This is a genomic window from Novipirellula herctigrandis (assembly GCA_007859835.1).
Lineage (GTDB): Bacteria > Planctomycetota > Planctomycetia > Pirellulales > Pirellulaceae > Novipirellula_A > Novipirellula_A herctigrandis.
In genome coordinates this window covers 4,857,433-4,915,103 of record SJPJ01000001.1, presented here as the reverse complement: position 1 = coordinate 4,915,103, position 57,671 = coordinate 4,857,433, and the positions used below count along the sequence as shown (strand labels likewise).

Here is a 57,671-nt window from a genome sequence, read left to right as displayed (position 1 = left end):
CAACCGGTTCTTCGCGGCTGCCGTCATAGTTCGGTTTGAACGCAACGGTGCGAGTAGCCAAGTCGGTCAACACCTCGTTAGCGATCGGTGTCATCCGACATTCGGTGTACCGCATCGCCGCTGCGTTATCGCCGTCGACGCTACCGAAGTTCCCGCTGCCGTCAATCAATGGCATGCGGAGCGAAAACGGCTGTGCCATCCGCACCAAAGCTTCATAGATTGAACTGTCGCCATGTGGGTGGTAATTCCCCATCACGTCCCCGACGACCTTGGCACATTTTCGGTGTTTTGCTGACGCGGTCAGTCCCTGCTGACTCATGGTGTACAAAATTCGCCTTTGTACCGGTTTCAATCCGTCACGGACATCCGGAAGCGCTCGGCTGGTAATCACCGAGAGCGAATAGTTCAAATAGCGAGCTTGGGCCGCTTGCCGCAGCGGAATTGCTGTCAATAAGTGGTCATCCACCTGGTCAAACAGGGATCCGTTGGATCCAGCATTGGACTTGGATTTGGAGCTCGAATTTCGAGAAGAATTGCGTTTAGAGCGTTTTGCCACGCTTGGAAGTCCTTTTTCGTCTGTCTTTTTCGTTCGTTTGGATGCGAGCCTGCGTAATTTGTATGGTTTACGGCGATTTGCTTCGATGGGTCAAGATGAGAGATTCCAGTTACCTACCGGGTTATAGCGATCAGACCCGTAGTAGCGAAACCGCCGATCAGGCGAAGCGGGGCGGGACAGATTGCAAAGGTCATGCGAGTCGCGCCGTAGATCCGAAACTTGGCGGTAAGGCTGGTCGTGTTCAAGGATGGACCATCGTCGGCCCGTTTGCCATAAACAGCAGATTGCACCACCGTCAGAACAACTTTCGGAGTGATGTTCCGATCTCGTTCGATTGCGTCTGGTTCAGGAGGAACCGCAAGATGAAACGTCAACTCATGCACAAACTCGCTTGCACTGCCGCGCTGGCCGTGCTGGCCACGACCACCAACTCCGCTTCGGCCCACTTGTTCGGCAGTGGCGAGCGAATTGTCGAATCCCATGTCATTAGTGACACGGCCGTAAGTGGTTCAGGCAGCTACGTCGGCGACATCGGCGTCGATGGGGCAAGTACCGGCCAAGGCTACGACGTCGGCGATCTCTGCTCGGCCGGATGCCAAGAACGCAAATATGGCCAACCCGACCTGTTCTACAATTACTACACCCAAGGCAACTGCAACCGGACTAACGCCCAATTGTACTTGTCACCACGGCCGGTTCCGCCGAACGTCGGGCATACGTTTTTCACGTATCAGCCTTTTTATCCCGAAGAGATGCTTTATTGGCACAAGAACCGATTCCACAACTACTATGACAATGGTCGCGGTATGAATCGAACTCGGGCTATTTACTACAGCCCACCCGTGCGCCAAGCAGCCAGTAATTTTTACTGGAACTACCTGCGGCTCGCCCGTTAGGAATTAGACGCGTTAGAAAATTGGAAGGGGAACTCGCTGAGTGTTCCCTTCCTTTCAGCTCTTAAACCTTACTTCGGTAACACCTTTCTTCGGCACATAGTCATGATTCGACACATAATTCTCTCCGTCGCTCTAGTAACAACGCTGGCAGGTTGCTTTTGCAACCAGAACGAAGCCGACGCTGGCGACCCGTACGCGATGACCCAAGTGTGGCAACACAACTATGCAATGGATCGTCCTTGGCACGGTGGTTACTACTACCAAAACAGTGGTCAACCGACTGCTTTGATCGTTCCGCCAACCGCTCACATGCGCCAAACGCTGTCGTGGGGTGTTAGCCAGAACTTGATGTATCCGATACATCACCAATTCGGCCGTAGCGCTAGTTCACCTGGAGCCGCCCAACGAGGCAGTTTCCGGCCTACGCCCAATTGGCCAAGCCACACCGATCAATTCGGCGTCTACTACGTACGTGGCCCTTGGTAGAACGACTTCGAGATCGTCGATGAAGCAGCATCACTGACAAGTCGCCGGCCTCGATTGAATTCGAGGCCGAGCAGTAATGAGAATGAGTGTGCTGCGAAAAACAAGTTGCTTGAACTTTCTTCGCGCGTGCTGCGCGGAAACCGCCAAATCGACGTGAAGCTCTATACTGAGTTTGCTGCATCACGTTGCACCTTTTCTATTCGGGTTGCACCTTTTCTACTCGGATCGCCAAGCCGCTGCGGCGATACGTCTTGTGCTTTCGAAACGTGTGACAGCTTTCATGATGTGAGCGTTGTTGGATTGTCATGCCAACGGTGCCATTTTCGAGGACACAATATCCTCACTGCTAAGTCACTTAGCGAAATACGCGCCGCTCGGCGTTTTCATGTGGCTATGGTCGACCGTAGGGATCATAATATTGACCAGCGGAAGCTGATTTGCTGGCCAATGGGTGAATTTGAGAACATCCTGGATCTGCTTTTTGGTTGATCAACTTCTCCCCTGCCCCAGCGAGACTCACTTGGTTGATGCTTCACAAAGAGAGTTCCCATAACATGAATCCTTTTTTTTCGCGGATATCCTACGGCCTCTGGTGGCGAAAGAACACCTTCTCCCAGCCAAGCCAATTAGGTGTTGTGATCGCTTCGATTTGCGGTTTGATGATCGCGCTGTCTACGATCGATCCAAAAGCACGGTTATCCGCCAGCGAGTCGATTGGTCGTCCTAACATCGTCTTCTGCATGGCTGACGATTGGTCGTGGCCACATGCTGGCATTCTTGGTGATCCCGTTGTGAAGACTCCGAACTTTGATCGTGTCGCTCGCGAAGGTGTGCTGTTTGAGAACGCTTTCGTGTCGACCCCGTCGTGCACTCCGAGTCGTCTAAGTATCCTGACCGGTCAGCATCATTGGCGACTTAAAGAAGGTGATAGCCTCGGTGGATCTTTGCGAGAGAATTTTGACGTCTACACCGAGCTGCTTCAACGCGCCGGATACCGGATCGGTCGGTTCGGCAAGGGGGTCTGGCCAAGCAAGCATGCGTTTCGCAAACGCGATTCTTTTGGGGAACGTTTCAAGTCGTTCGACGCTTTCCTCAAAGAACGCAAACCCGGCGAACCGTTCTGTTACTGGCACGGTGGTCAGGATCCTCATCGTCCGTACAAGCTTGGCGTTGGAAAGAAAAGCGGCATCGATTTGTCGAAGGTGCAAGTCCCGGCGTGTCTGCCGGACAACGAAACAATCCGCAGCGACGTGGCTGACTATTTGTGGGAAGTTCAGAGATTCGATCGAGAGGTCGGGCAAATTGTTGATCAGCTGAAGGCGATGGGTGAGTTGGACAACACCATTATCGTTGTCAGCGGCGACAATGGTATGCCGTTCCCTCGCTGCAAGGCGACGCTGTATGACCAAGGCACTCGCGTTCCATTGGCAATTCGGTGGGGAGCAAAGGTAAGTGAAAACCGTAGATTGAACGACTTTGTCACGCTCTGTGACCTCGCACCGACATTTCTCGAAGCGGCTGGGTTAAAGGCATCGGAGCAAATGACAGGACGCAGTCTGATGCCAATACTTACCTCCAACAAATCCGGGCAGGTTGATCCTAGCAGATCATTCGTGCTATCCGGCGTGGAACGCCATGTTTACTCCTATCCGAAACGTGCCCTGCGTACCGGTAAGTTCCTTTACATTCGAAATTTCGATCCTGGCAAGTGGCCGACTGGCGAAAAGAACGGTGGGAACATGACGTACGACTTTGCTGAAACACCTTGGCCAACGGGTCCGGGTGCCTTTTCGTTTGCTATCGATCCATCCCCATCGAAACAATTTCTCCGCCTACATCGTCACGAATCCGCGGTAAAACCGTTTGCGGATTTGTCTTTCGCTCGTCGGCCGCTGGAAGAGCTCTACGATCTTCTTAAGGATCCGAATCAACTCCGAAACATTGCCGACGATCCAACGTGCTTGAAGGTGAAACAACAGTTGCGACGCCAACTCGATGCGGAGTTAATCAAGAATGCTGATCCGCGGACGGACGTACCAGGTTATTCTTCACAAAACATCGAAGGGTGGCCTGTTCAAATCAGCGATCAGCTGATGAGCGAGAAACACGAAGAAACCGTTCGTGCGGTGGAGTTGCTGACCGATCAGTTTCAGCACATCAAACGCGTTGTGCCCGATGAGGCATTGGCGCTGATTCAGACGGTGCCGATTTGGCTTTCACCACCGTACCCGGACGTCCGACCAAAAGGCGAATACCATCCAGGAGCGAAGTGGCTCGAAAAAAATGGGCGTCGTCCCGAACTCCATCGCTGCGTCGAGTTCACCAATACCGCTATCTTCGATCGTGAAATCAAACGAATGCCCGTCATGGTGTTGCATGAACTTGCTCATGCGTACCACGACCAAGTGCTAGGGCACGATAACATCGAGTTGAAGATCGCTTTCGATCGAGCAAAGCAAAATGGCTCGTACAACGCTGTGCTACGTGGAAATGGGAAAACCGAACGAGCCTATGCGATGACAAATCCTATGGAGTACTTTGCTGAGTTGTCTGAGGCGCTTCTGGGGCGGAACGATTTTTATCCGTTTGACCGCATGCAGTTAGAAAGGCATGATCCGTTGGGCTACGAACTGCTGGTTCGACTATGGCACCTGAATTCAATCGATGCTCATGACAACGATTAGCCTAGAATGATAAGCCTAGGCACTGTCTCGTATTACGCGGTGAATCCAGGGATAAATTGACGCCAACAATGCAACGAATAGCATTTAGTTTTGGCTTTCCGATTGTTGCGTTATTGGCTTGAAGGATTTGCACACTGGACGACGATACGCGGTTACAATAGGGACCCACGAATCTAATTTCGATCCTGCCCGCTTCCCCCTAAGCCGATTTGAGGCTGAACGATGCGTTTGATTGCGACTTGTTGGTTGGTGTTTTTTGGTTTTCTACAAATTGCTTCGGCGGAACGACCCAATATTGTTTTCGCCTTTGCTGACGATTGGGGATTTCACGCCAGTGCCTATGGAACATTGTTCCCTGGGGGTGTCAACGACGTCGTCTCAACGCCGAACTTTGACGCGATTGCCGAACAAGGTGTGTTGTTCAGTCGCGCATTCGTAAGTGCTCCATCCTGTACACCGTGCCGCAGTTCACTGATGTCGGGCCAACATTTTTGGCGGTGTGGCCGCGGTGCTATCTTGCAAGGAGCGATTTGGGATTTTTCGAATCCTGCTTACCCTCTGCTACTGGAATCGTCCGGCTACCGAATTGGCCATACCTACAAAGTCTGGTCTCCTGGGAAACCGGGCGACGCTCCGCATGGTGGTGCTGCTCGTGCTTTCAACAAAGCGGGTCGACGCTTCAACGGGTTTTCGCAGGCAGCTATGAAAGCGAATGATCATGAGAAAGCCAAAGCCGATCTTCTCCATGAGGTTCGCCAAAATTTGCTGTCGTTTCTCGATAGTGACAATGATGACCAAGTTGATGGCGACCAACCGTTCTGTTACTTCTTTGGTCCAACGAATTGCCATCGCAAGTGGATTGCTGGGAGTGGCAAGACGCTTTGGGATATCGAACCCGATACGTTGAAAGGAAAGATACCGCCCTACCTTCCCGATGTACAAATCGTACGAGAAGATTTCTCGGATTATTTCGGTGAAATCAAGGCTTTCGATACTTCGTTAGAAGTGATCAGTAGCGAGCTCAAACGACTCGGCGTGAACGACAATACGATTTTGGTCGTCAGCGGTGATCATGGTTTCCCCGGTGTGACTCGCGGCAAATGCAATCTGTATGACTTTGGCACTCAAGTACCGTTAGCGATTCGTTGGCCGGCGGGCATTCCGACAACCGGTCGCGTTGTCGATGATTTTGTAACGTTGCCCGACTTAGCACCAACTTTTTTGGAAGCAGCCAATGTCGAGATTCCTGATTCGATGACGGCTCGTTCCTTGATCCCGATTCTCAAAAGCGATCTATCGGGACAGGTCGATTCGACTCGTGATGCCGTGTTCACTGGCCGCGAACGACATGTCGCGGCGGCTCGAACCGATTTTAAACCTTATCCCCAACGAGCGATCCGTACCGATCAGTTCCTTTTCATTGTCAACTTTGCTCCCGACCGTTGGCCGATGGGGACTGCAATCGGCTATGGTAAAAGCGGTGATGCGTTTCCAAAATTCGATGCGTTACGCGAAAATACCTTTGCTGCTTTTGCTGATTTGGATGCCAGTCCTACCAAAGCATGGATTGTCACGAACCGTCATGAGGATCCAAAGCGATTCGATTTCGCGTTCGGCCGAAGAGACAAGTTTGAACTCTATGACGTGATTGCCGACCCCCACTGCATGACGAACTTGGCAAACCATCCATCGCATCGGAAAACTCGCGATCAACTTCATGATCGATTGATGTCCGAGCTGCGTCGTACAGACGACCCGCGGGTCAGCGAGCACGTCATTTTTGAATCTTCGCCATTCACCGATCCAACGTCAAAAAAATAGAAATGTCTTAAGACGACAAGACAACGAAAATCAACGAGTGCCGCCGAAGCACTCTGTGATTGTCCCTACCCAAAAAGAACTCGACTATGCTTTGGCTTGGATGCGAAACTTCAAGTCGACTACTTTGGATTGAGGATGTTGCTTTGTGATTTTTTCTAAGATCGAACGCTTTTGGAAATTCAACTCCTGGAGTGTGACGGAGTCGGAAGCATAGATGTTCAACACGCCGCGTTTCAAATTTCCTACCCGGACACTTGAGCGAATGCTTTCCGCGATTTCGCCTACGATTGTCGCTTCGATTTCGTTGACTACCGCTACTTGGGCGTACCCCCGCCGAGATATTAGCTGATTGACCAACGAACCGATCTGGCGAAGCTGGGGAGCTTCACTCTTGGCACCCTGAAAGGTGGAAGATTTCGGTTTATTTGGTTTTCGGGTCATCCACTGGATTCCTGGGGGTTCAGCGATATGCTCGCCTTTGGGCCTAACCATGCATGGGGGTTGATTCTACCGAAGGTGTCCGTTGCCGGCCAATGGGTTTTTATTTGCCGACTAGTTCAGCGTCGCTGCTGATAATTGGGCTTGGCTGGACGAGCATTTTGAGCGAAACGGTTGGGAACCACGGAGGGTCCCATGCTGAAGAAGTATATCGTTCGCTTGAACGACCAGGAACGCGCTGAGCTCACCAACGTCATTTAGAAGCTCAGCCGAACGGACCAGGATGTTCGTCGAGCCCAAATTCTTTTGAACTCCGATGCCGACGGCCCAGCTTGGACCGATGCGAAGATAGCCGAGTCGTTCAGCTGTCGGACCAAAACCATCGTGAACATCCGGCGACGGTTGGTCGAAAACGGCTTACGAGAAACGCTCGACAGTATGAAACGAGCTGCGCCGCCGACGCCTAAGAGGCTCGATGGTGAACAACAGGCTCGGATCATCGCGACTCGATTGAGCCCACCACCGGAAGCCCACGCGAACTGGTCACAACGACTGCTTTGCTCGAAAAGTCGTTGAGTTGGGGATCGTTGAATCGGTCAGTCATGCGACGCTTCGCCGAACGCTTAGAAAAAAGGCATGAGCTATCGCAAGATGCAGTACTGGGTGATCCCGCCGGAAGCCGATGCGGAGTTCGTTGCTCATAGGGAAGATGTCCTTGAAACGTACTCAAAGCCCTACGATTGTGATGTTCCTGTTCTTTGCATGGACGAACAGCTGGTCCAGTTGATCAAAGACACCAAGGTGCCGATTGCCGCGACCAAGGAACATCCCAGGCGAGTCGATTACGAATACCAATACGAACGCCCCGGTGTTGCCAACGTTTTCATGTTCACCGAACCGCTTTCTCGCTGCCGAGAGGTGATGATACGAGAAAAGAAGACCAAAGTAGATTGGACTATCACGATGGCTAATCTGATTGCTGCAAAGTCCTCGTGGTATGAGACAATCTCAACACACACAATAGGAGCATTCTATGAAGTCTTTGAGCCTGAGCGTGCGAGGTCGCTGGTTCGCCGCATCGAGTTCCACTACACCCCTAAGCATGGCTGTTGGCTGAACATCACCGAGAACGCGCTAAGCAGTATGACACGGCAGTGCGTGGCCCGTCGCCGGATCGGCAATCTCACCATGCTCGAATCCGAAACGCATGCATCGGTATGTGATGTCAACGAAACTCAACGTGCCGTCCACTGGCAAATGAAGATTGACGACGCCTGGATGAAACCAACCTCTGTCTACCCGAAGATTAAGCTGTAACGCTGCACTAGTCTCGAAGTACGCGTCGTCGAAGAATTGTCGTCCTATGTGATGTTAGCGGACGCTAGTTTTCCATGATTTCGTATCCTCCTGAATGGCGAGAGCGCATACCGGCGCGTGTCTTCGGATGCTTGCGAGACGGTGAACTCGGGATCACCGTTCTTCCCGGTGTTGGCATGGTGGACGGTGGCATTCCATATGACGTTCCGATTTCTGTCATCCCGTTCGACTTGCGAATGCCCAACACTGACCTGTGGATTCGATGTGACGAATCAATGAACCTTGTTGAGGCGTGGCGGCGTGATCCTAATTGATTTGCGCTGTTGACTTGCAGCCGAAACGGAATGGAAGCTGTGTTGGAAGTGTGCCGCGTCCGCTAACATCGTTTTTTCGCTGACGCCTTCCGCACACCGCTCGCTTGTTGTTCCTCGCTCGCTGGGGTGGTGAACTTTCTGGTAGTTCAAGCCGGCCACAAATGGAGTGGCGGTGTCGTAAACACCTTCCGTTGATCGAGCATTTACCGGATGCCGATCTAGAAACCACTGCTGAAACCGACCTTGATTAAGATCGCCTATGGCTACCTTATCGATCTCGTGCCATTGGCATGATCACATAGCTGTAGCCATCGTCGGTCGTTAACAACGCTGGGCTTGATGAGGATTCAACTTCCATGACAAAGCTCGACTCGTTATCGAGTACTTTGCAAAAGTCAGCCAAGTAACGATTATCCATCGTCAACGTGATAACTTCACCATCGTATCCGATTGGCAGTTCCACTTGCGACTCACCGATCTCGGCGGTACTCGCTTCTAACTTTAACGTGCCATCACCGAACGTAAAATCGATGCCACGACTTTCATGATCAGTAACGATCGCTGCTTGGCGAAGTGCTGCGAACAACGGTCCCACCGTCATATCGATCTGAACGGCGTTTTCTCGTGTGGGAAACACTTGTCGCCAATTTGGATAGCGACCTTCCACCAATCGTGAATAGATTACCGCTCGTGGCGTTCGTAAAAGCAAATCATTTGCTCGTGCCGCTACGTCCACTGCATCGTCCTTGTCGCTCAATGCTCGTTCCATCAACTGGATCGCTCGTGTCGGCACGATCGTGCTTGTGCCGGTCGTTTGGTGGCCACCTTGGGCTTCTCCGGTCCCTTCCATCTTTGCCAATCTTCGTCCGTCGGTTCCAACCGCGATCACCGATGATTCTTCCATTTCCAGTAGCACTCCGCCGAGTGCGTAGCGACTGCTTTCGGCATCCGTTGCAAATACCGTTCGCTTCACCATTTCGCGAAACAGTCGTGTCGGTAACACATGATATTTGTCTTCATGGAATTCCGCGACGCTGGGGAATTCATCGGGGTTGCTTCCCGGAAGTCGGAATTTACTTCGGCTGCCGGTGATCCGGATGCCGGTGTCGTCGGTTTCGATCGTCAGTTTCTCGTCGTTGCTCTCGCGAAGAATGCCCATCGTTCGTTGAACGGGCAACAACGCCGAACCTTCTGTTTCAATCTCGACACCCTCTTGGACTTCCAAACGAATACCGACATCCAAATCAGTTGCTGTCAGCGTCAAGCGACCACCAGTGGCCGTTATCTTGACGTTTTGAAGGATTTCTTTGGGCGAACGCGTTGGAGCGATACTGGCAGCAAGACCGAAGGCGGAAGTGAGCGATTCGCGTTGGCAGGTGATTTTCATAACAGTGAGGCGATTCGACTAAGAAAGACTCGGAACATTTGAGAGAAACCATGTTGTACCGCCTTGGTCGACAATGTGTAGTGGTGTCGAGATGAAAGATCGATCATTCATGGTGGGCTCTCTAAAGAGAATAAAGTATTTAAATATCGTCGTCGTCGTAATGTGATAGCTTAAACTGTTGGTTGTAAGAGAATCGGAAATATAAGTGCTTTGATAGTAACAGTTTATAGAGACGACAGGTGTGTGGAAAAACCGTTGCTCCTATGTAGCTAGTTGGTCAGACTTGGAGAGAGTTAGTGACATTGGCCAACAGACGGTAGAGAGAGTTGAAAAAGGGTCAACGAAAGGAAGCACCAGAGTCCACCAAGAGAGTGACATGTTTTCCACCAGCAAAAGAAGCAGAAAAAAAGAGAAAAAGTCGGTGTGCTGGTTTTCCACCAGCAGCCCCTACGAACAGGTCGCAGGGCAAAGTGGCTATTGTCTCGACAGACGGGATAGCTTTTCGGTTAGCTCATCGGCGGCTTGGCGTAAATCGGCGTTGTCACGGAGCAATTCTTCGGTTTTGCGGATCGCGTGCAAAACGGTGGTATGATCGCGACCTCCAAAGTAATCGCCGATATCGTTCATACTAAGCGACGTTAAGCGGCGAGCAAGCAACATAGCCAACGATCGAGCACGGACCAAATGTTGCTTTCGAGAACTACTGCGCAACTCCTTTGCTCGTTGGCGAAAATGCCGGGCAACGGTATTGGTAATCTTCGCTAACGATATTTCTTTGCTTGGGGATACCGATTGGATGGCCGCTTCAACCGCTTCACAGGACGGTGGTAGCTTCTTCATCCGGCACCACAGATCAATTTGACGCATCACAGCCGCAATCGCCCGTACAGGCATCGCGATATCCAATCCCTCGTCGAGCATGCCGAACATTGATGCATCAAGATCGAGGTTGAAAGCCACAGCCAATTCACGCAACAGCAAAGAACGCGTTTCACCGGCTGGGCAATGGACAGGAATTGTCAGCCCAGGAATCGAGCGGCTGACGAGTGACGGACGCAGACCACGAACCTCGGTAGGCAATCGGCGGCAAGTCAAAATCGTTGGCAATCGAGCTTCGACACGAGCTTCGATTCGCTGAGCCAATTCGTTTTGAGCGGACGTTTTGCTCGTCATCAGGTGCAAATCGTCAATGATTAGCACCGGCGCCTTTTCAATTTCGTCACGAAGCGAGTTGACGACATCGGCGGCAACCGCGTCGCCGTACCGTCGAGCGAACTCGATCGCTGGCAAATGAACAACCGCGTTATTCTCGGTAAAACCGAGCTGGTTTGCGTAGCGCACCCCCATGTGCAGGGCGAGAGCGGTTTTTCCACACCCGGTTGGCCCAACGAACAGAATCGGATTGCCGAACTCGAACAACGATGCTTCTTGTCGAGCAACAAAGGCGACCAAGCGATTTTCGGGCCCGGCGAGGAAATAGGGCAACACCAGCGGGCTGGCAGCGGAAGCAGAACTTCGACGCCGCGATTTTACCAGCGGGCGCTCAAGTGGAAACGCGACCACTTCGCAATCGGCGTTGTGGCGACCTGAAACAGGCTCGGCTTGGATTGTGGAAATAGACAATTTAAGTAGTCGTTGTTATCGAATCGACCAAATTGTACCGAGAACGAGCAGGAAAACGAGGGGTAAAATTGTTAGTTTTCCACATCCTTTTTGTTACGTAAATGTTTATATGAACGAGAGATACGATAAACAGCGTCAGCAATTTCCTCGGAGGTGGAAAACTTGCTCATTCCGAAACGCAATGCGGATAGCACTAACTTTGCTGGCAAATTCATCGCGATCAATACGTGGCTGGGGGGGCTGCTGCCGCTGCTACACGCTGACCCGCTACTGCAGGCGACCCCAGCCAAATCGAGTGACATTAGCATCGATTGGCGGTCGGTGTGCGGAAAGGAGAGGTAACTCGTATTGGGTAGTCGATCAGCTGTGGCACCATGGATGACCAGATCGGAATGTTCCGCGCGAAGCGATTGCTCAAATTGGTCTCGCAGCGATCGCATCCGCTGGCGGTTAGTTACCAATTCATCCGTTGCAATTCTTAGAGCCTCAGCCATGCCACAAATCAACGCGACAGGTTCAGTCCCAGGTCGTGATTCAAGTTGCTGCTCGCCACCATGAAAAAGGGGGCGCAAGCGAACACCACTGCCCAGCCACAAGCCACCAATGCCACAGGGGCCGTGAAACTTGTGGGCCGAAATCGTCACGGCGGAGGCATCAAGCTTGGTGAGCGACAGGGGAACTTTGCCGATTGATTGGGTAGCATCAACATGCAGCAGAACACCCGCTTGGCGGCAAATCAGAGCGGCCTTTTCGATCGGCTGATGTACACCGGTTTCATTGTTGGCCGACATAATCGACACCAAGCCGCAACGGTTCCTGCAGGAAGCGATGAGTTGAGGGAGTTCGTCGATATTGATGACGCCGTTTTCGTCAACGTCTAACCAATGAATTTCACGTCCAAGGGCGAGTAAATGTTCGGCAATCGCAATCACACTGGGGTGCTCGATTCGGCTGATGATGATGGCTGATAGTGGCTCGGCCAATCCAGTAATCGCCAAATTGTTCGATTCGGTACCACCGCTAGTGAACAAAAAACGAGGCCCACCCGGTTGGTCCAACGGTGTGTCAAGACAGACAGAAATCGAGTCGGTCGCGTTGTCAATTCGCAGTTGAGCGACACGACCGAGTCCATGTTGGCTCGACGCGTTTGCCGGTCCGCTATTGAACACGTCGGCAATCACGTCGGTGACTCGTGGATCGATCGCGGTGGTGGCGTTGTTGTCCAGGTAGATCATGGGGTTTCCGGTGAACCCGCCAATTTTCTTAAATCCGCATCATTAGGAAAGTCCTTTAAGGCTTCCTTAAGTAGTCCGTCCGCCAACACCGTTCGGTCCGCCGCTCGCATGTCTTTGATCAAATCAACATATTGCGAGCTCAGGGATTGGTTGATTTTTTCCGTCATGGCTTCAGTCGACTGTTCGAGTTGAGCGAGTTCAAATAACGGGGGCATCAACAGGTACATTTCGCGTTTGGCGAGCCTTTGAATTACGGACCAAAAGAATGGTGCGTGTTGTGGATGGTCGATGCTCCATTGTCGCCAATAGGCATTGCCGTTGTGATCGAGGTTGAGCTGTAAAAGGAGCAGTTCCGAATCGGCGGGAGTTCTACCGGTAAAACCACGAGAAAGATAAACAAGATGCCAGGTATCCGTCGGTTTCTTAGGAGCTTGGATAAGAGATTTTTGGCGAAGGTAAGTGGCTGTGTTGGGGGTGACGCTGGTCCGTTTGATGGGGGTGATTTGTAGATTCAGCAGGGGGATTTCATAGAAATGGAATTCACGTACCGAGAAAGTATCGGGTGAAAATTCTCTTCCAGTAACGGATCCTTGGACGCGCACGAACAGGAAAAGGAAGAGAGATACCATCACAGCACTAAGGACGATTACCCATCGCCGTAAAAGGCCCTTTTTGGGTCCTTTCCTAGTCGTGTCGGATGAAGTGGGTGAAACAGAGTTGGACAAAGAAAGAAATCAGGAATCAAAGGAAGGAAAAAAGCAAGGAAACTAGTGGTTTCGATTGATCCTCGATTGTACACAGACCGCCACTCAGGCTAGAACGCCTAAATGGAAAGTAGACTGGCCTGATCCGCGGCCGTTATCTGTGCTCGAAACCTCATGAAAGTCCGTAGCGATGAAGTATAGCGGTTCGTCAGTCACTCGAAGTGGGGACCTGAAGAGTCGATTTTCGGCTAACCAAGTGTCCTTTTGGGCAGGATCACCTTGGAAATCGGGGCAAACGGGGGCACAATCGAAGCGACCATACGATGTGCTTTTCAGTGCAGCCGAGCCGCCAATGGAATTAGCGGTGGTTAGCGATGAAGATTCCGACGATGATTCGCTGAAACGGCGTAAACGGGTCGAAGCGATCTTGTTTCTTTCAAAGGCTCCGTTGTCACCCCGAAAACTATCGCAAATGGCTCACTTGGCGGATGCAACCGAGGCTCGTACACTTGTCCGCGAACTCAATGCGACGTACGAAACTCATGGTCGTTCGATGCGAGTGGAACTGATTGCTGGCGGTTATCGTATGATGACACGGCCCGCATTAGCCCCTTGGTTGACTCGACTTGGACATTTGCCTCCAGCAATCCGGTTATCAACGCCGATGATGGAAACGCTAGCGGTCGTTGCATATCGCCAAAATGTCTCTCGAGCGGATATCGAAGCCATCCGAGGGGTGGCTTGCGGCGAATTGTTGCGACAGCTAATGGAGCGAGATTTAGTACGAATAGCAGGACGAAGCGAAGAATTAGGCCGACCGTACCTTTATGGAACCACCAAACATTTCTTGCTGGTCTTCGGATTGGCTAGCATCGATGGGTTGCCTCCGTTCCAATGGGATACACTGCAAGAACCCGAACCAGCTTCCACATCCGAAGAGCAAGCAGAAACCACACCCGAAGATTTGTCCCCTAACGATAGTTTTTCATCAACGAAGGAGTCAGTCGTGAGCACCGCTGTCGCATCGGTTCTCTCCGAACCAGAAACAGGCTTTGTAGCCGTCGATCCCGTCTTGGCCGGCCTCGCCGAAGCCGAAGGTGGTATGGATCCCGAGGACCCACAAGCTGTGATTGAAGACGAAGAAGACGAGTTGTACGGAGACGATGATGACGACGAGGACGATGACCTCCTCGACGATGATGATTGGGACGATGACGATGACGATGACGATGATCTAGACGACGGACTCGACGATGATGATGAAGAGATAGATGATGAAGAGATAGATGATGAAGAGATAGATGATGAAGAGATAGATGATGAAGAGATAGACGACGAAGAAAGTGACGATTGGGAAGAAGTCGACGACGATGATGATGACTGGGAGGACGACGATGACGACGACGACGACGACTGGGACGACGACGACGAATCGGCCGACGACGATGAGGATTGGACATAGAATCTAGAAATGGATTGACCCAATGCGGTTGCCGCTGATCGCCCTAACTGCCTTCCTGGTAACAGAAACCTCACTGTTTTTGTTCAACGCCTCGGGTGCCGATTCGCCGTTTCTTGAAGGCCACGTCACCGATCAACTCGGTCGTCCGATCGAAGGAGCGACGGTGACGATCATGGATTGTATCGGCACCTGTTTTGGTGGCGACGCGCGAGTCACTGATCGTAGCGGACATTACGTATTCAACGACAAGACATTTCGCAATTGGCCCTTCTTGTCTGTCTCGATGCCCGGTCGCTACCACGTCGCAACCGACTATAGCGGACCAAAATTGTCCGAAGACGACTCGGACAAACCGCGGCGAGCTGAATTTGTCCTTGGCAACCCAGCAGCTCTGAGTGTCCGTGTGACCGGGAAGATCCCCGAAGCATGGACCCAATCGATTTTCCTGCGAGCTGGGCGTGATGTGACGCTCCATCGCTATGATCTTTCGGGTGACTGTTCAGATGATGCCTCACGATGCCAATTTGACATCGTCCCGCGATTTGAAACGGTTCACGTTGTGATTGTTCACAGACCGGTCGTGACCCCTTCGGACGATCCTCAGGAACTTCGCGAACGCAAACGCGATAGTCAGAGAAAACAAGTTGAAGTGATCTCACCCGGCTTGCGATTGATCGATCCACAACGATATCGAATCAATCTTGAATTGCAGTCTAGCGATGAAGGTACTTCGTTCTATGTGAATCTGGTCTCGATCGTCGATGCACTTGGTCAAGACCGAACAGACGAGTTGTCCGTTGCTGATCCATTGTTTGGCCCGCCAGTTAAGCCAGTCGATCGTCAGAGGGCGTTACAGCTACTTAAGCGAGTCGCATTGGCGGCCACGCCGTGGAATGCCCGGCCATCCAAATCGATTACGTATCAATACGACGCCGTCAATGCAAAAGGAGAACGCACCGAAGTCACTATCGACAAGGACTCACCCACGGGACCCGCTTGGAGTGATATATCTCGGTTACGCGGTTTTGCTTATATGCCGCCATTGCGATGGTTGTTCTCGCAGCCCGAAAACGTGGTGATTCACGATGTTCAAACGTTGGAAAATACCACCGTGTTGACCTATCGACTCAAAGAACGGCGAGGGTTCTCAGCGGGGCTTGGTGTTGGTCCAGGTTGGAATGGTTTCTTTTCTCGCTCATTTTCCTCAGGCCGGATGGTGATCGACACCGAAAAAGCCGTCGTCACCGAGCATCGAATCTCGATGGGGCCATTGGGCGAGGAATCGATCGAAACCTTTTCGGATATGGTTCCCATGGGCGGAGGTTATGTGCCTCGATCGATTCGAATTCAATCAGGTGACGCCGACTATCGACTGCGATTCAAATGTCACCAAGACCAGCTGTGGCTCCTTGACCGGGCAACTCATGGCGACAGCAAAAATCCGGCGCTCCGCATCGAGAAAGTGTCGGTCGACCTATCGGCAAACGAATAGCCAGCGAAACGATCGAGTTAGCGGATCAGGGCTATGGGGTAGGATTTGTTTGGTTGGGACGCAAGCTATTGGAAAAGTTAAATAACCGCACAATGCCCGCTGACTCAATTAGGGCCCGCTGCCTCAATTAGCCCGCTGCTTCAATTTAGGCCCGCGACACCACTTAGGCATTATCCTAGCACGGCATGATAGAGTGCACGGACATTTGCACTAGTCAAAGGTATCGGGTTAAACGTCCCCGTCCATTGCTGGAGCGCTTCGTCGACCAACGAGTCGATCGCGGCGGTTGGGATTCGCAGCTCGGCAAGTGACGTGGCAAGATTTGCCTCTCTGACCCAAGTGGTCACTCGCTTCGCTAGTTGCTCGGGTGCGTCAGTTTGGTTCACATCTGGGACCAGCTCGCGTAGCAACTCAGCGTATGACAAGGCCAACTCGGCCCCGTTCATCCGAATGACCGCTGGCAACATCAGTCCGACGGCTTGACCATGAACAATGTCGTACCGAGCGGTTAAGGGGTTTGCCGTTGCGTGTGCCGCACCAAGCATGGACGTTTCAATAGCCATCCCCGCAAAATGAGCCCCGAGTTGCATTTGGCTTCGAGCGGCAAGATCATTAGGATTTGCCAGCACTTGCGAATAGCCATTGGCTAATAGTCCAAAAGCACGCCGTGAATAGGTAGTCGACATAGGGTTTCGGCGCCGCGTGACGTACGTTTCAATCGCATGGGAGATCGCGTCGATGCCGGTCAGGGCGGTGACAGTTCTTGGCTGGGTGAGAGTCAAGACAGGGTCAAGCACCGCGATCTTGCATGCGGCTCGAGGATCGCCGCAGGCCATTTTGGTATGCGTCGTCGCATCACTGATCAATGCAAACGATTGCGCTTCGCTGCCGGTCCCGGCCGTCGTTGGAACAGCGATCATTGGTAACAAATCGGTCGTTGCTTTGCCGACACCGTGGTAGTCGTGGATCGTGCCACCACAGGAGTAAACAAAGTTGATCCCTTTGCAGCAATCCATACTGCTGCCGCCACCAAGTCCGATTAACAAATCCGGCTTCGTTTCGGCCGCTCGCCGCACGCCAGCATCGACCATGTCCGCAGTGGGGTTTTCGCCGAAGTCGTGAAAGGATTCGACCTTGATGCCACTGTTTCGAAGGGATTCGACAGCAACATCAAAGTGCCCTGCTTCGATCAACCCCGGATCGCTAACCAGCAAGACACATCGGGGCCGAAACTCGGCCGCTAATTCACCGAGTCGCCGAATCGTTCCCTCGCCGAAAACAACTCGTGTCCGATTGGAAATATCAAAAGGTTGCATCGCGGAGGGAGAGGTTGAAGGAGGGAGAGGTGAATGTCGCCTTTGGCAACACGAATGGCAACACGAACGAGTGCTCGTTGACGCCCTTGTCATCAGGGAAAGGCGACAAACAAAGTGTAGTCGAACGCAAAGAGGAGGCTATCGCGCCACCGAAGTAGCTCGTTTCTTTCGGTATTTGTTTGGATTTGCAGCTTTTCCGGTGATTTCATACAAAAACGGACTGGGGATGGTCGGTCGCGGTTTACCCCATTTTCGCCGGGTCAATGCCATCGACATGGTCAAGTTTTCTTGAGCTCGCGTGATCCCGACGTAGCACAACCGTCGTTCCTCGGCGATATCCTCATCACGTCCGCTTTTGACACTTCGACTATGCGGCAGAATCCCTTCTTCCATTCCGACCATGTAAACGTATGGGAATTCGAGTCCCTTGGCGGCATGAAGGGTTAATAGCCATACCGAGTTCTTTGCCGCCATTTTGTCTTTTTCGTTACCCATTTCACGACCCGATAGCGCAATATCGGAAATGAAACCGGTCAGCGTCGGTTCGCTATGGTTGTCTTGAAATGCACTGATCGCATTGGTTAAATCCCCAATCGATGACATCCGTGCATCCCGTTCTTCAGGTTGATCATAGATCCGCGCGATTTCGTCGGCATAGGCCGTTCGCTCAAGCATCGTCTGTAATGCATCGGTCAACGAATCATGTTCGGCTCGTTCACGAACATCGTCGGCAAGCTTCGCCAAGTCATTGATGCCTCGTTTGGCACTTGGAGACAAATCGGCAATCGCCGCGTTGTTCTGCATCACTTGCCACACTGGGACCCCACGCTCGACCGCCCGGCTAACGAGTAACTGAACCGTCTTGGTACTCAACCCTCGCGCCGGTGTATTGATCACCCGTAGTAGCGAGATTTCGTCATCGGGTTGGTCGATCCATTTGAGATAAGCGAGCAAATCTCGAATTTCACGTCTGTCAAAGAACGATTGACTGCCCATCATCACATAGGGCACGTTTGCTTTGCGAAGTTCCGTTTCGAACAAACGAGGTTGCTCATTGGTCCGAAACAGTATCGCGATGTCGCGCGGTTGGATGTGTTTTTTTTCAATCAGTTCGGTGATCTCCGTCACCACCAATCTCGCTTCAACCGTTTCGTCCTTGTGCTGCAAAATTCGAGGTCGTTGGCCGTCCGGACGACTCGGGACCAAGACCTTGTCGTGACGATGGGTGTTGTATTGGATTAACGTGTTGGCCATCGAAAGGATCGCACCGGTGCTGCGGTAGTTGTCTTCGAGGCAAACGACTTTCGCATCAGGCCAATCGTTGGCAAAGTTCAAAATGTGCGTGACATCGGCGCCACGCCATGCGTAAATAGATTGATCATCGTCACCAACGACGCAAAAATTGCGATGTTTGAACGTCAAGTCGCGAGTAATGCGGTATTGGCTGCCGTTGGTGTCTTGGTATTCATCAACCAAGACGTGATCGTAAAGCGATGCCACTTCGTCACGCACATCGTGGTGTTCTCGAAATAAGGTTTCGGTGTGTAGCAGCAGATCATCAAAATCCATCGCCGCACGTGCTCGCAGCGCATTCTGGTAACGGCGATAACCCGACGCAGCGAAATGTTCCTTGTCGGTCGATGCAGCCATAGCGGCTTCATCGGGAAGGATCGATTGGTTCTTCCATCCACCGATAATCGCTAACATGTCGGCTGGTTTCAGTGCGGTTCCTGAAAGCCGCAGCTCACGAAGGATCGCGCGGGCAAGCGATTCTTGGTCACTTCGGTCGTAGATCGAAAACTTGTTAGGGAATCCAAGCGACTTCGCATGTTGTCTCAAAATCCGCACACAAAGCGAATGGAACGTGCTAATGGTTGGTTTTGGTTCGGCCGGTTCCCCACGTTTCGGTTTGCGTTTCTTTTTTGGCCCAAGTAGTTCACCGATTCGCTCCTGCATTTCACCAGCCGCTTTGTTGGTGAACGTCATCGCAAGAATGCGGTCGGGTGGCGTGCCGTGGCGAATTAGGTTGGCGATACGAAACGTGACAACACGCGTCTTGCCCGTGCCTGCGCCAGCAAGCACAAGCATAGGTCCAGACAGGGTTTCAACGGCTTCCGCTTGAGCCTTATTGAGTCCGTGGCCCACATTCAATCCATTTGTCGAGAGAAGCAAAACAGAAAAGGAGGTCGAGACAACGCATGTTGCCGGTTTCAAAAGGGGGCAGCCCCCCTTTTAAAACGCACTACCATCTCGCTATCGAATCGAATCGCGATCGATCAGCGGGTTAGCCGATCCGGTGGCCAACAGGACCAAGCCGCCTTGTTGAGCACGGTTCGAACTGACAAACACCTTGTTAAATGGAATGCCATAGCATGCATAGTTGCCCGTGGATGTGTCGAGCACGTAGACAACCGACGGAGCGGCGGGCGTATTGCTCGATCGGGGAAAATCGGCCAATCCGGTGACCATCATGTAGCTTCCCCCTTTGCCACCACCCTGCAAGGCTTCGCCCACTTGTGCGGTGAAGCTAGCCATGAACCGGCCGACTCGCGGGTAAATCACGGTACATTGTAACAATCCCGAGTTGTGGTCCAAAACGAATAGTCCTTCGGCATCGTCACTGACCGGGCCAGTGGCCATCGAGAATTTTTCGCTGAACACAGCCGTTGTAGCGTCAATGGTCGGGAAGTAGGCATTCGACGGGGTCGCTGAGCGACCGGCGAAATAGGCTGCGGTGGCGATGCTAGCGACGGCGATGATCGCGAGGACGGTCGAAAGGACAATGCCGGATGAACGGCTCCACCGACAGCACTTTGGCTCTGACGAGAGGCTCAATTCACCAATATCCGTGTTTGTTTGTCGTTCGGGCATGTTCCTTTTAGCTCCACAAGGTGGGTATGGTTGAAAGTCAGGGCAATTGTACGCAGTTGCGATCAACTTTACGATTGCTAACTGACCGACTTTCCCCCAGTTTTATCGACCCCATCATGACCGAATCGGCCCCCCAATCGAACCAGGACAAACGCATCGCGGCGATTTTGCCCGCTGCGGGGCGAGGGCAGCGATTTGGTCGGGCCGAAAATAAGCTATTCGCAATGCTGTGCGAAGAACCGCTCTGGTTTCATACCGCACGCGTTTTGGCCAGCCGGCCCGAAATCGGACGGATCCTGATGGCGATTTCCGACCAAGATCGCCCGGTTTTCGAAGGACCCTACGCCAAGTTGGTCAATATCCTCCGCATCGAACTGGTCCGCGGTGGCAGCGAGCGGACAGACAGCGTGCGAGCAGGATTGGATGCACTGGATGGGGACAATTCAATCGCAATGGTGGCGATTCATGATGCCGCACGTCCGCTCGTTAGCGACGCTGATTTAACAGCCGTCTTTTCGCGAGCCTCCAAAACCGGAGCCGCCATTTTGGCCACGCCCGTCCCGGGAACAATTAAACGCAAAATCAATTCCGACGATCACTCGATTACCATTGATCGCCGTGAACTTTGGGTCGCCCAAACGCCTCAAGTGTTCCACGTTGACCTCCTCCGCCAAGCGTACGACCGCTACCGAGGGCGACCGGCAACCGATGATGCCGAATTGGTCGAACGGATCGGCCATCCGGTTGCATTGGTTCGCGGCAGAGCCGACAACATCAAAATTACTTACCCCGAAGATTTATGGGTAGCTGAAGCGATCTTAAACCGTGAATCAAAAGGGGGCTGACCCTCTGTTGAAAAACGGTTTGATTTCAAACGAGATGGCGAAGATGCCATTTTTTAATGTGAACAGTCACGATACGCCCTACAAAGGGTGATCCCCCTCTTAAGTTACGACCATCATCATGACGACAAAGAATTTGATCGAAGACCTCCGTTGGCGAGGTTTGATCCATCAAACGACCGACGAAGCGGAACTCAGCAAATTGCTGCAAAGTGAACCGCAAACGATCTACATTGGTTTTGATCCGACGGCTTCGAGTCTTCACGTTGGCCACTTGATGCAGGTGATGATGTTGCGCCGGTTTCAACAGGCGGGGCATCGCCCGATCGCATTGGTCGGCGGTGCAACCGGCATGATCGGTGACCCCAGTGGCAAGAGTGAAGAACGAAATCTGCTTTCGCCAGAGCAGCTGCAATCGAATGTCGACGGAGTCGGCAAGCAGATGAAACAGTTCCTAGTGTTTGATGGCAGTAGTGGCGCGAAGTTGCTCAACAATTTCGATTGGATGCAAGGCTACTCGTACCTCGAATTTTTGCGAGACGTTGGCAAAAACTTTCCTGTCGGTGCGATGATGGGTAAAGAATCGGTTCGATCGCGACTCGAAAGCGAAGCGGGGCTGAGCTACACCGAATTCAGCTACATGCTGCTTCAAGCCTATGACTTCGTTTACCTTTGCCGCGAACACAATTGCCGCATCCAAGCCGGTGGCAGCGACCAATGGGGCAACATTACCGCTGGGATTGATTTGGGCCGACGAATGCTCGGCAAGCAACTTTTCGGTTTGACCGCACCGCTTTTGACGACCAGCGATGGACGAAAGATGGGCAAAACCGAAAAGGGTGCGATCTGGCTCGACCCGGACCGAACCAGTCCTTACGAGTTCTACCAATACTGGATCAATGTCGACGATGCCGATGTGATGCGATGCATCGCTTATTTGACAGAAATCCATCGCGACGAATACGATTCGCTCGCTGAACAAACGGCTTCGGATCCTGGTCGCCGGGGTGCCCAAAAACGACTGGCTCAGTGGATGACTGAATTGGTTCACGGGGCGGAAGGAATCGCGTCGGCCCAGCGAGCGACGAGTATTCTGTTTGGCGGCGAAATCGAAAAAGCGACCGACGCGCAGCTCGGCCAAATCTTTGCTGATGTCCCAAGCGTCGAAACCGATCGAAGCGTTCTGTCGGGCGAGGGATGGTGGATCGTCGAAGCTCTGCAAAAATCGAGCTTGGTCAAAAGCAGCAGCGAAGCAAGACGATCGATCAAAGAAGGAAGCGTGTATCTGAATAATCGCCGCGTCACGGACATGGACGTTCGATTGACGGAAGCGGATTTGGCCAGCGAAACGGTTCTAGTGCTGCGGCGCGGTAAAAAGAAGTACGCGCTGATCCGGTTTACAACGAACCGATAAGCTAATGGTCTTTTTCAACCAAGTATTTGCGATTGAACAATTCGGGATCAAACGGGTTGCTGATTTTCGGTAACCGCGATGGTTTTGGATCCGACGTGACATCGTCGGTACGCGGATTAACGGTTGCCTCTCCAAGCTCTGATTTTGGTAACTCGGATGGGCCAATTTCCTCTGATGAGATCGGTGACGCGTATTGCCCGAGCGAATCCGACTTTGGTTGATCCAGTTGTAATCGTGGAACGGTCGCTTCGATCGATGCGATCCAGTGCAGAAGGGTCGCCGCCGCCGCACTGCGGCGCGCATCATTCCCGGCCGGTTCGTCGCCATGTGCGGTAGTCGATTTTTGTAGAAGCTCACTATCAAGGGGCGAATCGAGATCGACAAAGCCCAATGTGGCCGTCAGGTTTTGACGAGTCATACGCGATGTCGCTCGTTGACCAATCGAGGGTGTATTTAATTGCCACGCTTGCTCGGACGTATGCGAGTGACATTGACCACAACGATTGATTAGCAATGGTTGGACGTAGCGGGAAAAATCGCGAATGTGTTCCGATGAATCGACAATCGCTTGGACCATTGGCGAAGGGGGCGCAACGTCAGTGCTCGCTGCTTTGAAATCTTGGTTCGACGTGCTCGGATTGCTTGGTTGTCGCATAGCTACCTCGGCCGCTCGCCGAAGTCGATTCTCTAATTTTCGAGCTTCACCGTTAGACGGATCAACCGAATAGACTTCAACAAGTTCGGCAGCGGCTAAACCAAATAGATCGTACCGCAGACACCACCGTATCTCGTTGAGTCGTGTTGCAACGGACGAGTCACGTCGGTTGTCGACTCGGAACTTGTAAAGATCATGGATGGAATTGGCCCAACAGGCGACATCGTTACGAGAAAGTTGGATCTCTACTCCACTTTCTCGTCTGATCACAACGAATTCACCTCGCTGGTGTGCCGTCCCATAAACCACGTTACCATTGTGAAGCAAAACACAAGCACGAGGTCCATCGTTTTGAATTGTCAGCTCCTGTGGCGGAGATGCGACCGACGGAGAAAGAGTCAGCGGCGAGATTTCTTCAGCGCCTTTGGGCTCAGCCGTGGGCTCGGATGATGGTGAAGCGATCGCCGATTCAGGCTCAAGCTTGGATTGGATGGTTGGAACTGGCTCAGGGTCAAAGTTGGTTTGCGCATGGATGATCCGCAGCATTGGCGGTTCATCGCTCATCGCGACACCGGCCACACCAATCAAGCAGAGCCACCAAGCAATTGGTGCTCGACGATTCGAGAATCCTCGGTCCATGCGATGGTGGATACCAGTTTCCCCACCCCCAAGTCAATCCGAAGAAAACACCAGTTTGCTAGCAGACGTACGTCGTCATTCTGGGCTTTCTATATTCTGGGCTTTCTATCCAAATCGGGAATGGTTGCGACTCGGGCCTCCGATGACCAAGGGGCGGGAAACCCCCAACGGCGAGGTTGTGTCAAGGCTGGGAAGCATCACGCACCTTGCTACCGAGTCGAACGGTTCTTTACACACGTTCGACTTTCTTAACACGTTCGAATTTCAAAAAAGTCGATGGGAACAGGGAAGCGATCACCGATTATGAATCGATTTCGACTCTTTCGCCGTGCGTGTCACGGCAATCCATTTCCAAGTGCTCGGGGAATAATCCCTCGCTGCCGAGGATTTGGACGGTCATTTTTCCGACGTCTTCCATTTCCATCACATCGCGGCGTTTTTTGTTATTCAAATGCGCGGCGACCGCATCGTTCACACGAATTGTGACCCGTTCGATGTGTTTGTTCTGGACAGCCAATGCCAGCATCCGGATCACTTCGATCGACATACTTTCGGCTGTTTTCACGAGCCCACGGCCTTGGCAACAGGGGCAATCGGTGTAGATGCTACGTTTCAAACTTGGGCGAATACGTTGGCGCGTCATTTCAATTAATCCAAACGGACTGGTCCGCAAGATCTTCGTCCGCGCCCGGTCATTGGACATCGCATCGCGTAGCGCTCGTTCGACTTTTCGGCGATGGCTTTCCTTACGCATGTCGATAAAGTCGTTGACAATCACACCGCCAAGATCACGTAGTCGCAATTGTCTGGCTATTTCCTTTGCTGCCGCTAAGTTCAAACGAAAGGCGTTTTCTTCGGCCGCATCGGTACCACGGAAGTTACCACTATTCACGTCGATCGCGACCAAGGCTTCGGTTGGATCAATCACGATCGAACCGCCATTGGGCAAGGGTACTTGGCGTTGGTTAATTCGAATGATTTCTTCCTCAAGCTTGTACTGGTGGAAGAGCGGTTGCGGGCCGTCGTGCAGTTTCAATCGATCAACCACTCGTGGCATTACCATCTTCAAGAAGTCTTTCGCCTTCTCATAAGATTCGCGTTCATCAATGATGATTTGATCGATGTCTTCACTGTAGATATCGCGAATTGTTCGGATGATTAAATCGCTTTCTTCGTACAAGACACCGGGATCGGCGGTTCCCTTGACTCGACGGACGATCGCTTTCCATAACCGCAGCAAGTACTCCAGGTCACGCTGCAATTCGGTTTCGCTCCGACCCGCACCTGCTGTGCGGACGATAAAGCCAAGACCTTTGGGTGGATTGAGTGACAACAGACATCGCTTGAGTCGTTTGCGATCATCGTCGTCTTCGATTTTGCGGCTGACACCGACTCGGCCCAGCGCAGGCATCAATACCAAGTAACGACCGGGGATGGAAATGTACGTGCTAAGCGTAGGGCCCTTTGTGCCGATACCTTCCTTGATCACTTGGACCAAGACTTCGTCACCGCGACGAAAAATTTCTTGGATTGGCGGTTTGACTCGAGGTCGTCCGCCTTTAAAAGCATGTTTGCGACCGTGCCCTGAATCACGAGCTCGTTTGGCGGCCGCTTCGGCCATTTCGTCCGACTCTCGCATCACTTCTTCGGGATCGTATCCGCCTTGACGGAAATATTGGGGCTCGACGTCACTGATGTGCAAAAAACCGTTTCGTCCAACGCCAAAATCGACAAACGCCGCTTGGATGCTCGGTTCGAGATTTACAATTTTTCCGCGGTAAATATTTCCCGCAAACGCCTCGACACTTTTACGTTCGACGTAGAGTTCGTCGAGTCGGTTGTCGTCCAATACAGCAATCCGACACTCTTCGGGTTGCAGCACATTGATTAGCATTTCTTTTTTCATTGACATTCAGCTTTCAGTAGTTTGGCAAGCTTAATACGAAATCGGTAAAGTCGTTTCGCATGGACGCTCGCCGGGGTTTAGTATGCGGTTAAGTTGTTTTGGTTGTGTCCGAAAGGTTTACTCGGACAAATTGATTTGGATCGTCTGATTCGAACTCGCTTTCCAGTGCCACGCGCACTCGAGAAATCAAGCAGCCATTTTCGATCCAATCGTCAAAGCCAAGCAAATCCAAGACATCGTTTGGTTTCAAGGAAGCTGCGTCGGTAGCAGCTAGCGATATCCGGATTTGTTGATCGTCTATTTCGATCGTCGGTATTTGGGTCGCGACCTTAGCGACCACTTGTTTCTTTTTGCGTTGAATCGAAACGGTTTCTTGCTGTTTCAAATTCTCGATTGCGTCTTGCACTTTCAAAACGTCGGTCCCGTCCGGGATCGAAAGCGTATAGTCGCTGCGCAGCAGTTGGGCCTTTTTGAATCCTTCGGGTAACTTCCCAACGCTCCGAATCGTTAATCCAGGTTGGTTGTCGTTTTCGAGTCGTGTTAGTAATTCCAAGGGGGCCAAATCTTCGGCTAAATCCAATTCGACAACTTCATCGAAGCTTTCCACGCCAAGCGCCAACGCGGACGGGAACCCAATACGGGGTTTGGGGTGAAAGCCTTCGGTCATCGAGGGTTTCAAAGCCACACGTCGAATGATTCGTTCCCAAAGTCGAGCCAAATCACGATGGCTGATCCAACGCAGCAAGTCCTTCTTCTCAAAACGAATGCGATAACGAATCCTCAGCGGCACCAAAACGGGCGGCTGGGGTGATTGTGGTTCGGTTGGCTCTTGTGACATATTCATTTCAAGGTGCATCAATGCACGACTAGCTCCGGCACTAGGTCACCGAGTCGGTCGACTAAATACATGTCAACATCGCGAGCGGTTTGAAGTTTCATTACGCGTTCGGCGATTTCACGACACTGTTGGGTCGTCACGCTTCGGATCGCCTTCTTCACGCGGTGCAGCGTCGCGGGCGGAACGCTCAAGTTTCGTACTCCCATACCGATCAACAGCATTGCCCGCGCGGGGTTGCTACTCATTTCGCCGCAAACGGCGATCGGGGTATTATTTGCATCGGCCACTTCGATACTGTGAGCGATCAATCGCAGTACCGCGGGGTCACACGATTGGTACAAATCCGCGACATATTCGTTACTTCGGTCGACTGCCAAGGTGTATTGAGCCAAGTCATTGGTGCCGATACTAAAAAAATCGACTTCGCGTACGAAATGGTCGAGCATGATCACGGCCGCTGGAACCTCGACCATCATGCCAACTGGAATATCCGACCGATACGGGACCCCCGATTCCTCTAAGTCTTCTGCAACCACATTGAGCAACATTCTTGCCTGCCGCAGTTCCGCGAGTGTTGTGATCAACGGGAACATGATTCGAATATCGCCGTGAACGGCCGCGCGCAAGATCGCTCGCAATTGGGGGCGAAACAAATCCAGATTACGAAGTGACAATCGAATGCTACGAAGTCCTAAGAACGGATTGTGTTCTTGTTCGGCCAGCGGGCGATGTCCCATTTTGTCAGCGCCCAAGTCCAATGTCCGAATCACGACTGGGCGACCATTCATTTCACGGATCACTTGGCTGTATGCCTCATAGTGATCTTCTTCACTCGGTTCTTCTTCACTCGAAAGGTACAAGAACTCGGTACGGTATAAACCGATGCCGTCTGCACCTCGTTCCAAACAGGCATGGGCCTCTTGTGGAAATTCAATGTTGGCACTCAATTGAATTCGTAAACCATCGGCGGTTTCGGCGGGCAAGTCTTTTAGTTCCGCCAAACGAACCGCGAGCGATCGACGCTGCTCGAGTTGTTGTTGGTAATGTTCCAGCGTTGGCTCATCGGGGTCGATAATTACTCGTCCTCGATCACCGTCGACGATTATTTTCGCCGCCGTGCCGACCGAGTCGAGAAACGGGCCAATGCCGACGACCGCAGGCAATTCCAGACCCTTCGCTACGATCGCCGTGTGCCCGCCGGGGCCACCGGTTTCAGTGCAAAAACCGCGAACATAGCGACGGTCGAGACTGGCCGTTTCGCTGGGCGTTAGCACATGCGACAAAACGATTACCGGTTCGGTCAAATCGGATAATGGTTGACGCGATACGGCTCCGAGTTGCAGCAGTAGTTGTTTTTCGATGTCGAGAACGTCCTCGGCGCGATCCGCTAGCAACGGGTTGTCGAGTTTGCGTAGCGCGGTGGCGTAATTGTTTAGTACACGGCTAACGGCGTAGGCGGCCGATTGCATCTCTGTTTGAATACGCCGAGAAAGTTCCGCGTGTAGCCGCGGATCGTGCAGCATTTGTAACTGAGCTGCGAAGATGTCGCCTGTGTTAGCGCCTGCGACCGCCGACGTCTCCAAGCGGTTGGTTTCGAGTCGTTCCGAGACCGCGTCGACCGCGACACCGAGGCGCGCGAACTCGTTCTCCGCATCTTGGGCGGCGATAAGACAGCGGGGAATTCGATACCCATCCGCGTCCAAAACAAGCGCAGGACCAATAGCGACTCCCGGCGATACGGGGATGCCTTGTAGTTCGATCATCAATGGATCGATAGTTTCGCGCTCAGGTGAAAGAGTTTGTAGTTGGTGAGGCGACTTCGTTGGTCAGTGCATCAAGATCACACTGAAACTGGGCACGCATCGGCCAAGAGGACCGCATTGGGCGATCGTCTCGAAACCACAACACTTTCCCCATGCACGATCTATCTAGTGTTCGGTTTTTTTAAGTGTTGGATCGTGAAAGACGCTTGGAGTTCTCGGTCGCCAATCTGTTTCTTTGCCGACCTGCCCATCATCATTCTGCTTCGGGCTCACCGCTGCTGCCTACCACACTAATGGTGTGGCGTCATTGCGGTTTGGCCAATGGCGGCTTCGAGAACGGTTTTGCGTCTTCGACATCTTCTTCGTCAATCTCGTAGAAACCTGCTTCAAACAGTTCGACGATCGCTTGGATCGCTGCTTCTGCGTCCGCTCCATAGGCTGACACCGACAGCTCCGTTCCGGCGGCTGCGCCAAGTGTCAGTAGCGAGAGAATGCTTTTACAGTCAACGTGTTCAGCTCCCTTGCCGATCTTGATCGTTGATTCGTATTGGTTTGCCAAACGAACCAACAAATCGGCAGGACGCGCGTGCAATCCCTGAGGGTTGCGCACGATCACCATTGTTGAAAGCGAGGAATCGTTATTCATTAGCCAGATACAAACTGGTTGTCGTCGGCTTCCTGAAGCAATTGGCTAATGTCTTCGGGCGTCTTACTCTGCTTAAGGAACCGACAGAAATTTTCGTCACGCAGTTGACGCGAAATGTTTTCCAAAGCGCGAAGGTGATCGCCAGGACGTTCGGGAGGACTGATGAGCAAGAAGAATAGCTGAACACGTTCCCCATCAAGAGAGTCGAAATCGACTCCTTCGCTGCTGACGCCGACGGTTCCGACCAACTTTTGTACGCTGGGGTGCTTCGTGTGGGGAACGGCAACGCCACGACCGATGCCGGTGCTGCCGAGTTCTTCACGCTTCATAATGGCCGAGATGATGTCATCTTTTTGGTCAGCTTCAATTTGTCCGGCATCCAGCAAGGACTGCACAAGCTCTTGAATGACCTCTTCTTTCGACACGGCCTTTAGCTCCGCGCGAATGGCCTTGGTGTTGATAAAGTCTGCAAACTTCATTGGGATTAGATTCCTTTATGAAATCAGATGATTGGGTACTACTGTGAAAAAACGCAGAAAACGGGGCATTCACACAGAGAGGCCCTTGGAGACGAAATTTTCACAGTGATTGGAGGAAAAGTGAAAAAAGTTGAAGAAAATCGCCACGACGTGTTTCGCTCGTCACGCGAACGATACGTTTGCTGGCTTGCTTTAAGTCTCTTCCTCTTCTTCTTCCACTGCAATCGAAGTGTCGATGTGTTTGGGTTTTGCGGTTCGATGACCCGTCTTCTTCTCCTTCAGTCGACGCAATTGTTGTTCGACTTTTGGAATCGCCGAGTCAAGCGCAGCGATGACTGTGCTCGCTTCGGCCGTGGAAATTGAGTCATCAGTTTTTTCCGCCGAGACACGAATTTCCAAGGAGGGTTTATCTAAGTTTTCTAAGTCAACGGTGACTTCGATCGCGTTGATTCGATCGTACAGACGCCGTAGCTTTTCAGCCTTTTCGACGATTAGTTGTTGATCGCCTGGTTGAAGACTGCCATGACGCGCCGAGACGCTTACCTGCATCTTGATGTCTCTCCGTGATCGGTAGAATTGGAACGTGTGGACCTGAAATGAATGAGCGGAGGACGGTTCCTCGGTAGCCCGTCGATCAAAACATGATCCTATGCACAAACCGTTAGCATACGCGACTCGCCCCGAAAAGACTAGCGATCCTGATTCCTATTCCTGGAGGAACCGCATTTTTTCGCCCACTTTTCCTATACATATGATCCCAGTTGGTTTGTAGGGTCCGTCCCGCCGGTATTCTCAACATTGAGAGAGATTCCCCGGGTGTCAACGCTGCCAAGGCTATGCTAAGATTTCCGGCCCAACATTTACAATCAAATTCCTCGTTACCCCTTTGGTTCACATGGCCCGAAAGGTCGTCAGTCGAAAAGCAAAAGCAGCAGAGGCGGAGGCTGCCGAAAAACAGGCTACGGCTAAGAAAAAAGCCACCAAAAAAAGAGCCTCCACACGAAAGTCCAAGAAAAAAGCGGCTGAAAATGTTCGCTTAAGACTTTACTGGGGCGTTTTTAGCCAAAATCTCAAACGCGTCGCCGTCTTTGAATTTGATCAGAAAAAGGAAGCCGAAAAACGGGCTACCGAATTGAGCAAGGGCGGAAAATCGCCTCACTTTATTCAAAAAGTGAAAGAAGAGATCAAAATCGAAGTTGAGTAGACGCACCCCCGCTGAATGGGCGCCACAAGCAGCCATTTGGCTCGCTTGGCCCCATTGTCTCGATACTTGGCCAGGTCATTTTGACCGGATCCCCCGTTTTTTTGCCGATTGGGCGGAAAGCATCGCCCAAAGCACCTCCGTGCGAATGCTGGTTCCGCCAGCTCAGGTTGACGCTGCAAGATCGGCTCTGCAATTCGATTCGAATTCGCTTTCTCGCGGAAAGATAGAACTCGTGGTCGCCGAGACCAATGATTCCTGGGTTCGCGACTACGGTCCTACGTTCGTCTTCGACGGCGAGCCTACTTCCCGAAAAATGGTCGGAATCGATTGGCGATATAACGCTTGGGGTGGGAAGTATCCGCCTTGGGATGCCGACGATGCGGCCGCTTCGGCGATCTGCGACCACGTTGGTATCAACCGAATTCGAAGCTCGCTTTGTCTTGAAGGTGGCGCGATCGAAACCGACGGCAAAAGTCGGTTGATGACCACCCCTGAATGCGTTGTCACGAACACGCGCAATCCAGGTTGGTCGCGCGAGCAAGTGGCGAGCGAACTTCACACGCAACTCGGAGTCACCGAAATCGTTTGGCTTAGCGGTGGCGGGTTGGTGGGTGATGACACCGATGGACACATCGACCAACTTGCTCGATTTGTCGATCCCGAGAATATCGTTGTGGCGGTTAGCGATGATGCCGAAGACCCCAATCACGAACCCCTCGAAGACAACTATCGCCAACTACGTCGTTGGTCCGATGCGACCGAGCCCAACGTCGAAATTCATCGATTGCCGATACCGCTGGCTCGCGAGATCAATGGTCAACGCGTTCCGGAAAGCTATTGTAACTTTCTTATGCTCGGGCGCGATCGTTTGCTTCTTCCGACCTTTGGTCAAAAAGAATCCGATGACCGAGCCATCGGTATCCTCAGTGATTTGGCGCACGACGCTTCAATCGAACCGATCGATTGTCGCGATCTGGTTTGGGGTCTCGGAGCCCTTCACTGCGCCAGTCGCGATCAGCCTGTTTGAATGTCTTTGGATTGCCAATCACAATATGACAGTTTGCTCAATGCAAGTTTGTCGATGCTTTCATTTCGATTGTTTTCTGCGCGCAAGCAGTGGAAAGATCATAGATGTGGCGATTGGGAAAAGCACTAGAGGCAGGACGGCCCACATCAGCCATTGGTGCATCTGTTGAGGCTGTAAAGGGTTTTTTGCCGTCAGGACGACGAACGTGTTGTAGGCAACGTAGTAGGTCACAAACAGCGCTCCTTCCCAACGCGAGATGATGCTGTCGGTGAAAAATATCGGCATACAAATCACCGCAACGCCAACCATCACAGGGATGTCAAACTGACTTGCCGCCGACGATACTGCCACGCCCATTGGTGAAACGGTCGCCGTTAGTCCTAAGACGCAAAGCAAATTAAACAGGTTGCTGCCGACCACGTTCCCCACGGCAATGTCACGTTCACCACGGTAGCTTGCCACGACCGACGTGACGACTTCTGGTAGCGAAGTGCCGATCGCTACCACCGTCAAACCGATCACCAACTGGCTGACGCCTAGCGCCGTTGCCACCGTGGTCGCACCGGCAACCAACCACCTGGACCCCAGCCCAAGTAACACCAATCCCGCGAGAATCAACAAAAAGTCAACCGACAAATGGTGCTTCTTAGTGAGCTGATCTTCGGCAACGGCTGCCTCGCCATATTCTTGTTCAAATTCCCGTTGGACCGCTCGCGATTCTTTTCGACTTTTGCGAATACAGAAAGTCAGGTACACGAGCAGGGAGGCAAACAGAATCGCGCCTTCAAATCGGTTGATTACACCGTCGAGACCCATCCACCAAACAACGAACGACGCGGCAATCATGATCGGAACATCCAGCCGAATCAATTGACTCGATACCAAAAGGGGCGTAATCATCGATGCCGCACCAAGGACCAACAAGATGTTGACAATGTTACTGCCAACAACGTTGCCGACCGCGACATCGGAACTGCCGCTCAGCGATGCTTGAAGACTCACGCCTAATTCCGGCGCACTGGTCCCAAACGCAACCACTGTTAAACCGATTACTAGTGGCGAGATGCGCAGCGCCGAGGCAATCGCAACCGCACCGCGAACGAGCAACTCGCCGCCCGCGACTAATAGAGCCAAACCCAAAGTGATTTGGCCCGCAACAATGATCCAATCGCCCAAAATGATCCTACTTAGTTCCAGAGAATATCAACTCTTTGATTCGCCTTCTGATGCGCGACGTCGTGCGTGTGCAGATGCAAGTGCATCCCGTCGCGATCAAGCCTCGCCGACACCCATCCATTGGGTTGGCTTTCGTCAAACACGTATGCAACCGCTGGCAAATTCACCAACTTGAAATGGCCCCGCTCGCTGATGTTCCATTTATGACTGTGTCCATACAAAAACGCTTTCACATGGTCTTGGGAATCTAGCAGGTCAAATAAGGCATCCGTGTCTGAAATACCATTCCAAACTTTTTCCGGCTCAGGAGGTGAAAACTGTGGTGTATGATGCGCCATCACGATCGCTGGTTTGTCGCGACGCGAGTCAAGCTCTTGTGCAAGCCACTGCAATTGCAGCTCGCCCACTTCTCCCGTGACGACATTCACTTTCTTTAGCGTGTCCAGTAAAAACCAATTAGCAAATTCGCTTTCGACGACACTCGCATGCTTGTTCATGACCGCCACCGACTGAGGACGCATTGCCGTCAGCTTGTCATATAGAACAGGACGATTGTCATGATTCCCCATGGTGATGTGCAGGGCGATGCCAAGATCATCCAGTGGAGCAATACACCGACAAAGATTCTCGTAGTCGGCGGGAAGCCCTTTCAAATAGGCACAATCACCATTAATAAATAGATTGGCAGGGCGAATCGGCAATTGAGCAATCTGATCGATTACCGAGTCAAGGTGGTCGGTCATGTTGACACCACGAGCCACGGTGTCGGCGTCGCTCGGGATGTGCGTGTCCGACAATAGGGCAAAAGTGTTCGCGTTGACCGGCGGAGTCACTGCGCCGCAGACATCTTCATTGACAAGTAACGACGCGGCACTGAGGGCTGCGGCACTTTGCATGAACCATCGTCGATTTTGTGGAGCAATGTGAAGGGGCATTTCTCTAACTCCTTTGAAACCACATGTGGAGGAACTTGAAGTTAAACATTGAGAGACCGAATTTTGGAAGGGTGACGAATCCGCAATGAACGAGCTGCCACGTGGTAGCGAATCGTCGCAAGCGATTCAAGGATTTACCCAATCACCGATGCAGGTGATCGCATCGTTATACACAATAGGACTTTAGTCAGTTAGCCGATGAAGTAAATCACGAGAACCGCCGTGGCAAAGGTCCCAAATACCAATGCCCATCCTACTCGGCGAATCTGCTTCATCGGTGGTGGGGTGATCATTAAATACCAACTCATTGCCACCATTGGCAGCGTTACCATTGGCCAGTACACGGCGAAAGTGGCCCATAACGCAATTGCCGATGAAATGCCGACGAGCGTTACGATATAGCCAACTCGGGAATGACGCTTTTGAGAGGCAATCACACTTCGCACGGCAACGGTCGTCGACGAAAAGCCGACCAGCCATGCGGCCCATGTGGTTAACGCATCCACAAGCGGCATATCGCCAGCGAGCAAGATCGGGACACATGGCGATGACAATCCCACCACTCCCAGCAGTTGCACGGCGATGGAGCGGTGTTTCCCCACAATACCAAACGCAAAAGTGCCCACAGCCAACCCCAAACAGACAACCAACGAGACACGAACTTCCAAATTGCCAAGCAACATCGCTGTGCCGCCAGCGATCCCCATTCCCGTCAGTAGAAAAATCAAGCGAGAACGTGCTTGGGGCGTGGACGTTTGCGCACGACGCCCGCGATGACCAACGGCAACCAAAAGAGGTTCATGCGCAAAGAAACCACTGACCGATGCGATGGCGACACAAACGCCATTCACGGTGGCTCCGACCGCAATCAATGCCGCTACGATCGGGATACCTAGAATTGCGTATGCACCGTGTTCCTTTGGGTGTAGTTTCGCGGAAGGTGTCGCCGCCATATCGAAATGCCTGTTACTGATGCGATGATTCGATGGCTGGCTGATCGACGTTTGCAGACGCGTCGGCTTCTGCAAAAGCATTGGTCACGCGCCGCGCTGCTATCTCACCACTATCAATACAACCAGGAACGCCAACGCCATTGAGCGAATTGCCAGCCAAGCCTAGGGTCGCAAAAGACTCCAAGCGTCGATTGATCAAAGTCGCGCGATCACAATGCCCGACATGGTATTGAGGCATTGCTTGACGCTGCAAACTCATCCGTTCAAACAGCGGGTCGCCTTGCAGGCCAATCAAGTCGGCCAACTCGGACTTGGCAATCTTAATCAGCTCACTATCCGATTTTTCGAGCAATTCACTTTGGCACGCGCCACCGATGTAAACTCGCAGTAGTACGTGATCCTGCGGTGCACGGCCTTCGTATTTGATACTGGAAAAACTGCATGACAAGATCTTGCGATTTTCGACGATGGGAACGACAAACCCGAAGGCATTGAGCGGATGGCGGATTTGATCGCGTCGGAATCCCATCGACAATACTGCGCAACTCGCGTACTCGATTTGCGATAATTCATCGGCAATTTTGCTATCCACCTCTCGCAACATGCTTGCCGCATGTCGAGCCGGCGTTGCCACGATGACACCGTCGACATCCACACTCGTTGGATTTTTACCGCCGATTTGAATCGTCCATCGGACGTTGTTATTGGGGCCGTTTGCACGAATGGTGGTGACGGGCGAATCGAGCCGAATGGTGTTTTCTGGCAATCGTTCCGTTAACGCATCAATCAAGCTAAACATGCCGCCGCGAAGTGCTGCAAATTGACCATATCTTGCACCGGAGGTTTTTTCTTTGGGCTTGCCTTTCTTCGCTTTTAACATCGCACGGATTAGACTGCCGTGTTCGCGTTCCATCTCCAAGAAACGAGGCATCGTCGCAGCCACGCTCAATTTTTCCGGGTCCGCTGTGTAAATACCACCGACCAGCGGTTGGACCAATCGGTCGAACAGTTCTTTGCCAAAGCGACGAGTGACGAACGCACTGAGTGACTCGTCATCTTCGCGATATTTGCGAGGCACGAAGTACTCCCATCCGGCGCGTAACTTTCCAAACATGCCCAACGTGCGTGTCGAGGCGAGAGGCCAAATGCGCGAAGGTGCCATGATCAAGAAGCCTTCGGGGATAGGCTCAAGCCGCCCATGGCTTACCACCATCGCTTTCCGACCGGTTGGACTGGTTCCGATCAAGTCATTACCAAGACCAATCCGCTCGCACAATTTGACCGCGGTCGGCGGAGTGGTAATGAAGTTGTCCGCTGCACTTTCGATCAAAAATCCGTCTTGCTTGACCGTTTCGATCACACCGCCAAGTCGATCGCTTGCTTCCAATAGCAGCACGTCGATGTCGGGATCGATTTCAAGTAGGTGGTGGGCAGCGGCGAGTCCCGAGACTCCGCCGCCAATGACCGCGACACGACGTCGCATAATGATTCTCCTGATGGAATGGTTACTGTTTGAAAGCCTTTGCGACTTCCCTGTTTGGATATGTTGCTATTTTTTGGCTGGTGGAATGTAACAGCAGTCGGGTTCTTCGGCGAACAGGTTCCCTTCTAGTAGGTCCGAATCGCGAAGATTCTTGAAGATGGGCGGATCACCGCCCGTGAGAATCAACATCGGGGGCTCGGGGAACTGGGCCAATTGTTCGAACATTAGCTTCGCCTCGGCTGTGTTCAACTCAGCGGGGTCTCGCTCCGGTTTAGCGCATGCTCGACAATGCAGGCACACCAAGTCGCAAGCTTGGGTGATCTCGTAAAAGACCAGCATTGGACTGTTGTCGAACGAGCGACGTGCTCGCATTCGAGACGCCACGGGGGCGGGGGCAATCATGGTCGTGCCTGATAATGGTGCTTGGGCAAAGCAAAAAGGTGCAACGAAATGGGACAACGAAGTTATTGACTAGTGGTGATCTTTGATTCGATCTGTTTGGACTCTGGGAGGTCGGATAGGGGAAAACCACAAAGGGGTTTGGATTGGGTGGATGAGTCAATTAAGTCTGCAATCGTCGTCTTGCCAAGATCCTCTTCGATCCGCTTGGCGGTATTGTCAAGCTTGCGATGCAATTGACATAAATGGATACCGTGTAGGCCCAAAGGACACTCGTGAAAGCGCCGAATGGGATCGACGGCATTGATGACATCGATCACGGTCAATTGGTCAGCGGGCCTCACCAAAACGAAACCCCCATGAAGTCCGCGCTGTGCGTGGACCACCCCCGATCGACTGAGGCCTTGCATCACTTTGGCCAAATAGCCAGCCGGAACGCGAGTCTGGTCGGCGATCGCAGCGGTGGTTTTCGGCGCTGCCTGGTCTGCTAAACAGACGATGGCTCGGAGGGCGTATTCAGCGGTTTGGGAGATCATGCTGTTGCGACAACGTTTGAACCTCGAACTCGATTCTGACCAACAATCCCGCCACAAACGACTTGTGGACCCAAATATCCAGAATCGCAGTTTCGAGAATAACGATGTTGGTTTAAACGGTCAAGAAGTAGAAAGTTGGCCCAGTGAAGAACCTGGCCAGTGAAGAAGTTGGCCCAGTGAAGAAGTTGGCCCAGTGAAGAAGTTGGCCCAGTGAAGAAGTTGGCCCAGTGAAGAAGTTGGCCCAGTGAAGAAGTTGGCGGGACTAACCCCTGTTTGGCAAGCTAGGAGGCTCCTTGGCAGTCGATAGGCCAGGATGGCGAAGTTCGATTAGCCGATCGAGTCGAGTCAGCGTCATGATCTTCAGTACATCGGCTTGTGGATCCTTCAATACAAGTCGGCGACCGAGTTGCTTGGCGGACAACTGCATGCGAATCAGTTCACCAAGGTCATGACTATCGATTACCGTGACACCCGACAAATCAATCACTACCTCGGCTTGATCGCTATGTTCGATCTTGGTTTTCACGCTGGCGATCCAATCACCAGGCTTTGTCCGCATGCCCAAAGCTTTATTTCCGCCGTCGATACCAGCAATCATAGGTTTGCCCTATCCTCTCGTGAGTGACGCTTCTTTCAGGTTTGTCAGCTTGAGCCGAAACTGGTTTCAACCGACGGCATCCGACAATACAATCTGTTTAGACAAGGAGAAGCGTCTGAATCAGCCGCAAGATCGTATACAGCTAATTGTATGCATCTATCGTGCCATCACGCCGGAATCACAACTACGGAAAGTTGTGGAACGATATCGCGCCGGTAAAGGGAGATTTCTTCCCAAAGTCAAAGTGGCAGGCACCGTCCAATGCCCAGCTTTTAGGCATCTTACGCCCGTTTGCTGCGCATTGCAGCATCCGCGAGCTAGCAATTTTGGCAAGAACGGTTTGGTAACAAAGCCTGGTATTTACAGGGCAAAGTGGCGTTTGACGGCCTCCATGTCCCCCTTCCCCGTTGCCCTGTTTCGATGTTTGGTATGGCGGTTGCATCCCCCAGCAATGAAATTTTGTGAAGTGGATCTGGCCACGGTCCAGCAGTGCGGATACGGCGACATCACGTTTTTTAACGGGTGGGATCTCGCCAACCATTTGACAATCTCCGTCGCTCCCACCTATCTTTTCTCGATTGGCCCCGCTGTATGATTTTATCCTCTCCCCGCCGAGCGATTCCCATCACACCACACGAACGGCTTGGTTTATCGACACTTGAAGACATCAGTAAGCTGATTCTCAAGTCGCATGGTCTGAACGAAACGCTGACCAATATTGTGCGACTGGTCGCTTCGCGGATGCATACCGAGGTCTGCTCGATCTATCTTCTCGAAGACGCTCGGTTGACGCTTCGCGCAACGATCGGACTTCCGATTGGATTGGTTGGCCGAACCCAAATGGCAGTTGGCGAAGGGCTTATCGGTTATACAGCCGAAACGTGCGCTGTCGTGAACGTCAACGAGCCACAAAATCACCCTCGCTTCCACTACATCGAATCTTCTAACGAAGAGAGCTACCATTCGTTCTTGGGAATTCCGTTGTTCGATCGCCAGCACTTGATCGGAGTGATGGCAATCCAAACGACGGAGCCCCGCGTATTTGACCCGATCGAAATCAGTACGCTTAGTACGATTGCGTTTCAGCTTTCGTCGGTTGTTGCCAGTGCGCGCCTGCTCGACAAACTCGAACGTGATCAAGCGGATAGCTCCACGTTATCAAGCGGGCTTCCGGATGTGGCGGAGCCGAAAGAAATTGTATCGGTCATCCGCGGCACAAGTGCCTTTGCAGGTGTCGCGATTGGTCCAGCATTCTTAATCGATGAGTCCATCGGGTGTAGCGACTTTACCGACGATGAACCGATCGATTCGCAGAGCGAAAAAGATCGGCTAGAGGACGCCCTTGAAAAATCACGCATTGAAACATTGTGCTTGGAGAAACGCCTCGCCGAACGCTTGAGCGAAGAAGATGCAGCGATTTTTCATAGCCACTTGATGATCCTTCAAGATCGAGTGTTTATTGATAAGTTGCACGCCAAGATCAACGAAGGTCGTAGTGTCGTCTATGCGATCAAGCATGTCGTCGAAGATTATGTCAGGGCGTTCCGACGCATTGACGATGCCTACTTGCGTGAACGAGCCGTCGATATGGAAGATATCGGTCGTCGGATGCTCTCACAGCTTCTCGATCGCAACCGTGAGCCGATTCACTTGAATCAACCTTGCATTGTCGTGGCAAAGGAATTGATGCCTTCGGACGTCGCCATGCTCGACCATCACCAAATTCTAGGGCTGGTTTTGGAGTCGGCGGACAGCAACAGCCATGCGGTGATCATCGCAAAATCACTGGGTATCCCTGCCTTGATCGGTGCAAAGGGGGGACTTCGACATATCGAACCTGGTGCGCCATTGATTCTTGATGCCAATAGTGGTTGTTTGCACGTTGAACCAAGCGAACAAGTGCGTCGAGAGTACCAGCGGCTACAAGCGGATAGCCTCCGCCAAAAAGAACAATTGGAACAGTATAAGGATCGCGATGCAGTTACATGCGATGGCGTTCGAGTGGCATTGCGAGCCAACGTTGGTTTGTTGAGCGATATTGAAATCGCTCATCGTTGTGGGGCCGAAGGGGTCGGGCTCTATCGGACCGAGTTTCCTTATATGGCCCGGACCGATTTTCCCGATCGTGAATCGCAGTACGAAATCTATCGCCGCGTCGTCGAAAGTTTCGAAGGCCAATCGGTCACGATCCGAACGTTGGACATTGGTGGCGATAAGATGTTGTCCTACTTTGACGCTCCGAGCGAAGAAAACCCGTTTTTGGGTTGGCGAAGCGTACGAGTATCGCTGGACCATCTCGACATCTTTCGTACCCAGATCGAAGCGATCTTGATGGCGTCGACGCATGGCAATGTGAAGCTCATGTTCCCAATGATCACGAACATGGACGAAATCATCCGATGTAAGGAGCTGGTTGCCGAGGCAAAACAGAAGCTGTTAGCCGAAGGTTGGAGCGTTCCGGATGTCCCACTTGGTGTGATGGTAGAGGTTCCTGCAGCGATTTCGCTTGCGGACTATTTTGCCCGCGAGGTCGATTTCTTTGCACTCGGTACAAACGATTTGGTTCAATACATGTTGGCTGCCGATCGTGGTAATTCACGGATTCAACATTACTACGATTCGCTACATCCAGCGGTTTTGCATGCGATTGCGCACATGGTGGATGTGGCGAAGCGACACAAAAAAGAGTTGTGTATCTGTGGCGAAATGGCCAGCGATCCCGCCTGCTTTGCCCTCTTGGTTGGTCTAGGGCTTCGTGAGTTTTCGGTCTCGTCGCCTGCCATCTTGCCGCTCAAAGCACTGCTGTCGAAGCTGTCATCATGCGAGCTCGAAAAGCTTGGTAAAGTGCTGCTCAGCGAACCTCACGGTAGACGGATTCGCGAGCGCGTCGAAAACATGATTAGCCAGGCTGAATCAAAATTCAGCAGCGAAGCGTGACTAGCCCCTAAGTTTGATGACTTTCGTGCCGGCGATTTCATCATGAATGCACTTCCGATTCTCTCGGAAAATGGCCAACCCGTCGATGATCCCAACAAAATTACCAATGAAGGGAATCGCACTGGCGATCCATAGCGGGACATAACGCAGTAACACCAGTCGGCCAAATGGAACCAGCGAGTTGGTGGAGTCAGAAAGAATCTGGGTCTTCATAACGAGCTTTCCAACGGTTTGCCCTTTGGTTGCCAATAAGTAACCATTGATGGCAAGAAATGCTGCTACCCCAAGCAAACCACCGATGACCGATGCGAGCACTTGAAACGCGAGCGATTGTGGATCGATACCAGCCGCCACCATCCCAAATCCCAACACCATCCCAGCTCCCAACACCACCGGAAGCATGATGATGCCGTCAATCAAAGCGCCCGCAAATCGCTCACCGCGTGTGGCTAGGTCGTTGGGGTAGAGTGAATCCGACGCTAGATCGCTTGTTTCTGAGGGAGCCGCGTAGGGGTTTTCATTGTCAATGGACATAGTCGTTTCGCGTTGCTGGAGAGTGATGGTGGAAAATCGATTCTTTGAGCATAGAGGATCGGGAATGTAGGTTTCAAGGAAATTCTACGTCGCGCCCAACAACATTTTATGAAGTGGTATCCAATCGTACTGTCAGACGAGTGCAAAGACAGGGTACAATGAGCTCTAGAAATGGATCTGGGATCTCATCTGCCAATCCTTATTCCTTAGGCATGTTTTCTTCATCATGTTGGTTGAATATTAGGGCCCGCAACTTTGACAGCCGACCACGCGAATTTCGATCCATCGTCCAAAGCCCCAGCTGGGCGCCCAGGCGATTGCCCAAGTGATGGCACGCGATCGACTGACGATCGACCGCCTCAGTTGCCGCGACCCGCTGTAGGCCGATTGAGTCTCTATTTTCGCGAGCTTCACCGACTGAAGGAATCCGGCACCAGCACCATCAATAGCCGCCAACTTGGCCAACTTGTCAATGTTTCGGCCGCCGTGCTTCGCCGTGACCTCAGTGCGATAGGGACCACGGGGCGAAGGGGTGTCGGATACTCAGTGGATACGTTGATCCAGCGGATCGGGGAGGTCCTCGGTTCGAGTCAAAACTGGGAGGTTGTTCTGATCGGCGTCGGATCGCTCGGCGATGCACTCTTGCGATACCGAGGGTTTTCGCGGTTAGGTTTCGAGTTGACGGCTGCTTTTGACATCGATTCCTCGCGAATTGGCACGACGATTGGCGGGATCAAGGTTCGCCACGCCCAAGAGATGGAGAGCGCCCTGAAGGATCGCCCCCCCAACTTAGCAATTTTGGCGATTCCCGCTGAAACTGCCGCCGAGGTGGCAAATCAGCTGGTAGCGCTCGGCGTTAGCGGCCTACTCAACTTCGCGCCAGTGACATTGAAATTGTCCCCTCGAGTCGCGGTGGTTAACGTGGACCTAGCCAGCGAGCTACAAAGATTAGCCTTTGCAGTGCAAAGTGTTCAGTAACCTAAACAGGCTTTTAGTGGAAAAAATTCCAGCGAACCGAAGAAGAGCCGAAAAGCTCCTCTTTTAGACTCTACCGGAACTTGCTAGATTTGCATGAAGTTCTACCCCGTGGTGTAATTGGCAACACAGCTGGTTTTGGTCCAGCCATTCAAGGTTCAAGTCCTTGCGGGGTAGCTATTTAGGGGGATTCACTCTCGCCAAGATAGGACAAATTGAGTCTTATCACGTCTTTTCCCGAGTGAATCGATGAATTCCCCAGGCCATTTATTTTGCCTGTCTTGACTTACCCCCCTCTGTTCTGCACTGTCTGGGGTGCTTTTTGAGGTGTCGGGTTGATCGTCCTTTCGATCAGAGCCTTCGCGAAAGTGTCGTCGGTTGCCATTGCGTAGTGCTTGTCAGCGACGGTCGGCGAATTTCCAAGCCAGCTGGTAACGTCCTAGGCCGGATACTTTCCTAGAAGTTCTGTCTTTCTTGTGGCCCTGAGATTCTGAAGCAGCTTCGGCCGAGGCTTCATCGTCTTGATTGGCTTACTGTTTTCGTCTCGTTTGACGACGATCGACAGCAGCCATCGATGCCAACGCATCGGCGGCGGTGATGTCCGTCCGCGTTGACGAGGACGCGCCTAACACGACGTTGCGGCAGATCGAAGTCTTGACCAAGCCAACCGTCGCTACCGAACATCAAGCCCTGTCGTGTTATTAAGCCCTGTCGTGTTATTAAGCCCTGTCGTGTTATTAAGCCCTGTCGTGTTATTTCTCGGTGAGCAACAAAATGCACGTCGCCCGCATTCCTGAGGAGGTTCGTATTGATGAAACCGGTCACCGCGATCACGGTAAGCGGATGTGGACCTGCTGTTTTGGCTGTGCCGATTACTCGGTGTTTCGCATCGACGCGAGTCCCCAATGTAGAACCCCGCCAAGCGATTCGCCGATCACGGTGATGGCTAACTGTAGTTCCTCACGACGCCTAGCCTGGAGCCGACCAACAATCTGGCCGAACAGGCGATTCGATTTGTGGTCATGGATCGCAAAGTGACGCAGGGCAGTAAGAGCGAAGTCGCACAACGAGGGCGTGAGCGGATCGAGACATTGACGGCGACCGGCATACAAACCGGTCAGTCACGACGGGATGTGATCCGAGGGCCTAAGATCCGAGGGCCTGTGATCCGAGGGCCTGTGATCCGAGGGCCTGTGACGGCACTCTTTCGCGGCGATTTTCCTCCTCCTCAGGTGCCAGATTCTTGAAATCGAACGCGGCCACAGTCACTCTGGCGCCTGGCAGGGATCAGGTTCCTTGAACACTTACCAAGTGGAGATGTGCTGTTATTATTGCTGCAACCAGTTCAACGACCGTTCGTTGGATCGCACCACTTTATACTCAACCCGAAAGCTCAGCATGAGATATATCACCACCGTTTCTAAATCGCTTGTTGCATTGGTGGTGTTTCTAACTCCTGGCATTCCCTCGACGGCTTTTGCTCAAACGCAGGCGAAGGAAATGACTGAGAAACTCGCCGAAATATCCCTCAAACATGATGTGCCGGCCATGACCGCTGTCGTGGTCAACACAAACGGATTGGTGAAGTCGGCCTGTTTTGGGAATCGTAAGCGGGGGTCATCGGACAAGGTCGAGTTGTCGGACAGGTTCCCGATCGGTTCCAACACCAAATCCATGACAGCAACTTTGGCGGCCGCCATCGTGGAAACCGGTAAGATCGACTGGAATACAACGATCAGCGACGTGTGGCCCAAAGCCAGCAACGACGATATTCATCCGAAGCTGCGAGCGGTAACGCTCGACCAATTGTTGTCTCACCAAAGTGGACTAGCTGGCAATATCTCTGATATTTCCGCTCAAGCGTGGGCTAGTTTCTTTGACGAGAAACAATCGCCCGCATTGGAGCGCAGGCGTATGCTCAAGCTTGTGCTTTCCAAAGCACCACCGGAGGCTCAAGGGAAGTTCGCCTACTCGAATCTCGGTTATGCGATCGCCTCAGCGATGTTGGAAACGCGTGCTCGTGAACCGTTCGAGTCTCTTATGAAGAAACACGTCTTTGTTCCGTTGGAAATGCGTTCGGCAGATTTTCGTTCGATGAAATCAGCGAAACAACTTCAGTCGCCTTTGTTGTGGGGGCACCAAGCGGACAGTGGCGAGCCCGTCGATCCAAAAACAGTAGGCGCTGAAAACCCAACGGTCTATGCTGCCGCAGGAACGGTTCACTTGTCGATCGAAGACTATGCAAAATATGCGAGGTGGCAATTGGCTGGTAAGGCCGTGCCCGTACTTCGATCACAGGACAACTTCGACCATCTGCATAAGCCACAGATCGGCTATACGATCCCCGGTGCAAAGTACGGGTGTGGTTGGATCATGATGGATACGGGACTCGGTCCCGCTCTCAATCATGCGGGATCCAACACAAACACGTTCGCGTTGATTTGGCTTTTTCCCGAGTCCGATTTTGGTGCGATTGTCTGCACGAATTCGGGACAAGAACAAGCCTTTCCCGCTTGCGACGAAATGGTGAGCCATTTGATGGCGGAACACGCTTCATCCAACAAGTCGCAACCTCAGTCGGACCCCGGCGAGATTGGGCCTGAGCGTCTGGTCGGCCGCTACCAGCTTTTACCCAATTTTGTTTTTGACGTTAGCTTCAAGGACGGGCACTTAATGGTTGGCATCACGAACCAGCCAACACAGGAAGTCTTCGCGGACACACCAACGCGTTGGTCGTACCGAGGCGTCGATGCACAATTGGAGTTTCATCTTCGAGCACAAGGCCCGGCCTACGCCCTAACACTTCACCAAAACGGTGCTGCGCAAAAAGCAAAGCGAGTTGGTGAATGAGTCCGCCATGTTAAATATTTTGCTGGTTATCGCGGCAGCCAATGCCGGATGTGGTTCTGTCAAGATACGAAAAAAAGCCAGCGTGGGGCTGGCTTCGGCGTTTGCCGATCGAGAGTGAACCGCCAACTCGACGGCACACTCAAAGTATCCATTTTGAGGAAAGATGACTAAGTGGGCATGCGGTCATGGTGTCGCCCCCACTTCATCCATTCGACGAGCAATTCCAAACGCTTGCTGTACTCGTCGATCAAGCAGCACACGCGGCAACTCTGGATCGCCCTGAACGAATCCACAGGCATGTGAACGAACCGGCACCCCCAAACGCTACGTTTGCTCTCTCAGAGAGCCTCAGATTCGCGGCGAAGCTTGGACGGTGAGAATGTTCCATCAATTCTTTAAGTAATTTGTAACTTGACTAGATAGCCCACTCTACGTGGTGTGTTACAATGTCGCACCGGGGTATGGCAGGGGGATTCAATCTCCCAAAAGAGCGGGGTAGGTACGGCGAAGTCACTGATGGACCTATGAAGTGCTTTGTCGTGTCAGATGGCGGGCAATGATTGCCGCTGCACCAATCCTCTAAGCCAAAGCCGGTTGTGAAATTGCCGACTCAAAAATTTCTCCACTGACCATGTAAGGTCGTCTTTTTGGAACGCAGCAAAGCGACGCTGCTATTGGAGTTGAGTTGATGCTTGGAAGAAATCGCAAGCGTGCTGCGCAGGCAAGTCGTCGGAAGAGAGAGGTCCAAGCCCGCAAGACAAAGCGTTTGCTGTTTGAGGGTCTCGAGCAACGGATGTTATTAGCCGCCGATTTTGTTTTCGATGCCAATGACGCTGGGCGAGAACCATTCAATCTTCGGCTGGCGAGTGACGGAACCAACCTACAACTGATCGATGCGATTGATGGAAGCGTTCTGAAAGCTCAGTCCATTGCCGACAACTCCGGTTCCGTAGTCCTCACTGGATCGAGTCAAAGCGACACACTGCTCTTGGACGCTTCGCTGCCGGTTTTATCGATTCTGTTTCATGGTGGCGATGGAGTCGACAACTTGATGGGCCCGAGCAGCGACAGCATATGGCGCATCACGGGTCACGACACAGGCACGATTAACGGCAACGTGAGTTTCGTCGGCGTCGAGAATTTAACCGGCGCGAATGGCAACGAAGACGAGTTCATTTTTACACCGAGCGGGCGGCTAACCGGATTGGTTGATGGTGGAGTCGCTGGTTTTGACACATTGGTGGTCGAAGGCAATTACGACTCGGGCAGGATGACGGCATCAGGTCCCGATTCGGGGACCGTCACGCTTGACGGCAACTTGATCACCTACGCAGGGCTTGAGCCCATCAGCATCAACGGTACGACGAACATCGTCATTGAGGGATCCGCCGATGATGATACGTTGGTTGTCGTGGAGAGCGCGACCGAATACACGGTCCGCGCCACCACTGGGACACTCGAAGAGGTTTCGTTTCTCAAAGCGGGACTGCAGTCCCTTTCGATTGATGGTCTGGCGGGTAACGACAGCATCACCGTCGACGCGAATCTTGTTCTCGACGGTGCGTTGACTCTTACCGCCGAGACGATCCGTGTCGCGGGAAAATCAGTAACTGGGGCGACCGACATCACGCTGACGGCATCGGCGCGGGATAACGGAAAAATCGAAGAAGTGATGGCCAATCTCGGCACAATCGATGTCGCATTCCCCGTCGAGTTGAGTGGCTTCTTTTATTCCAAGCCGGCGGCGCTAATCGATCTGACCGGCGCGACTCTGGTTGGCGATGCGATCACTATAAATGCAAGTGCGTCGGCACCGATCAACCCCGATGCAGCCGCCTTCAGCAAATTCGAAGGGACGGGCGTCTACGTAAAATCGTCCGCGGAGATCAAGATTGTCAATGCAAACATTACAGCCGACAGTCTAAACGCCATCGCGACATCGAACGTTTCAAGTGCTGAGGCTGTCGAGGCTACGGGAACTGCGGCCACCAGCGATGCGGGCATCTCGGTGGCGGTCGTGGACAGCAGTGCGGTCGCAGAAGTTGGTGGTACTAGTGTGTTAACCGTTTCGGGCGATGTCACCATCGAGGCCAGCAACACGATGAATGTCGACGCCAGCGTGGACGGCGGCATCAAGGGCACCACGGTGAAGGGTGCCACGTTGGCGGTTGCCGTGGCGGAAGCGGAAACCCGTGCCATCATTCAAGGTGGTGCCTCCATTACCGGAGGCGCCGATTCGGTGACGATCAAGGCAACCACAAACAATACAGCCAAAAGTTCAGCCACTTCGACGGCCGGTGGTGCCGAAAAGAGCGACACACCTGCCGAAGCAACCAAGTCCGAAAAGGTTCTTGCGGATCCCGATGGTCCCCAAAAGGACAAGGCTGAAAAGACAAAGACGGCCGATGGTGATGTTTCATTCGCTGGTGCTGTGGCAGTGACGTTTGCCAGTAGTCATACCGTCGCATTCATTGATACTAGTGGCAGCGTTGTCTCCGAGAGCAATATCAACGTTACCTCTAGCTCAACGGATAACTCGTCCGCTACCGCCACTGGCAAAAACACGGGTGGCACGGCGACCGGTGTGGGAGTGGCGGTCGCTTTGAATTTTGCGGATGTCATCAGCGACGCACACTTGTCCGGTACCGGCAGTTTGCAAGCCGCCGACACGATCGACGTCAGTGCGACTTTGACGGGCGACGATGGCTTTTCTGCTTCAGCGACCTCCGGTTCTGGCAAGGCTAGTGAAGTTGGCGTAGCCGGATCCTTGGCGATCAATATTGTCAATACCGATGTCAAAGCGTTGGTGACGAGCGGCGCGACTTTGAATTTGAACAACTCGAATTTGAAACTCGCGACCGAGTCGACGACCACTACGACAACCACCGCGGATGCTCAGCAGACCGAAGCTGGTAAGAAGGGGATCGGTGCATCGGTCGCTCTAGGAATTAGCAGCAACCGCAGCCGGGCGGAAGTGGAAACGAATGCGCACTTTAGTGCTGCCGACAGTGTCACGATTTCCGCGGTTGGCGCACACGCAAACAACACGACCGCGAATGCTGGCGCAGCGGGTGGTACCGCAGTGACTCCGGTGGTTGCGATCTCGATGGCGTTTAACGACACCTTTGCTCGCATCAACGCGGGAGCGGCGATCACCGTTAGTGGTGACATTGATATCCAATCAAACCAAGGCAATGACACCACTGCCACAGCCGAGGGTGCCACCAAAGGGAGCACCGCGGTCGGGGCTGCGATCGGCATGACAGTCGCCGAGGATCATTCCGATGCTTCGCTGATGCGAAATCTGACCAGCACTACGGGAGGTTTGTTGCTGCTTTCCGGTGGGGCCGCCGCAACTTTGGCATCCTCCAAAGCGGGTGCCGAAGGGGCTGAGGATGATGATACGAAAACCGAGACCGTCGATAACAAAAACAACAAGCAGCTCAATTTCGGTAAGGCTCGTGCCAAAAAAGGTACCGGCAAAGACGCGAAAGAACAGTCGACGCCAAAACCCGAGGCTCCGGACAAGGACGACGAGACAGGCACGGGAAAGGGATCATCGCTCAGCGTTGCTGCAGCCATTAGCATCAACATGCATGACGCCGTCACGACGTCGATGATCGGAGACAACCTGACCGTGAACGTTGATGGCCTAATCTCAGTGCAAGGCCTGTTGAACGTCGATGGGGCAGCCAACGCAGACGGTAGCAGCGCGACGGTGGAAAACGGCACGAGCGTCGGCGCCGCATTGGCACTCAATAAGATTGACGTGACCAATCAAGCAGTCGTTGGCGACTCGACCCTGTTCTCCGACGGATTGATCATCGACGCGTCGATGGCAGAACGCGAAATTAGTATTGCTCCCACGTCGACGAAAACGGTCGACATAAAAACCAACACCCTCTACGTCGGTGAAAAACTCGAGGATTTGTCGGCGGGTGATGAAGTCACCTATCGCAAAGGGAGCGGAAACAATATCGGCGGGTTGACGGATGGCACGAAATATTTTGTCAACTCAATCGATGAAGGCAGGATCAAACTTGCAAAGACCGCCGACGGCGACGAAATCGACCTGACTTCCGTCGGCACTGGCACCGCACACAAGTTGGAACGTGCCAATAAGACGACCATTACCTTTGATCCGAACAAAGCACAGTTCACGATCGTTCCCGATGGGGCAACCGCAATGGCAACGGGGGACGCAGTTGTCTATTCGGGCGGCGGCGGAGGCAACGTCAGTGGCCTAACCAACGGCGCTACCTACTACGTCATCATCAGGGATAGTGGAAATTTTGAGTTCGCGACGACTTACGACAAAGCGTTGGACGGCGAGGGCGAAGAAATCAAGAGTGTCGGTACTGGAAAAAACCATACGATCACCGAATCGGTCCACAGCGGAACGGCGACCGCCAATTCAGGAGCGAGCGGTGGCAAAACCGGTGTTGCGGGATCGTTGGCGATCAACGTTACCGGTGGCAACACACAGGCACGACTGAATAGTGGTGCAAGCGTCACACTAAGTGACGGAGGCGACTCGAACACGACGGTTGAAGATGTCACGCTGAATGCAAATGCAAGCACAAACAACCGAGTCACCGCAACTCCCGCAGACAAGTCGAGCGGATCCAACCTCGGTGTTGGGTTATCGGTCGCGGTAAATGTGACCGGGCACGACACCACGGCTTCGATTGATTCATCCGCCAACGTCATCGATGCAAGCAATGTCGCACTGAATGCAAGCAGCCAACACACGATGTTGACCATTGCTGAATCGGGTGCGGAATCTGACAAGACCGCGGTCGCTGGTTCCGTCGCGCTGGGGCTTTCTAATAATGGTACGACTGCAACGGTCGCTACTGGGACGACTGCGTTAGACGTCAATGGCAACCTTTCCGTTATTGCGGATGGCTCGCAAACGCAGAAGACGACAGCCGATGGCGAAACGGGCGGTGATGGCGTTGGAGTAGGTGTCTCGTTTGCCTTGGGCATGATGGAGGACGACAGCACCGCAAGGCTTCAGCGAAACGTATCGACCGCGGCCGATGTGAACGTTGATGATGTCACGATCCAGTCCAACGCTGTTGCTACGGTGGAAACCGAATCATCGGCCAGCGCGAAGGGCGCCGAGGATTCGGAAGACGAGGAAGAAACCGCCGACAAGGAGACGAAACGGAACACGAATTTCACCAAGAAACTTGGCGGCATGTCTATCGATGACGACGCAGATGTTCCAACAAGTGGCGACCGAGTGGATGATGCGAACACGAAGTCCGAAGCGGAAACCGAAAACCCTGGCGGCAAGGATGCGGGTAAGGACGACAGCGGTAATGAACCAACCACCAAAACGAAAGGTGGCAAGGTCAAAGTGGCTGCTGCGATTGGGGCAAGTGTATTGTCATCGGATGTCACGGCAAACATCGCAAATGGTGTGATCATTCAATCAAGTGGAAACGTCAAGGTCCAAGCGATCGGTGATGCTGACGCGGCCACGTTTGCGACCGGATTGGCTGTCGCCGATGATGGCGGGACCGGAATTGGAGCGGCCGTATCGGTAAACGTCGTTTCGATCGACACCACCGCATCGGTCGGCAATGGAACGTTGACAGCCAAATCGCTTTCGGTTGAAGCGGGTACACCCACCGACGAAAGTAGCGATTTTAAATTGCGATCGGTGGCGGGCGGTAAGACTCAAAATGGAACTGCGATTGCCGGCGCCGTCGGCGTGAACGTGGTCACAAGCAATGTGGCCGCCACGATCACCGCGGGTGCGAAAGTGACGACGGATGGACCGGTGGACGTAGAGACACGGAACCAAGTGGGCATCCAGACTCTGGTTGGCGGCGCCGCACAGAGTAAGAAAGCGACCGACGAAAACGCTGCGACTGGCGCGAAAAGCAAGGGAAACAGTTTTGGAGCCGCCGTCGGCGTCAATCGGGTCAGCACAAGTTCGCTGGCGACGATTGGTGCCGGTGCCGACATCGAGGCAGGCAGCGGCGATGTTTCCCTCAATGCTGATTCCGCGGTCCTGCCCCTCGCAATTGATTTCCCCGATTTCCCAATCGAGAAGCTTAAGGAATTGCTTGAGGAGCAGATCGAGGCAGTTCAAAGCGCATTTCCGATGGTTACCATGGTCGTCGCCGGCGCGGGTGATTCCGCAGGTGGCTCGGGCGTCGCCGGTTCGGCCGCTGTCAGTGTTTACGATATCACCACCACTGCGAACCTTGGCGACGGTTCTAAGGTCGATGCAAAGAATGTCGTTGTCGAAGCGAATGACAAACTTGGAATCATGAACTTCGTTGGCGCGTTAGCCCGAGGGTTGACCAAGGGTGGATTCGGCGCGGGCTTGGACATCGTGATCATCGATGACAAAAACACCACGGCATCCGTTGCATCGGACAACGCAGCGACTGCTGCGACGATCAACGCCAGTGGTAATGTCACGGTCGAGGCAACGAGCGAGGAAGATGTCTTCTCACTATCGGCCAACGTTGGCATCGGCAAATCAACAGGGGTGGCGGGCGCCGTTGTTGTTGTCATTCAAGATACCACGACATTAGCGTTCCTGGGTCCGCAATCGGCTGTCACGGCGCAAGGCAGCGTCCATGTTGCGGCCGATAGCAATACGTCAATTGATGCAGCCGCCGGAGCCGCCGCCGGTGCATCGGGTGTGGCACCGACAAATCCTGAAAGTGGGAGCGGCGGATCCGGTGGAACCAGCGTTGGTGCTTCGGTCGCCGTCGTGGTTGACGATGATAAAACCGAAGCGTTTATTGGATCGGCTGCGAAGGTCAATGCATTCGGTAAGGGAACGAACGCCGCGATCAATGTTCGTGATGGCCGCTATGACAATAATGGGAATCAGGGGACATCCGCGGTTCGTGGCTTGGCTGTCACTGCAACCTCGTTTGGCGATGTGCTGACGGTTGGTATCGGTGCTGCAGCGGCGGCTGGCAAGACAGGCAGCTCTGTGGGAATCGGACTGTCGGTTACCGTCAACGTGCTTTCAGGCGATACGCTCGCTCACGTCGACAACGGTGCAACCATCAACGGAACCAATGCCGGTGCGGGTACGTCGCAAAGCGTTGTCATGCGAGCAGCCGACAAAACGATTCTTAACAGTGACGTCGGTGGTGCTGCGTTGTCGTTGGGGACAGGCAGCTCGAAACGCTCGATTGCGATCGGCGGTGCTGTGGAAGTTGGCATCGTCGAGAACAACGTCCGTGCATCGTTGGACGGGGCTACCGTCAACGCCCTCGGCGCGCTAATCCTCGACAGCCACTCGACGTCCAATCTTGATACGCTTGCGATTGGAGTTGCAGGTGCTGCCAAGGGAGGTTCGGGGGGCGGACTCGCCTTAGCGGGCGCCGGTAGCGGAAGCGGTAACACGGTTGACAATACCGTCGAGTCAATGATCCGCAATAACAGTACGGTGAATGTCGGTGGCGCGGTAACGTTGTCGGCCACGGACAACTCCTACATCAATACGGTCGCAGGCGCCGCGGCACTTTCACTCTCCTTTGGAAGTAAAAGCAAAGCCGCAGCGGTCGGCGTCTCGGTCGCAGTCAATGATGTGGACAACATTGTACGCACTGACATCGATTCTTCATCGATTACCTCCGGTGGCAAAGTAACATTAACATCGGATTCGAAACCGACGATCAAAGCCTTGACCGTTGGCGGGGCCGTTGGCGTCAGCGGTGGTGGCGGAACGGGCGGTTCGCTCGCGGGTGCTGGTGCCGCTTCGATCAACAATATCGGCGGTAGTGTCGAGGCGATTGTCCGCGGAACTAGCACTGTCGTTGCAAGTGCGTTCTCTGTGACCGCAACCGACAAGTCTGGCATCACGGCGGACGTGGTCGGCGCCTCGGTTGCCGCGTCTGGTACGGGAGGCAGCTCGGGGGCGATCGCCATCGGCGTCTCCATCGCCAGAAACGAAATCGATAACAAGGTCAACGCCTACGTCGACGGCGCGAATGTCCGAACAACGACCGGCAATATTGGAGTTGCCGTGTTGGAAGAATCAGAGGTTGAAGCGTTGGCGGTCGCTGCGTCGGTGGCACTCAGTGGCGGTGGTTCCAACAGCCTTGCACTGAGCGGTGGTGGAGCCGAAGCAAGCAATGTGATTCTGACCAAGGCGAATGCTTACGTCAAAGACAGTACGCTTAAAAGTGACGGCGATGTCGTTATCAGCGCCACGAACACCGCCTCAATCGAATCCAAAATCCTAGCTGCTTCGGTTGCCGCCAGTGGTGGCGGAAGCAACTCGGGCGCTGCCAGCATCGGTGCCGCACGGGCCCGCAACCTGATCGGCTACACGCTGGGCGGCAATGCATCGCCCGCCGAGTCCCGCGCTTATGTTCTGAGTTCCAACATTGACGCTGCGGGTGATTTAAGCGTGACGTCATTGTCCAACCAATTCATTGATGTCCAAGTTGGTGCAGCATCGGTGGCCGTTTCGGCAGCAGGCAGTAACGCTCTTGGACTTAGTGGTGCGGGCGTCGAAGCAAGGAACCGTGTTCGGATACTCATCAGCGCATTCATCGATGGCGATGGTATCGGAACCACTGGTATCGCTGCGGACACCGTTACGGTTAGCGCCGACGATAGTTCGGGAATTTCATCCAAGGCTGGTGCTGCATCGTTGGCAATTGCCGCCGCCGGTAACGGTGGAGCCGCGTTATCGATCGGTGTGGCCCTTGCTCACAATGAAGTTGACAATGAAATCAGCGCCTACATCAAAGCCGCCGATCTGTTGGTGACTCGCACGGGCGATGTCGATGTTTCGGCGCTGTCCAGAGGAACGAAGCTCTTTAATCTGGATACTGCCGGTGCACAACTTGTCACCGCAGCTCAATTGAACGCGCAAGCCCTCGGCAAAACGGAGGATGCGGCAATTCTTGCCAAGCTAAAGGCTCAGTTCAAGTCGAAAGGGACGTCACTATCAAGCAAGACTAGGATATCGACGCTGGATGATGGAAAGAGTTGGGCCGTCGCGGACCCACAAGCCAACACGACCTATGTGATCAGCAACGTCAACAATGTACTACAAGTTTCCAAAACGACGATCGAAGCGATCGCAGTCGCTGCATCGGTAGCCGCCGGCTTTGGTGGCACAGGTGGCGCGGGACTAAGTGGAGCGGGCGCCGATGCGACCAATGTGATCCTGACGGACACCAACGCTTATATTGAATCAAGCAATGTTACGAGCGCCGGTGCGGTCGACTTGAGCGCGGCGAGTACTTCATCGGTGATCGCCACCATCATCGCTGCGTCGGTGGGTGTCGGAGTCGGCGGTACGGGTGGAGTCGGTGCGTCGATTGGTGCGGCGCTCGCAGAAAACTATATTGGTTTCGATAAAAACGGTGCCGCGGACACTGCAGAAATTCAAGCCTATATTAAGGACTCCAGTATCACCGCTGGCGGCGATTTGTCCGCGACTGCCATTGCCAATCAAGGGATTGGTGCACTCGTTTTTGCCGGATCGGCTGCCATCGCTGGTGGTGGCGCGGGTGCCGTTGGGCTGAGCGGCTCAGGCGTCAATGCCAAAAACAAGATCGGTGCTACCGTCCAGGCATACATCGACGCCGACGGTGCGACCGGCATCACCGCCGACCGCGTCACCTTAACGGCTCGCGATACGTCGAACATCAAAGCGGATGCGGGTGCCGTTTCGCTGGCGGCTAGTTTTGCTGGCGCAGGTGCGGTTTCCTTCTCCATTGGCATCGCGTTAGCTGCAAACGAAATTAGCAACCAAATCGCTGCCTATATCGACAGTGCAGATAACACGATTACCACTACCGTCGGCGATGTTTCATTGGAAGCGTCCGAGATGGCCACGATCCGCTCACGGACCGCGGCGGCGGCAGCCTCGGTGGCAATCAGCGGCGCAGCCGGATTCGCGGTTGCCGGTGCCGGCGCTATGGCGTCGAATGTGATTACGGGCGGAGTCCTTGCGTCCATCAAGAACAGTGATGTTGACAGCGCGAAGAACGTTTCGGTTAAAGCCTCGAACGCATCGACGATTGACGCTCAAGTGCTCAGTGCTGCCGCGTCATTAGGCGTCGGCGCGGCTGCGGGCGGCGCGGTTTCCATCGGTGCTTCGATTGCCGAAAACTCCATTGGCTTTGACGCCGACGGAAACGACTCTCCACTGCAAGTCCAGGCATTCGTTGACAATTCGACCGTGGATGCCATCGGCACGATCACGTTGGATGCCATGACCAAGGAACAGATTCAAGCGAAAACGTTCGCTGGTTCTGTTGCAATCGCCGGCGGAGTCGGTGCTGGGGCAGGTGCTGGCAGCGGTGTCAATACAACCAACAAAATCGCTAACAACGTGGAAGCGTTCGTCGCTGGGGATGCGTCGGCTGTCACGGGAAGTTCAATCAGTGTTAACGCCAAAGACGTCTCGACAATTACCGCCGACGCTGCTGCGGCCTCGGCCTCGGCAGCCATTGGCGTGGGGGCAGCTGTTTCGATAGCGATTACATTGGCGGAAAACTTGATTGAAAATGAGGTGGAGGCGTCGTTCCGAGGCGGCGACGTGACCGCTCGATTGGGCGGCGTATCGGTGATCGCGATTTCCGAACCTACGATCAACTCCAATGCGCTCGCTGGTGGGGTCGCAGCTGGATTGAGCGCAATTGCCGGTGCCGGTGTTGCTGTCAAGAACAACATTGGCGGTTCGACAAAAGCTCTCGTGCATGGTGGCACGGTCACTGCAACGGCAGGCGAGCTCAAAGTCGATTCTCAATCGGTCGCACTTCCAACCGTGGTTGGTTCAGGGCTCGCCGCTGCGGCAGGTTTCGGTGGAGCCATCGGTGCGGTGTTCACGGAATCGACGGTTTCTGGAATAACCCAAGCACGTCTTGGTGGAACGATTGATGTCGATCGGTTGGCCGTCAATGCACGTAGTACCGACGACGCTCGAGCGAAGTCCCAAGCGGTTTCCGGCGGACTGTTTGCTGGTGGAGTCAACAAGGCGACAGCGTCCGTCACATCCACGGTGTCGACGTCCGTTGATGACGATTCGACGATTACGGTGGCTCATGACGCGACCATCGGTTCCGCCGGATCGGTCTATGGTGAGTCAAAGTCGATGGGCGTCACGGTCGGTGCACTTGCAGTCGGCCTATCGATCGCAGAATTGACATTGAACCCCGCCGTACAGACAACGATCGGTGATGGAGTGACCCTGCGATCCGATGGTCAAGTCACGATTTCGTCCCATCTCGAAAAGAACGAGGGTTTCGTCGAGACCAAGGCGTCCGGTGGCGCGCTGCTGGGGGCCAGCGGTTCCAAATCGAAACAGGTCATCCGAGCGGATGTCGCGACCCAGGTTGGTGATGGAGCAACGATTCACGGTGCGAGCGGAGTGGATGTCACATCGCAATCGCAGACCAAACTGCTAGACAACGCCATTGTCGATACGAGCGGTGGCATTGGGCTGCAAAGCGCCACAGCAGTCGAGACGATCAACACCGGCGCCAGCACCACGTTGGGGGCAAACGCCAGTGTGATTGCTGAACGCGGCATCGCGAACATTCGTTCCCAGAATGACGTGGATGTCAGGTCGCGGACGTATGCTGAATTCCTCGGAATCGGTGGCGGTGCCGAAGCGTTCTCCAGCACAACGATTTATGGTCTCGATGATGCAACGCTTGCCGAAACGGTCCTCGGTACCGGCAGTTCGATCACGGCATTCCAAGCGAACATTGATGCCAACGTCAATTCAATCATCGTCGATTCCGACGCTCAGGGAAGGCACGTGTCGGCAGGTGGTTTCGTCGGAACGACTTCAAAAACCGACATCGATTCAAATGCAGTCTTGAATCAGCTCGCAGGAGCCACGATCACTGCTCGAGACATCAATGTCACGTCCCGCCAAGGGGCCATCAACGTCAATAATTTTGGGAAATACAACGGACTTGCATTGATCGCCCGGCAAACGGGTGACGTGGTCGCAGATGTGAACCAGATCTCGGAGTTGAACATCGCGAAGGACGCCGTATTGGCGGGCAACACGATTAACGTGATGGCAACCGGAGCGACCGGCCCCGTTGTTGCGGATTCGGACCTCAGTGCGACGGCAGTAGCGCCGATCGACGACGTCAATACGGCAAAGTCAGTGGTCACGGATGCCAAAATTGATGTCGCAGGCAAACTACTGCCCGGCACGAACTCGGCTCATCTGTTCGTGGGTGCCGATGGAACGATTTTCAATCAAGCATTCAAGCTTGGTGCCGCGACGGCTAGCGACATTGTGATCGACGGATTGAAT

42 protein-coding genes, 1 tRNA gene and 1 pseudogene (2 of these 44 only partly in view) are annotated in these 57,671 nt (G+C 53.3%); 20 read left to right on the top strand and 24 right to left on the bottom strand.

Annotated features, from left to right (window positions below):
* On the bottom strand, positions 1-556 hold the start of the coding sequence (locus tag CA13_RS17935; RefSeq protein WP_146398898.1) for a DNA gyrase/topoisomerase IV subunit A. 1,901 nt of this gene lie to the left of the window's left edge; 556 of the gene's 2,457 nt are visible here — the first part of the coding sequence; the start codon lies at positions 554-556; its stop codon lies beyond the left edge, outside the window.
* A gap of 362 nt (positions 557-918) precedes the next feature.
* On the opposite strand from CA13_RS17935, the gene CA13_RS17930 reads away from it, so the two are divergent.
* The 4 genes from CA13_RS17930 to CA13_RS17915 all read left to right on the top strand — a co-directional run bounded on the left by CA13_RS17930 (position 919) and on the right by CA13_RS17915 (position 6,443).
* Positions 919-1,452: a hypothetical protein gene (locus tag CA13_RS17930; protein WP_146398897.1), complete on the top strand. Its 534-nt coding sequence runs from the start codon at positions 919-921 to the stop codon at positions 1,450-1,452.
* A gap of 102 nt (positions 1,453-1,554) precedes the next feature.
* Positions 1,555-1,938, top strand: a complete 384-nt coding sequence (locus CA13_RS17925) for a hypothetical protein (RefSeq protein ID WP_146398896.1) — start codon at positions 1,555-1,557, stop codon at positions 1,936-1,938.
* 554 nt (positions 1,939-2,492) lie between these two features.
* Complete coding sequence (locus CA13_RS17920; protein WP_419194518.1) at positions 2,493-4,622, top strand: sulfatase-like hydrolase/transferase; 2,130 nt, start codon at positions 2,493-2,495, stop codon at positions 4,620-4,622.
* A 222-nt stretch (positions 4,623-4,844) separates the two neighbouring features.
* Positions 4,845-6,443: a sulfatase family protein gene (locus CA13_RS17915; protein ID WP_146398894.1), complete on the top strand. Its 1,599-nt coding sequence runs from the start codon at positions 4,845-4,847 to the stop codon at positions 6,441-6,443.
* Between the two features lie 84 nt (positions 6,444-6,527).
* On the opposite strand, the gene CA13_RS17910 is transcribed toward CA13_RS17915, so the two are convergent.
* Entirely contained in the window at positions 6,528-6,884 is a 357-nt protein-coding gene (locus CA13_RS17910; protein WP_419194517.1) for a DciA family protein, read from the bottom strand.
* Between the two features lie 633 nt (positions 6,885-7,517).
* On the opposite strand from CA13_RS17910, the gene CA13_RS17905 reads away from it, so the two are divergent.
* Together CA13_RS17905 and CA13_RS17900 are read left to right on the top strand one after the other, a co-directional pair.
* Complete coding sequence (locus tag CA13_RS17905; protein ID WP_146398892.1) at positions 7,518-8,198, top strand: transposase; 681 nt, start codon at positions 7,518-7,520, stop codon at positions 8,196-8,198.
* 74 nt (positions 8,199-8,272) lie between these two features.
* Positions 8,273-8,512, top strand: a complete 240-nt coding sequence (locus CA13_RS17900; protein ID WP_146398891.1) for a hypothetical protein — start codon at positions 8,273-8,275, stop codon at positions 8,510-8,512.
* 268 nt (positions 8,513-8,780) lie between these two features.
* Here CA13_RS17900 and dnaN read toward each other — a convergent pair whose 3' ends face one another.
* From dnaN to CA13_RS17880, 4 genes are all read right to left on the bottom strand, one after another.
* Positions 8,781-9,899: a DNA polymerase III subunit beta gene (gene dnaN / locus CA13_RS17895; protein WP_146398890.1), complete on the bottom strand. Its 1,119-nt coding sequence runs from the start codon at positions 9,897-9,899 to the stop codon at positions 8,781-8,783.
* A gap of 474 nt (positions 9,900-10,373) precedes the next feature.
* The gene (locus tag CA13_RS17890; protein ID WP_146398889.1) at positions 10,374-11,522 is read right to left on the bottom strand and encodes a helix-turn-helix domain-containing protein; all 1,149 of its coding nucleotides are present in this window, start codon (positions 11,520-11,522) and stop codon (positions 10,374-10,376) included.
* A gap of 71 nt (positions 11,523-11,593) precedes the next feature.
* Complete coding sequence (locus CA13_RS17885) at positions 11,594-12,757, bottom strand: cysteine desulfurase family protein (protein ID WP_146398888.1); 1,164 nt, start codon at positions 12,755-12,757, stop codon at positions 11,594-11,596.
* Complete coding sequence (locus CA13_RS17880) at positions 12,754-13,386, bottom strand: hypothetical protein (protein WP_146398887.1); 633 nt, start codon at positions 13,384-13,386, stop codon at positions 12,754-12,756. The genes CA13_RS17885 and CA13_RS17880 overlap by 4 nt, the downstream gene beginning before the upstream one ends.
* A gap of 265 nt (positions 13,387-13,651) precedes the next feature.
* On the opposite strand from CA13_RS17880, the gene scpB reads away from it, so the two are divergent.
* Together scpB and CA13_RS17870 are read left to right on the top strand one after the other, a co-directional pair.
* The gene (gene scpB, locus CA13_RS17875) at positions 13,652-14,923 is read left to right on the top strand and encodes an SMC-Scp complex subunit ScpB (protein ID WP_419194516.1); all 1,272 of its coding nucleotides are present in this window, start codon (positions 13,652-13,654) and stop codon (positions 14,921-14,923) included.
* Positions 14,924-14,945: 22 nt separating this feature from the next.
* On the top strand, positions 14,946-16,415 hold the full coding sequence (locus CA13_RS17870) for a carboxypeptidase-like regulatory domain-containing protein (RefSeq protein WP_146398885.1): 1,470 nt from the start codon (positions 14,946-14,948) through the stop codon (positions 16,413-16,415).
* 170 nt (positions 16,416-16,585) lie between these two features.
* On the opposite strand, the gene CA13_RS17865 is transcribed toward CA13_RS17870, so the two are convergent.
* The 3 genes from CA13_RS17865 to CA13_RS17855 form a co-directional block, all read right to left on the bottom strand.
* Positions 16,586-17,731, bottom strand: a complete 1,146-nt coding sequence (locus CA13_RS17865; protein WP_146398883.1) for an iron-containing alcohol dehydrogenase — start codon at positions 17,729-17,731, stop codon at positions 16,586-16,588.
* Between the two features lie 138 nt (positions 17,732-17,869).
* Positions 17,870-19,903 (bottom strand): ATP-dependent helicase, encoded by a 2,034-nt coding sequence (locus tag CA13_RS17860; RefSeq protein WP_146398881.1) that lies wholly within the window; start codon positions 19,901-19,903, stop codon positions 17,870-17,872.
* Between the two features lie 81 nt (positions 19,904-19,984).
* On the bottom strand, positions 19,985-20,602 hold the full coding sequence (locus CA13_RS17855) for a hypothetical protein (RefSeq protein ID WP_419194515.1): 618 nt from the start codon (positions 20,600-20,602) through the stop codon (positions 19,985-19,987).
* Positions 20,603-20,718: 116 nt separating this feature from the next.
* Between CA13_RS17855 and ispD the strand changes: the two genes are divergently transcribed.
* The gene (gene ispD / locus CA13_RS17850; RefSeq protein ID WP_146398879.1) at positions 20,719-21,447 is read left to right on the top strand and encodes a 2-C-methyl-D-erythritol 4-phosphate cytidylyltransferase; all 729 of its coding nucleotides are present in this window, start codon (positions 20,719-20,721) and stop codon (positions 21,445-21,447) included.
* A gap of 118 nt (positions 21,448-21,565) precedes the next feature.
* Positions 21,566-22,858 (top strand): tyrosine--tRNA ligase, encoded by a 1,293-nt coding sequence (gene tyrS, locus CA13_RS17845; protein ID WP_146398877.1) that lies wholly within the window; start codon positions 21,566-21,568, stop codon positions 22,856-22,858.
* 1 nt (position 22,859) lies between these two features.
* Here the strand turns inward: tyrS and CA13_RS17840 are convergent, their stop codons facing one another.
* The 7 genes from CA13_RS17840 to hpf all read right to left on the bottom strand — a co-directional run bounded on the left by CA13_RS17840 (position 22,860) and on the right by hpf (position 30,333).
* Positions 22,860-24,152: a hypothetical protein gene (locus CA13_RS17840; RefSeq protein WP_146398876.1), complete on the bottom strand. Its 1,293-nt coding sequence runs from the start codon at positions 24,150-24,152 to the stop codon at positions 22,860-22,862.
* Between the two features lie 301 nt (positions 24,153-24,453).
* Positions 24,454-26,058, bottom strand: a complete 1,605-nt coding sequence (locus CA13_RS17835) for an Rne/Rng family ribonuclease (protein WP_146403740.1) — start codon at positions 26,056-26,058, stop codon at positions 24,454-24,456.
* An 88-nt stretch (positions 26,059-26,146) separates the two neighbouring features.
* On the bottom strand, positions 26,147-26,896 hold the full coding sequence (locus CA13_RS17830; RefSeq protein ID WP_146398874.1) for a TIGR03936 family radical SAM-associated protein: 750 nt from the start codon (positions 26,894-26,896) through the stop codon (positions 26,147-26,149).
* A gap of 17 nt (positions 26,897-26,913) precedes the next feature.
* Positions 26,914-28,659, bottom strand: coding sequence for a phosphoenolpyruvate--protein phosphotransferase (gene ptsP / locus CA13_RS17825; protein WP_146398871.1), 1,746 nt, complete (start codon positions 28,657-28,659; stop codon positions 26,914-26,916).
* A gap of 304 nt (positions 28,660-28,963) precedes the next feature.
* A complete protein-coding gene (locus tag CA13_RS17820) occupies positions 28,964-29,305 on the bottom strand; it encodes an HPr family phosphocarrier protein (RefSeq protein ID WP_146398869.1) in 342 nt (113 codons plus the stop codon).
* Positions 29,305-29,784 carry a PTS sugar transporter subunit IIA gene (locus CA13_RS17815; RefSeq protein ID WP_146398867.1) on the bottom strand — a complete coding sequence of 160 codons (480 nt, stop codon included), beginning with the start codon at positions 29,782-29,784 and terminating at the stop codon, positions 29,305-29,307. The genes CA13_RS17820 and CA13_RS17815 overlap by 1 nt, the downstream gene beginning before the upstream one ends.
* Before the next feature lie 192 nt (positions 29,785-29,976).
* Complete coding sequence (hpf, locus tag CA13_RS17810) at positions 29,977-30,333, bottom strand: ribosome hibernation-promoting factor, HPF/YfiA family (RefSeq protein ID WP_146398865.1); 357 nt, start codon at positions 30,331-30,333, stop codon at positions 29,977-29,979.
* Positions 30,334-30,679: 346 nt separating this feature from the next.
* Between hpf and CA13_RS17805 the strand changes: the two genes are divergently transcribed.
* The gene (locus CA13_RS17805; RefSeq protein ID WP_146398863.1) at positions 30,680-30,988 is read left to right on the top strand and encodes a hypothetical protein; all 309 of its coding nucleotides are present in this window, start codon (positions 30,680-30,682) and stop codon (positions 30,986-30,988) included.
* Positions 30,981-32,015: an agmatine deiminase family protein gene (locus CA13_RS17800; protein ID WP_146398861.1), complete on the top strand. Its 1,035-nt coding sequence runs from the start codon at positions 30,981-30,983 to the stop codon at positions 32,013-32,015. Before CA13_RS17805 ends, CA13_RS17800 begins: the two co-directional genes overlap by 8 nt.
* 60 nt (positions 32,016-32,075) lie before the next feature.
* On the opposite strand, the gene CA13_RS17795 is transcribed toward CA13_RS17800, so the two are convergent.
* The 7 genes from CA13_RS17795 to CA13_RS17765 form a co-directional block, all read right to left on the bottom strand.
* On the bottom strand, positions 32,076-33,191 hold the full coding sequence (locus CA13_RS17795) for a calcium/sodium antiporter (protein WP_419194514.1): 1,116 nt from the start codon (positions 33,189-33,191) through the stop codon (positions 32,076-32,078).
* A gap of 11 nt (positions 33,192-33,202) precedes the next feature.
* Positions 33,203-34,126: a metallophosphoesterase family protein gene (locus CA13_RS17790; protein WP_146398859.1), complete on the bottom strand. Its 924-nt coding sequence runs from the start codon at positions 34,124-34,126 to the stop codon at positions 33,203-33,205.
* 191 nt (positions 34,127-34,317) lie between these two features.
* Positions 34,318-35,079 (bottom strand): YwiC-like family protein, encoded by a 762-nt coding sequence (locus CA13_RS17785; RefSeq protein WP_146398857.1) that lies wholly within the window; start codon positions 35,077-35,079, stop codon positions 34,318-34,320.
* 13 nt (positions 35,080-35,092) lie between these two features.
* Positions 35,093-36,562, bottom strand: coding sequence for a protoporphyrinogen oxidase (gene hemG / locus CA13_RS17780; RefSeq protein WP_146398855.1), 1,470 nt, complete (start codon positions 36,560-36,562; stop codon positions 35,093-35,095).
* 66 nt (positions 36,563-36,628) lie between these two features.
* Positions 36,629-36,964, bottom strand: a complete 336-nt coding sequence (locus CA13_RS17775) for a hypothetical protein (protein ID WP_419194513.1) — start codon at positions 36,962-36,964, stop codon at positions 36,629-36,631.
* A 62-nt stretch (positions 36,965-37,026) separates the two neighbouring features.
* Positions 37,027-37,497, bottom strand: a complete 471-nt coding sequence (locus tag CA13_RS17770) for an RrF2 family transcriptional regulator (RefSeq protein ID WP_146398853.1) — start codon at positions 37,495-37,497, stop codon at positions 37,027-37,029.
* Between the two features lie 262 nt (positions 37,498-37,759).
* Positions 37,760-38,095, bottom strand: a complete 336-nt coding sequence (locus tag CA13_RS17765) for an STAS domain-containing protein (RefSeq protein WP_146398851.1) — start codon at positions 38,093-38,095, stop codon at positions 37,760-37,762.
* A 391-nt stretch (positions 38,096-38,486) separates the two neighbouring features.
* On the opposite strand from CA13_RS17765, the gene CA13_RS35345 reads away from it, so the two are divergent.
* Both CA13_RS35345 and ptsP (CA13_RS17760) read left to right on the top strand, forming a co-directional pair.
* On the top strand, positions 38,487-38,690 hold the full coding sequence (locus CA13_RS35345; RefSeq protein ID WP_419194512.1) for an RNA-binding protein: 204 nt from the start codon (positions 38,487-38,489) through the stop codon (positions 38,688-38,690).
* Complete coding sequence (gene ptsP / locus CA13_RS17760) at positions 38,687-41,032, top strand: phosphoenolpyruvate--protein phosphotransferase (RefSeq protein ID WP_146398849.1); 2,346 nt, start codon at positions 38,687-38,689, stop codon at positions 41,030-41,032. The genes CA13_RS35345 and ptsP (CA13_RS17760) overlap by 4 nt, the downstream gene beginning before the upstream one ends.
* Here the strand turns inward: ptsP (CA13_RS17760) and CA13_RS17755 are convergent, their stop codons facing one another.
* Entirely contained in the window at positions 41,033-41,566 is a 534-nt protein-coding gene (locus CA13_RS17755) for an RDD family protein (RefSeq protein ID WP_146398847.1), read from the bottom strand.
* Positions 41,567-41,821: 255 nt separating this feature from the next.
* Here CA13_RS17755 and CA13_RS17750 point away from each other — a divergent pair, with 255 nt between their 5' ends.
* The 6 genes and pseudogenes from CA13_RS17750 to CA13_RS17730 all read left to right on the top strand — a co-directional run.
* Positions 41,822-42,544 (top strand): redox-sensing transcriptional repressor Rex, encoded by a 723-nt coding sequence (locus tag CA13_RS17750; protein ID WP_146398845.1) that lies wholly within the window; start codon positions 41,822-41,824, stop codon positions 42,542-42,544.
* 102 nt (positions 42,545-42,646) lie between these two features.
* Positions 42,647-42,718: transfer RNA gene (locus CA13_RS17745), tRNA-Gln, on the top strand.
* A 634-nt stretch (positions 42,719-43,352) separates the two neighbouring features.
* Complete coding sequence (locus tag CA13_RS35340) at positions 43,353-43,484, top strand: hypothetical protein (RefSeq protein WP_419194511.1); 132 nt, start codon at positions 43,353-43,355, stop codon at positions 43,482-43,484.
* A gap of 25 nt (positions 43,485-43,509) precedes the next feature.
* Positions 43,510-43,788 (top strand): annotated as a pseudogene (locus CA13_RS17740) (hypothetical protein); the annotation flags it as partial.
* A gap of 151 nt (positions 43,789-43,939) precedes the next feature.
* Positions 43,940-45,391, top strand: a complete 1,452-nt coding sequence (locus CA13_RS17735) for a serine hydrolase (RefSeq protein ID WP_419194510.1) — start codon at positions 43,940-43,942, stop codon at positions 45,389-45,391.
* A 688-nt stretch (positions 45,392-46,079) separates the two neighbouring features.
* Positions 46,080-57,671 carry the beginning of a LamG-like jellyroll fold domain-containing protein gene (locus CA13_RS17730; protein ID WP_146398839.1) on the top strand. 14,832 nt of this gene lie beyond the right edge of the window, so only the first 11,592 of its 26,424 coding nucleotides appear in the window; it begins with the start codon at positions 46,080-46,082; its stop codon lies off the right edge, out of view.

Bases quoted from the DNA above. Each gene is read 5' to 3' on its own strand.
- CA13_RS17765 (WP_146398851.1), bottom strand. From the start codon at position 38,095: ATGATTGCTGGTATCGACGGCGGAAATAAAGCTTTGGGCATGCGGACA.
- CA13_RS17770 (WP_146398853.1), bottom strand. From the start codon at position 37,497: ATGATCTCCCAAACCGCTGAATACGCCCTCCGAGCCATCGTCTGTTTA.
- ispD (WP_146398879.1), top strand. From the start codon at position 20,719: ATGACCGAATCGGCCCCCCAATCGAACCAGGACAAACGCATCGCGGCG.
- CA13_RS17755 (WP_146398847.1), bottom strand. From the start codon at position 41,566: ATGTCCATTGACAATGAAAACCCCTACGCGGCTCCCTCAGAAACAAGC.
- CA13_RS17805 (WP_146398863.1), top strand. From the start codon at position 30,680: ATGGCCCGAAAGGTCGTCAGTCGAAAAGCAAAAGCAGCAGAGGCGGAG.
- CA13_RS17855 (WP_419194515.1), bottom strand. From the start codon at position 20,602: ATGCCCGAACGACAAACAAACACGGATATTGGTGAATTGAGCCTCTCG.
- hemG (WP_146398855.1), bottom strand. From the start codon at position 36,562: ATGCGACGTCGTGTCGCGGTCATTGGCGGCGGAGTCTCGGGACTCGCC.
- CA13_RS17785 (WP_146398857.1), bottom strand. From the start codon at position 35,079: ATGGCGGCGACACCTTCCGCGAAACTACACCCAAAGGAACACGGTGCA.
- CA13_RS17775 (WP_419194513.1), bottom strand. From the start codon at position 36,964: ATGATTGCCCCCGCCCCCGTGGCGTCTCGAATGCGAGCACGTCGCTCG.
- tyrS (WP_146398877.1), top strand. From the start codon at position 21,566: ATGACGACAAAGAATTTGATCGAAGACCTCCGTTGGCGAGGTTTGATC.
- CA13_RS17900 (WP_146398891.1), top strand. From the start codon at position 8,273: ATGATTTCGTATCCTCCTGAATGGCGAGAGCGCATACCGGCGCGTGTC.
- CA13_RS17910 (WP_419194517.1), bottom strand. From the start codon at position 6,884: ATGACCCGAAAACCAAATAAACCGAAATCTTCCACCTTTCAGGGTGCC.
- CA13_RS17915 (WP_146398894.1), top strand. From the start codon at position 4,845: ATGCGTTTGATTGCGACTTGTTGGTTGGTGTTTTTTGGTTTTCTACAA.
- CA13_RS17815 (WP_146398867.1), bottom strand. From the start codon at position 29,784: ATGAAGTTTGCAGACTTTATCAACACCAAGGCCATTCGCGCGGAGCTA.
- CA13_RS35345 (WP_419194512.1), top strand. From the start codon at position 38,487: ATGTCCCCCTTCCCCGTTGCCCTGTTTCGATGTTTGGTATGGCGGTTG.
- scpB (WP_419194516.1), top strand. From the start codon at position 13,652: ATGAAGTATAGCGGTTCGTCAGTCACTCGAAGTGGGGACCTGAAGAGT.
- CA13_RS17835 (WP_146403740.1), bottom strand. From the start codon at position 26,058: ATGAAAAAAGAAATGCTAATCAATGTGCTGCAACCCGAAGAGTGTCGG.
- CA13_RS17870 (WP_146398885.1), top strand. From the start codon at position 14,946: ATGCGGTTGCCGCTGATCGCCCTAACTGCCTTCCTGGTAACAGAAACC.
- CA13_RS17865 (WP_146398883.1), bottom strand. From the start codon at position 17,731: ATGCAACCTTTTGATATTTCCAATCGGACACGAGTTGTTTTCGGCGAG.
- ptsP (WP_146398849.1), top strand. From the start codon at position 38,687: ATGATTTTATCCTCTCCCCGCCGAGCGATTCCCATCACACCACACGAA.
- CA13_RS17930 (WP_146398897.1), top strand. From the start codon at position 919: ATGAAACGTCAACTCATGCACAAACTCGCTTGCACTGCCGCGCTGGCC.
- CA13_RS17735 (WP_419194510.1), top strand. From the start codon at position 43,940: ATGAGATATATCACCACCGTTTCTAAATCGCTTGTTGCATTGGTGGTG.
- CA13_RS17840 (WP_146398876.1), bottom strand. From the start codon at position 24,152: ATGGACCGAGGATTCTCGAATCGTCGAGCACCAATTGCTTGGTGGCTC.
- CA13_RS17885 (WP_146398888.1), bottom strand. From the start codon at position 12,757: ATGATCTACCTGGACAACAACGCCACCACCGCGATCGATCCACGAGTC.
- CA13_RS17920 (WP_419194518.1), top strand. From the start codon at position 2,493: ATGAATCCTTTTTTTTCGCGGATATCCTACGGCCTCTGGTGGCGAAAG.
- dnaN (WP_146398890.1), bottom strand. From the start codon at position 9,899: ATGAAAATCACCTGCCAACGCGAATCGCTCACTTCCGCCTTCGGTCTT.
- CA13_RS17925 (WP_146398896.1), top strand. From the start codon at position 1,555: ATGATTCGACACATAATTCTCTCCGTCGCTCTAGTAACAACGCTGGCA.
- ptsP (WP_146398871.1), bottom strand. From the start codon at position 28,659: ATGATCGAACTACAAGGCATCCCCGTATCGCCGGGAGTCGCTATTGGT.
- CA13_RS17820 (WP_146398869.1), bottom strand. From the start codon at position 29,305: ATGAATAACGATTCCTCGCTTTCAACAATGGTGATCGTGCGCAACCCT.
- hpf (WP_146398865.1), bottom strand. From the start codon at position 30,333: ATGCAGGTAAGCGTCTCGGCGCGTCATGGCAGTCTTCAACCAGGCGAT.
- CA13_RS17905 (WP_146398892.1), top strand. From the start codon at position 7,518: ATGAGCTATCGCAAGATGCAGTACTGGGTGATCCCGCCGGAAGCCGAT.
- CA13_RS17880 (WP_146398887.1), bottom strand. From the start codon at position 13,386: ATGGTATCTCTCTTCCTTTTCCTGTTCGTGCGCGTCCAAGGATCCGTT.
- CA13_RS17790 (WP_146398859.1), bottom strand. From the start codon at position 34,126: ATGCCCCTTCACATTGCTCCACAAAATCGACGATGGTTCATGCAAAGT.
- CA13_RS17830 (WP_146398874.1), bottom strand. From the start codon at position 26,896: ATGTCACAAGAGCCAACCGAACCACAATCACCCCAGCCGCCCGTTTTG.
- CA13_RS35340 (WP_419194511.1), top strand. From the start codon at position 43,353: ATGAAACCGGTCACCGCGATCACGGTAAGCGGATGTGGACCTGCTGTT.